We start from the raw sequence: 56,303 nt of genomic DNA on the forward strand, positions 1-56,303 counted from the left end.
CGCAACGGGCGATCGGCTGCGCAACACCGACCAACTCCGCCGATCGCCCGTTGCTCCACCCGCGCCACAAGGCGTAAAACCCGCCGAGGCTCTAATCGCCGCTGGATGACAACTCAGTGGCAGGTCAGGCGCTAATCTTACGCTTCAGCTTCGGTTGCGATGCTGCCTCAAAGCACTTCAAGAACCGATCCTTGGTGAAGCTGTAGGGCTCAAGAGATACCTCATCGAGCCCGGCTTCCTCGTAGAGCTTTGTCTGCTTGCGCCCAACACCGATGTTTACGCAATTCCTCTCAGTTAGAAGACCATATATGTTTCCATGCAACTTCATGGAGACCATGAAATCGCAACGTCGAACAAGAGAAATTGCAACAGCTGGATGCAAAGCCTCACGAATTTCTTTTACGTGACGCGCGTTCCGCATCCTGCGAACGACTTCGTAGTGGAATCTGGCGTCCTGATGGTTTGCATAAACGGAAAGAGGCAGAAAAACGATGTTGTATCCTGAAACAAGCTCGTCGAGCGTGCGTGCAATCTCCCATTTGAAATACTCCAGATAAGAAGTAATTCTGGCATCAGCCAGAGAAAACCTGCTGTTCATATGATCAGATAGGCAGATGACAATTGTCGGTTTCGAATTTGACGGCCTAACAATCTCCATCAAATGGGCAGGCACATTAACGTCGTGATTTCGTAATGCGAAAACGATATCTGGGATATAGTCACAGTTCATTCCAGCATCTCTGCAAAGATCTACATCGATCCTGTTGCGATACCATGCAAAATCAAGATCGTTTCCGCGTGCTTTCAACGCCTCGATACTTGATTGCTCGTATTTCAATCCGACCCCAACCATCGAGAATTTCGTCCCCTGGGGTATCCAATTCAGAAAAAACGGCGCAACAACATCCCCACCGCCGAGAATAACGGGTCTACATCTCACATCCTCGGCCGGGATCCGTGCTTTGTGGAACTCGATGTTCTCGGCATCAAAAAACCATTCATGCGCAAGCTTGAAGGCTTCGTCTCCGGAATTGCCCCGGTCAAAATATCCCAGACAGATGATCTTGCTCACAACGGACCCCGGTTGATTTACGCGATGACGAGTGCTGGTTGACGGAGACAGGCCTGCTGTAAAGCCTCTACCTGATTTTCGATCTCTTCCAGAGTATCTTTAAAAGATTGAGCGTTAAGGCGCCTGATCCGTCGTTCAATTGCGGCCGCAGAAATTGAATATGGTTCAAAAAAACCGTCAGAATAAATCCGATATTCTGGCAAATCTTCAGAGAACACATCGGAAAAGAAGCAAACCTGCGCACCGCAACGCCGTGCAGCGGCTGCCACTTCACGGCAATCTGTCAGGACAAGCTGGGAATTGGATGCAATAGACAATATCTCATGCCCATTGAGCCCGGAATGGGCAATCGGAGCGTGAGATGCGCGCATCCGCAGAATCAGATCTTGCATGTCATAGTCAACATCCCCTCGCGTTTCCGCTGTACTGATTCCAGTTACATGGATATTTGAGTTTTCTGCAATCGTATCAAGAAACGCTCCGATTTCTATTTTTGTGAACTGAAGATAGCTTTGAAAACGGAAATCTTCTGATTTCTCCTGAAATCGTCCGGAGCCTGTCAGGATGACAGAAACGCGCCTCGTTTTCTTCTTGCTTTCCATTTGCCGGAAGCGGGGCGGGAAATTTGCGGGCTGCGACAGCGCGGCAATGGCCATCGTTGAGACTCTGGATTGCTGCCAGCGCGCCTCTGGAACTCCTGTTTCACCGTCGGGATATTGTGGTTCAGGAAAAAGGTACCCGCGCGCCGGCTTCTTCCTCCATGGTGCGGCAGAACCAAAGACAAAAACCCCGCCCGCATCCTCGGAAATATTTTCGGTCAATTTATCTGAAAATTTACAAGAATCGACCCTGCTAATCCTTTCATCCGTACAAATCTCATTTATGCTGCGAACAACATTGTTGAATCCAATCTTCCATATCTCAAACGGACGTGAATATTTAACAGTCGATACAATCGTCGTCATTTACGCCACCTTCCAGATGCACTGCGCGGCACAGCCAGCGCCGTCCACAATTCCTGTCACGCTGAACGCCGGCAGATCCATTTCCCAGCGTTTAAATGGACTATCTTCTCCTATAGAACGTCCTCGTCAGTTATATGTCGGCTGGCTGCACCCCCGCGAGCAATTCCACCAGCCGCTGCGAGCAGCCCACCTGATGCAGCAAGTCCACGTGCCGGGGCAGGCTGACACGCGCGAAATCGTAACGGCTGCGCGCCGTGTGGCGCGCCGCCTCGCGCAGGCGCCGCATGCGCCGCGGATGGGCCAGCGCATCGGCGATCGTATCGGCGATCGCGTCCGTGTCGAAGAACGGCACCAGCAGGCCGTTCTCCCCATGGGTGATCACTTCGGTCACGGGCCCGGTATCCGAGCCGACAACCAGGCAGCCCAGCGCCATCGCCTCCAGCATCGACCACGAGAGCACGAACGGGTAGGTCAGGTAGCAATGCGCGTCGGAGCGCACGAGCAAGGCCAGGTAGCTCTCGTAAGGAAGGCTGCCGGTGAAGTGGACCCGCCCGAGATCGAGCCGGCCGTCCAATTCCTCAAGCAGCGCCTGCCGCCAGCTTGCGTGCCGCGGCGGCCCGGCGCCATAGCCGACCTTGTCGCCTCCCACTAGGAACACCCGCGCCCGCGGGCGCTTTGCCAGCAGCCGCGGCAGCGCGCGCATGAAAACGTGGAAACCTCGATACGGCTCGAGATTCCGCGCCACGAAGGTCACGATCTCCGCATCGTCCGGGATCGGGATCCCCGCGATCTCGCGCGCCCGCGCCGGCGCGCGCAGCATCAGCCGGTCGCAATCCAGCCCGTCATGCACCACATGGATCTTGTCGCGAAACTCGCGCGGAAACACGCTGCGCTGCCATTCCGTCGGCGCCACCGCGAAATCCGCATCGGTCAGCGCCAGCAGCGTCGCGGCGTTGCGCAGCACGATCCGCGTCTCGCCATCGATTCCGAAGGGCGGGAACTCGCGGTCGAACCCCACATCCGTGCCGCTCGGGGCGTAATAGAACTCGGAATAGCAGCACAGCGTGGCATCCGGAAACAGCACGCGCAGCGGCAGCGCTTCGCCCCAGCCCGGATGAACGTAGATCAATTGCGGCGTGAAGCCGTCATACTTCATCGCGTTGGCGGAATACATCACCTGCTCGGCGCGGCGGCTCTCGATCTCGAACCGGCGGGCGAAGGGGTGGACATTGCTCAATTCGCGCCCGGAGAAGCCGTATCGGCGCAGATCGACCCCCGCCATTGCGCTCGCGCTGCCGGCGCCGATCGCGGCTACACGACATCCGGGAAGGCTCGCGAAAGTCGCGGCAAGGTTGCGGAATTGTGCCGGGAAGTTGTTGTGGACGAACAGGACGTCAAGAGCGCTCATCAGCTTTGTCGGAAAACTCGAGGAAATCGTCGATCGAGAACAGAGTGCTGTCGTCCATCATCAGCGGCTCCTCGAAGGAGCCCTGGAAGTCCTGTATCATGGGCCGGTGGCCCTGATCCATGGCCGGCGCAACCATGCGGGATGGCGCGGGGGTGGGCAGATCCTGAACCGCGCCACGCCGCAGCAGCCGCTGCGAGAACAGCGACGCCGCCGCGATCTCGTAGGGAAGGTTGCTGTCGGTCGTCAGCGCCGCGGCCTGCGCGCCGGAAAAGCGCTGGAGCAGGGTTTCCGAGACCACATAGACCATCGCCTCCGGCTGCGATTCGAGCGGGTAGAGCGCCACGAGGCAATCCGCCGCCAGCAGGAGCTTTGCGGCATTCGCGAGCCGCAGCGATCCACGCGCGAGCCGCCGGAGCATCTCGATCACATAGGCATAATCCTTGCCGGGCTGGCCGTCCTCGCCCAGGAGCGGGAATTGCTCCCCCTCCGCGCTGCATAGCGCCTCGGCGATCTCCGGCATCGCCTCCGGCCCAACGCCACGGAAGGGCAGGCAGCGCAGGGCATAGGGCGCGTAGGGCGGCAGCCAGCGCCCCTCCTTGCCGAGAAGCCTGCCGATGTTGAGCTCCGAATGCAGGATCGCCACCACTTCGGGACCATGGCGACCAAGCCGGATGCCGATCGGTGCATAATGCGACAGGTGCAGCAATTCAGTATCCGCGATCGGCACGAAGGCGAGATCGTCCAGGAAATCGAACCGGGCCGGCCGCGACCAGCGGCGCAGGGTGGATTGCGCGACGGGCCGGAACTCGAAGAGATTGCTCAAAGTGCCGGCTCCGTCGCGGCATCCGGCGCCTGCGTCACGGCGGCTTTCGCGAGGCCGAGAAGCGCCGAGATCCGGAACAGGGACAGGCGTTGGGTGGCCAGGAACAAGCCCGCATCGACGCCATGGGTCTCCACCAGGCCGAACAGCTCGGGCCGCCCGAGGCGCGCCGCCGCGACGACCATGAGATCGTCCCGCAGAACGCTCACGCCCGCGCCGAGATCGAACTTGAGCGGCCAGGGCTCCAGGAACCCGCCATCGAGGAGATCGCGCGAGAGCGCATTCGTGAACTGGAGGCCGCGGGCGACCGAAACCGCGAGCCGGGCGCGGGCGATCGCGCCTTTGCTCATCTTGGCGTTCTCAAGCAGGATCGGCGCGCCGATATCGCTCGGCGCATCGGGGAACACGCGATCGATGATCAGCCGCTGGTTGGCCACCGATTCCGGATCGGGAACAGCAATCGGGTAGGCGTGCAGCGCAAGCGGCAACGGCCTGTTGGGTGCCGGGTAGTGCCCCTTGCCATCGCCGAGCAGGCTCATCAGCGCCTGGAGAACGGGCAACCCGTCGACGATCCGCCAGCAGAGCGGGTAGGCGGCCGCGAGGGTTCGCGCCTCGCCGACCATGATCGGCGCCTGCCGCAGCGCGCGGATATGCGCATAGGAGAGGGCAGAATAGATGCGTTCATAGCCCCATTCCGCACCAAGCACAGTCGGGTTCTCGTAAAGCTCCGTCCAACCTTGCATCAAGCCGGCTTCCAGAATCGCCCGATCTCCTCGCCCTTTGGCCGAGTATAGGCGCCCGCACCAGAAAAAAAGAAGGGGCCCGCGCGGCCCCTTCGACTTGCTTCGGGGGAAGGCGGCTTATGCCGCCCCCGCCACTCAGATCTGGTCGCTGAACTTGACGGTCTCGATCTCGGAATAGGTGAGCGTGTCGCCGTTCGAGAAGGTGACCGTCGTGACGCCGGCAACCGTCGAGGAGCTGACGATGTCGGTGGTGGCGAAGCTCTCGACATAGAGTTCGTCGCTGCCCGAACCGCCCTGGATCGTCGAGCTGCCCTGGCCGGTGAGGTAGAACTCGTCGCTGCCCGAGCCGCCGCTGACCGACGAATTGCCCTCGCCGATATAGACCACGTCGTCGCCCGAGCCGGCGATGATGGTGTCGTCGCCGCCACCGCCATAGATGGTGTCGTCGCCATTGCCGCCGAGGATCGAGTCGTTGCCGTTGCCGGCGGAGACGTAATCGCTGCCGGTACCGGCATCGACGAAGTTGTCGCCATTGCCCACCGTGATCTCATCGTCGCCCGAACCGCCATAGACGGTGTCGTCGCCGCCGGCCGCGACGATGGTGTCGCTGCCATTGCCGCCGTCGATGTAGTTGTTGCCGCCCGCGACCTCGATCGTGTCGGAGCCGGCGCCGCCATAGACGGTATCGTCACCGCCGCCGGAGATGACCGTGTCATTGCCCGAGCCGGCCGAGACGTAATTGTCGCCATCGGCGACGAGCAGGAAGTCGCTGCTGGTGCCGGTGCTGTGGATGACGTCGTTGCCGTCGCCGGTCGCGAAGATTTGCTTACCGCTGACATTGCCGGCGGTGTTGATCGTCACGTCGACATCGTCATCCGTCGAGAAGATCACCGCATGGTCGGCCGGGTCGAGCGTGACCGGGCCGGTCGGGCCGCCCTCGACGAAGAAGACTTCCTCGCCGCTGCCGCTGACATTGCCGGCCGGCAGCGTCTCGGTGCGGATCAGGTCACCGGCGATCGAGCTGTTGTTCAGGATGCCGGCATTCTGCAGGGCGTCGAGGATGGCATCCCTCTCGGCCGTTGAGAAAACGCCCGCATTGTCCAGCTTGTCGCTAAACTGCGCTTCCGTGTAATCGTACGTCGCCATCGGTCGGCTCCTTCCTCAGGGGCTTACAAGTGTCTCATCGAGCATTCGAAATGGGCCGCTCTGCGCGGAAAACCCGAACCCGCCCCGTTTTGGACACGGAGGGAGCCGGGAGGACCGCAGGCGCCGGCGGCGGAAAGAGATCCGCATTCCCCGGAGCCCGCGGCGAATAGGTCCGGCCGGCCGCGCTAAGCATCGGAATGTCAGCGGGCCGATCGGCCAGGGAGTCGCGAGAAAAGGACGTGGAGCGGGCATTCTCGAGCACCCGTATCCGGAGACCGACAAGGGGCTCGAGCCCAGTCGGACCGGAGAGTTCCAGATCGGAACCCTCCTGCGCCTGCACCTGGCAACCCAGGAACAGCGCCTCACAGGTCAGCCGATAGCCGGCTGCATTGCGCCCCACCAGCGCAAACGAAACCCCGATCAAGGGCGCGGCCTTGCCCCGCGTCCCCACGAATGTGCCCGATGGCGCCTGCGGGAACACGCGCCGCCCGCGCGAATTGATCTGACAGCCGACGAGGAGATCGACATCATGCGGCCGGTCGGGCCAGACAACCTGAAGCCCCTCGATCACCATGGGGAATTGCGGTCCGCAGACCCATTCCCCCGAAGCAACCGTCACATCGCCGCGCCGCGCCACATGCGCGAGGATGCTCGGCGGCGAGAACGGCGCATGCCCGTAATGATCAGCCGGCTCAGGATAACAATTGTCCGCCGGCGGCGAGAGCGTGATGCGCTCGAAGACAAACTGCGCGTCGCGGCTTCCGCCCATTCGGACCGGCGTGATCGCGGCGCGCATGCTGGAATCGCGGTCCGCGCGCACGACGACGGCATCGCCGGGATTGCGAAGAACGGGACGGGACGATCCGTCGGGCGCGATGATCTCGACGCCGGAGCCAGGCTCGGCAGAGACCATGACCTCGGGCGCCTCGATGCCCGCACGCGAGGAAACGTAGCGGAACACGAAAAGGCCCCGAGAGACACGGAGAACCCGCGCCGCAGAACCATTTCCTTCCGTGAACCGCTGCCCGACCACGACACGCTCTTATGTTGGCGACGCCCTGGGCGCCCAGAACCGGACGGGCCGGATGCCCGTCCGAGAATGCTTAGATACGCCTCAGGCGACCTGGACGGCCGGAGCGGCGAACCGCGCCCGGATCGCGTCGAGCGCCGGGCCGGCCGTCACGGCCTCGAACCGCCGCGCGGCCGGGGCATTGCCCTCCGTCTCGCCGTATAGATCGACGAACTCGGCATAATTGGCGAACATGCGGCGGTTGCCGTGATCGACATAGGTCTCGGTTGCAAGGCCGTTGGTGAAGATCACGTCGGCCGAGTCGAGCTCGACATGGAAGTATTCGACCGTCTCGAAGGCGAAGACCTGCCGGATGCTTGTGCCGTTGATCAGGTGCTTGGCCGGGACAAGAACATTTTCCACGAACACGGCGTGCTCCGGCGAAACCATCAGATCCTGCGCCGGGAGATTGTCGCCGAGCGCGCCTGCCGTGATCAGAACCGGCGCAACGCGGACATTGCCTTCGACGAAGGCACGGGAATAGGCCCGGCGGCCGATCCACTTGACCGGGCGCGCGGTACCATCAACCGAGACGACCATGTCGCCGATCGCGAGATTCTCGACCGCGACCTCGCCCGAAGGCGTCCGGATCTGCGTGCCGCGAAGGACGCAGGCCACCTCGATCTGGCTCGCCACCTGAGCGACCGTGGCGTTGTAGATCGTGATCGAACCGCCATTCGCGCCCGGAACATTGACGACCACGTTCGGCCCGACCTGAACAAGGGTCAGCTGCGAAACGCTGGTGATGCCGGTAAAAGCCGTGAGATCGATCGCGTCGGAAGCGGAGAAATCAAGGATGATGTCGCCGCCGAAATTGCTGCCGAACACGAACTTGTCGCCGCCGGCGCCGCCGACGAGGATATCATCGCCCGTGCCGCCGTTCAGCACGTCTTTGCCGGCGCCGCCATCGAGATAATCGTCCCCGGCGCCGCCACGCAGCGTATCCTTGCCGGAGCCTCCGAACAGAACGTCGTTGCCGGTGCCGCCGTTCAGCACGTCGTTGCCGCCGAAGCCGAACAGGATGTCGGCCCCGCCATTGCCGTTGATTTCGTCGTTCCCGCCGGCACCCAAAAGCACGTTGTTGCCATTGTTTCCGTTAATCGGCATTGTGCGACTCCCTCATGTTGGCTGTCAGCCTGAGCCATCCTCGAACCTTGGGCTTGCTAACAGGATCCCGCAGCGCGGTAAAGCATAATTTCCTCGTGGCCGCTGTATTTTTTGCCTATTCTATTGGCTGATCGTCTCGTTCGTCAGCAAATCGATCCCCACGTCAACAGTCTAGATGTGAACTGATTGCATACCCTGAAAATTCTTGATGTTTTCTGCAACTCTGGGTTGGTTTAGGCGCATCAAATATCTTATCCGGCGAAACTGTGGCGCAAAAATCCACGCGGTGAGCCTGGAATCATTTTTAACAACCTTGTGACAGATTCCCTGTTAAGGCAAAATTATGGATGCGCAGTTGTAGCCTTCCATGGAATCTGATCACAAATAAATCAAACGATTGATTTTCTTCTGGCCCCATGCCAGCCTGTCTCCATGCAGGACCCCTTGCCGACACCCGAGCGCATGCTCCTCCCGACCCGCGAGAACCTGATCCTCGCGGCCATCGATCTGTTCGGGCGCAATGGATTTGATGGCACCTCCACGCGTGCGATCGCGGCGCGCGCCGGCGCGAACATTGCCGGCATTGCCTATCATTTCGGCTCTAAGGCCGGGCTCCGGCTTGCCTGCGCGGATTACATCGCGGAACTCGCGGGCCAGAGGCTCGTGCCGCTGCTGCCCGACGCGGAAATCTCCGCCCTCACCCCCGAACAGGCGGAAGCCCGCCTCGGCGCCGTGCTCGATCTTCTCGTGGGGTTCATCGTCGCCGATCCGCGCGGCGAGCGCTTCGCGCGCTTCATGATCCGCGAGCAGATGGATCTGTCGCCCGCCTTCGAGCGGGTCTTCACCGCCTTCATCGCGCCGATGCACCGCCGCGCCTGCCGGCTCTGGGCGGCGGCGACCGGCCAGGATGCCGATTCGGAGATGACGGCGCTCCGCGTTTTCAGCTTTGTCGGCCAGATCGTCTATTTCCGCGTCGGCCGTCAGGTCGTGCTGCGCCGGCTCGGCTGGGAGACGATCGGCATGGAGGAGGCCGTGCGCATCGCGGCGGTCGCGCGGCGCAACCTTGTCGCGGCGATCGCGGCCGAGCGGCGGGACAGACCTGACGGAGCCCGGTCATGATCGAATCCCTGTGCGCCTATGCCGTTCTTGCCTGGCTCCTGCCCGGCTGTGCGCCCCCCAAGCCGGTGGCGGTCGGGTATGTCGAGGGCGAATATGTCCATCTCGCGCCGATCGAGATCGCGCGGATCGAGAGCGTGGCGGTGCGGCGCGGCGAACGCGTCGCCGAAGGGCAGATCGTGGCCGGGGTCGAACGCGCCGATGCGGAGCTTGCGGTGCGTGACGCGGAGGCGCGGCTGCGGCAGGCGGAAGCGCAGCTCGCCAATCTGCGGCTCGGCAAGCGGAGCGAGGAGATCGCGGCGATCGAGGCGACCATCGCAGCGGCCGAGGCGCAGGCCCGCGATGCGCGGCGCACGCTCGACCGCCGCCGCGATCTTTCCACGCGCGGTTTCGCGACCCAGGCCGAACTCGACCAGGCACAGACCGCCTTCGAGGTGGCGACGGCACGAATCGGCGAGTTGCGGGCGCATCTCGACGTCGCGCGCCTCGGCGCACGGCCCGACGAGATCCGGGCCGCCGAGAATCTGGTGGCGCAGGCAGCCGCCGCACTGGGCACGGCGCGCTGGCGTCTCGGCCAGCGGGCGATCGCCGCCAGCGCCGCCGGGCGGATCGCCGATATCCTGCGCCATCCCGGTGAGGTTGCGGGGCCGACCGCGCCGGTGCTCTCGCTACTGCCGGACGGCGCCGTGAAGCTCAAGATCTACCTGCCGGAGCGACTGGTGAGCCGGGCCGCGATCGGCCGCGCGCTGGTCGTGCGCTGCGACGGCTGCCCGCCCGGCCTCGGCGCAACGATCAGCTATGTGGCGCCGGAACCGGAATTCACCCCGCCGGTGATCTATTCGCTCGAGACGCGTCAGAAGCTCGTCTATCTCGTCGAGGCGCGGCCGGCGGACAGCGCCGCCGCACATCTCCAGCCGGGGCAGATCGTCGATGTCGTCTTCGAGGAGGCGGCGCGGTGAGCGCGATCGATGTCCGGGGGCTGACAAAAAGCTTCGGCAGGAAGCGCGTGGTGGACAATGTCTCGCTGCGCGTCGAGCCGGGCGAGATCGTCGGCTTCCTCGGCCCCAACGGTTCGGGCAAGACGACGACGATCCGGATCATCTGCGGGCTGCTCACGCCCGATGCCGGCGAGGGTACTGTGCTGGGCTTCGATGTCCGCCGCCAGAGCCGGCGGATCAAGCGTGAAGTCGGCTACATGACGCAACGGTTCTCGTTCTACGAGGATCTGACCATCGCCGAGAACCTCGCCTTCGTCGCGCGGCTCTACGGGCTGCGGCCGGTCGAGAACGCGGTCAGGCGGACACTCGCAGATCTCGGCCTGACGAGCCGGCGCGACCAGCTCGCCGGCACGCTTTCGGGCGGCTGGAAGCAGCGCCTCGCGCTCGCCGCCTGCATCATGCACGCGCCGAGGCTGCTGCTGCTCGACGAGCCGACGGCCGGCGTCGACCCCAAGGCGCGGCGCGAATTCTGGGAGGAGATCCACCGGCTCTCCGCCGGCGGGCTGACCGTGCTGGTCTCGACCCATTACATGGACGAGGCCGAGCGCTGCCATCGCATCGCCTATATCTCCTACGGCACGATGCTGGCCACGGGCACGGTGGCGGAGGTGATCCGCGATTCGGGGCTGCATACCTTCCTCGTCGATTCCGACAATCCGGTGGAACTCGCGGATTTCGTCGCCACGCTGCCGGGGGTCGAACAGGTCGCCCCCTTCGGACGGACGCTGCATGTCGTGGGGCGGGACCGCGCGGCGCTCGCCGCGAGCCTCGCTCCCGTGGCCGCGCGGCCGGGAATCGCGGTGAGGCCCGGCGAGACCAGCCTCGAGGACGTGTTCATCCAGTTCATGGCGCGCACCGGCGCCCGGCCCGAGTGATGCCCGCGATGGTTCTGCTCTCCCCGAACCGGCTGCTGGCGATCCTCGCGAAGGAATTCGTGCAGATGCGCCGCGACAGGCTGACCTTCGCGATGATGCTCGTCGTGCCGATCATCCAGCTGCTGCTGTTCGGCTTCGCGATCAACAACGATCCGCGCGGATTGCCCGCCGCCCTGCTCGCCACCGGCAATGACCGCTACGCGCGTGCCGTCGTCACCGCCATGGAGGCGACCAATTATTTCCGGTTCATCGCCCGGCCGGAAAGCGCTGCGGCAGCCGAGAGCCTCATCGCCTCGGGTCGCGTCTCCTTCGTGGTGACGATTCCGGCGGATTTCGGCCGCCGGGTCGAGCGCGGCGACGCACCGGTCCTGCTCGTGGAGGCGGACGCGACCGACCCGGCCGCATCGAGCGGCGCGATCGCGGCGCTGCAAACCGTGGCGAACCGCGCCCTTCTGCGCGAGCAGGGGCGCGAGGCGCTCGCCGCCGATCAGCAGCGCGCGGCGCTGAGCGTTATCATCCACCGGCGCTACAATCCCGAGGCGATCTCGCAATACAACATCGTTCCCGGCCTGCTCGGGGTCATCCTGCAGATGACCATGGTGATGATGACGGCCATGGCGCTGACCCGCGAGATCGAGCGGGGCACGATGGAGAATCTCCTGGCCATGCCCGCAACCCCGGCCGAGATCATGCTCGGCAAGGTGCTGCCCTATCTCGTCGTCGGCGGCGTGCAGGTCACCGTGGTGCTCATCGCCGCCAGGGGGCTGTTCGGCATTCCCTTCATCGGCTCGCTCGGGTTCCTCATCCTGTCGGTGCTGATCTTCGTGGCGGCGCTCGTCCTGCTCGGCTACACGTTCTCGACCCTCGCCCGCACGCAGATGCAGGCGATGCAGCTCACCTTCTTCTTCTTTCTGCCCTCACTCCTGCTGTCCGGCTTCATGTTTCCGTTCTCGGGCATGCCGGTCTGGGCGCAATGGCTCGGCGAGATCTTCCCGCTGACGCATTTCCTGCGTGTGGTGCGGGCGGTGATGCTGAAGGGCGCGGGCATCACCGATCTCGGCTCGGAATTTGCGATCCTGTGCCTGTTCATCCCGCTCTATGCGCTGCTCGCGCTGTCGCGCTTCCGCCAGACGCTCGATTGAACCCACGGGACTAGGCGGGCGAAACCTGCCCGGCGGACGAAAACCCTTTGACTCGGCCCGCCTCCTCAGGCTCTAGCCTCCGGCGGGACATGCCTGTTGCAGGAGATATGCGATGCGGATCGTGATGGTCGGGTCGGGCTATGTTGGTCTTGTTTCCGGTGCCTGCTTCGCCGATTTCGGCCATCGCGTGATCTGCGTCGACAAGGACCGATCCAAGATCGACATGCTGAATTCCGGCGGCGTCCCGATCTTCGAGCCCGGTCTCGGCGAACTCGTCCAGAAGAGCGTTCGCGACGGCCGCCTCGTCTTCACCACCGATCTGCCCGCGGCGGTCAAGGACGCGGAGGCGGTTTTCATTGCGGTCGGCACCCCCTCGCGGCGCGGCGACGGCCATGCCGACCTGAGCTATGTCTTCGACGCCGCGCGCGAGATCGCACGGGCGCTGACCGGCGCCTGCGTCATCGTCACGAAATCGACCGTGCCGGTCGGGACCGGCGACGAGATCGAGCGCATCATGCGCGAGATGCGGCCGGATATCCCGATCTCGGTGGTCTCGAACCCCGAATTCCTGCGCGAGGGCGCCGCGATCGCCGATTTCAAGCGGCCGGACCGCATCGTGGTCGGGGCGGAAGACGCGAAGGCCCGCGAGGTGATGACCAGCGTCTACCGCCCGCTCTATCTCAACCAGGCGCCGCTGATGTTCACCGATCGCCGCACCTCGGAACTGATCAAATACGCGGCCAACGCCTTCCTCGCGACCAAGATCAGCTTCATCAACGAGATCGCGGATCTGTGCGAAGCCGTTGGCGCCAATGTGCAGGAGGTCGCGCGCGGTATCGGGCTCGACAATCGCATCGGCCCGAAATTCCTCCATGCCGGGCCGGGCTATGGCGGGTCCTGCTTCCCGAAGGACACGCTGGCGCTGATCCGCACCGGCAACGACAACCAGGTGCCGCTCTCGATCGTCGAGGCGGTCGTCACCTCGAACGACAAGCGCAAGCGCGCGATGGCGCGGCGTGTCATCGCGGCCTGCGGCGGTACGGTGCGCGGCAAGACGATCGCCGTGCTCGGCCTCACCTTCAAGCCGAACACAGACGACATGCGCGAGGCGCCCTCGATCTCGGTCATCCAGGCCTTGCAGGATGGCGGGGCGCAGATCCGCGCCTATGATCCGGAAGGCATGGAGCAGGCGAAGCTCGTCCTCCAGGGCGTCGAATACGCCGCCGACCCCTATGCCTGCGTCGCGGATGCGGACGCGCTGTGCATCGTCACGGAATGGGACATGTTCCGGGCGCTCGATCTCGATCGCGTCAAATCCTCGATGAGGGCGCCCGTTGTCGCGGACCTGCGCAACATTTATCGCCCCGACGAGATGCGCCGGCTCGGCTTCACCTATGTGAGCGTCGGCCGCAGATAGGTGCGCGGTCCGGCCGGAGCGCGTCGCTCTCAGCCGGCGCCGAGCCGCGCGCCTTCCGCGAGATGGACGAGCCGGCCATCGGCCAGCGTCGCGACGATCCGCAGCCGGTTCTCCTCGCGCGCCGCAAGCACGAGATCGGCGCGCAGCCCGTCCGCGATCCGGCCGCGATCCGCCAGGCCGAGGCTCCGCGCCGGGTTGGTCGAGACCAGCGCCCAGGCGGCGGCGAAGCCGGCGGCGCCCGCGCGCTCCAGCCGCAGGGGGGCCTGCGCAAGCGCGGGGTAATAATAATCGGAGGCGAGAACGGTGCAGAGCCCGCCGGCCACCATCTCCCCGGCCGAGGGACAGCCGGTATGGCTGCCGCCCCGGATGACGTTCGGCGCGCCGAAGATCACGTCTTCGCCGGCGGCGACCGCCTCGCGCGCGGTTTCCTCGGTCTTCGGGAATTCGGCCACCCGGCAGCCGCGCGCGCGATACCAGCGCCGCTCGCCGGGATCCCTGTCGTCATGCGAGAGCAGCGTGACGCCGGCCGCCACCGCCGCGGCGGCGAGGCGCTCGGTGAGGCCCGGCACCTCGTCGCGCCGCGCCCAGAACCGGTTGACCAGCGTCACGAAATCGGTCTCGCCGATCCCAGAGCGCTCGACCATCTTGGTAAGCTTGCTCTTCCGCTCCGTCGCACTGCGGACGATATCCTCCATGTGATCGTTGAAGGCGAGGACGCGGATGCGCCGGGCGGCGATCCAGTCGAGGATCTCGGCCTCGCCCTCGAAATTGAAGGTCTCGTGGCGCAGGTGAAAATGCGTGTCCGCCGCCAGCGCCGGGCGCATCGCCTCCAGCGTCGCGAGCAGGGCACGGGCGGTATCGGCACCGCGCAGACCCGGCTCCCAGGACCAGGTGACGGCGTGGCAGGCGGTGGTGATCCCGTTCGCGACGAGCTGCCTGTCGGTTTCGGCGAGCGCGAGATCGAGCGGGAAGCCGACCCCGGGCCGCGGCATGATCTGGCGCTCGAAGGCATCGCCGTGGATGTCGACGATTCCCGGCAGCACCATCAGGCCCCCGGCGTCGAGCCCCTGCGCGGCGCCGGCCGTGCCCGGCGCGACGCGGATGCCGTCCGGCCCGGCGAGCAGATCGATCGCGGCAAGACCCTGCTCGAACAGGACCAGGCCGTTGCGGATGAGATAGGTCACGGGACGGCTCCGGCGGAACGGCTGGCGCGCCTCGCGGCACGCGACGGGCAGGAATCAGGCGGCGATCAGGCGGCGCGCACCGCGTCGAGGCGCTGCGGTTCGAGGCCGAGCCGGCGACCATTCCCGATATCGAAGAGATGGATCGCCGATGGCGGCAGCGCGATGGCGAGCGTCTCGCCGCCCTCGGTGCCGCGGCCATTCGGCTGGACCACGGCGAATTCCGCCTCGCCGAGGCGGCCGTGGACCAGCCGGCTCGCGCCCATCTCCTCCACGAACTGCACCGCCAGCGCATGGGCGCCCTCGGTGCCGGGGCGGACGAGTTCAACGTCCTCGGGGCGGATCCCGAGTTCGACCTGCTGCCCCGGAACCGCCGCGAACAGGGCCGGATCGAAGGCGATGTCGACGCCGCCGGCGATCCGCGCGAGGCCGGGGCGGAGGATTTCCGCCGGCATGAGGTTCATCGCCGGAGAGCCGAGGAAGGAAGCGACGAAGCGCGTCGCCGGCGTGGCATAGAGCGTGCGCGGCGCGCCGACCTGCTCGACCCGCCCGCCATGCATGACGACGATCCGGTCCGCGAGCGTCATCGCCTCGATCTGGTCATGCGTCACGAAGATCGATGTCGCGCCGAGGCGCTGGTGCAGGCGCCGGATCTCGAGCCGCATCTGCACGCGCAGCTTGGCGTCGAGATTGGAGAGCGGCTCGTCGAACAGAAACACCTTCGGCTCGCGGATCATGGCCCGCCCCATCGCCACACGCTGGCGCTGGCCGCCCGAGAGCTGGCTCGGCTTGCGGTCGAGATAATCCTCGAGCCCGACGATCTTGGCGATCTCGCCGATCCGCGCCAGACGCTCGGCCTTGGGCCGGCCCGCCACTTTGAGCGCGTAGCCGATATTCTCCGCCACCGTCATGTGCGGATAGAGCGCGTAATTCTGGAACACCATCGCGCAACCGCGCTCGCGCGGTTCGAGCCGGTTGACGATGGTACCGCCGATGGCGATCTCGCCACCATCGATCGTCTCAAGCCCGGCAATCATGCGTAGCAGCGTCGATTTTCCACAGCCCGACGGCCCCAGGATCACCAGGAACTCGCCATTGGCGATCGAAAGATCGACCCCGTGCAGCACGCGGGTCGGTCCGTAGGTCTTGGTGATGCCGCGGATCTCGATATCGGCCATGGCGGCCTCCCTTCCGGTTCACTTGTCCGAGGCGATGAGGCCGCGGACGAAATAATGCTGCATGAAGATGACGACCAGCAGCGGCGGCACCATCACCATCAGCGTGGCGGCCATCGCCTCGTTCCAGATCGGCGGCTGGCCGAACAGCGGGCCGGGCACGATCTTCTGGAGCTGCATCGTCGCCGTGGCCATGGATTGCTCGGTGGTGATCAGCAGCGGCCAGAGATACTGGTTCCAGGCATAGACGAACATGATCGTCGCAAGCGCCGCCATGTTGTTGCGCGAGAGCGGCAGCAGATGCTCGATGAAGAAACGCACCGGCCCGGCCCCGTCCATCTTCGCCGCCTCGACGAGGCTGTCGGGGATCGTCAGGAAGAACTGCCGGTAGAGGAAGGTGCCGGTCGCGGTGGCGATCAGCGGCAGGATGAGCCCGGTATAGGAATTGAGCAGGTTGACCGGCGGCAAGGCGAGCTCGATCCCGAACAGCCAGACGAGCCAGCGCAGGGGCTCGGCGACATCGGCCGCCACCGCATAGGTCGGGACGATGCGGACCTCGAGCGGCAGCATCAGCGTGATGAAGATCATCCAGAAGAACACCATCCGGAGCCGGTAGCGGAAGAACACGATCGAGAAAGCCGAAATGGCGGCGAGAATAACCTTCCCGACCGTCACGCCGACTGCAACGATCAGCGAATTCAGCATCTTGGCCCCGAAATCCGACTTGCTCCAGACCTTGGCGTAGTTCTCGACGAGGTGATTGCCGGGAATCAGCGACATCGGCACCTGGTTGACGCTCGGCAGGTCATGCGTCGAGGCGATGAAGACGACATAGATCGGGAAGGCCGTCACGATCAGCCCGACGATCATCAGCGCATGCGTCAGCGCGTCCAGCAGGGGAGAACGTTCGATCATGAGCCGGCCTCAGGCGTAATGGACGCGCCGCTCGACATAGCGGAACTGGATGAAGGTGAGCGCGACGACAAGCAGCATCAGCACGATGGATTGCGCAGCGGCCATCGAATAATCGAGACCCTTGAAGCCGTCGGAATAGATCTTGAACACCATCAGATCGGTGGCGCGCGCCGGGCCGCCGCCGGTGGTAATGTCGACGATGCCGAAACTGTCGACGAAACTCTCGGTGATGTTGATCACCAGGAGGAAGAACAGGGTCGGCTGGAGAAGCGGGATCTGCACGTCGCGCGCGCGGCGCAGCACGCCCGAACCGTCCATCGCCGCGGCCTCGATCAAGGTGCGCGGGATCGCCTGCAGGGCCGCGAGGAAGAAGATGAAGTTGTAGGCCGCCATCTTCCAGGAATTGGCGATGACGATCAGGATCATCGCATCCCAGCCCTTGAGCGCCGGGTTCCAGAGATTGGGCGCGAACTGGTTGACGGCCGAGACAAAACCCGCATCCGGCGCGAAGATGAAGCGGAACGCCAGCCCCACGGCCGGCGCGGCGATCGCATAGGGCCAGAAATAGATGAAGCGGTAGACCCGGTGCCCGGCAAGCTGCCGGTCGACCATCAGCGCCATCAGCAGCGCGGTGGCGATCGAGAGCGATGTCGAGAGGATCGCGAAGATTATCGAAACGCGAACCGAGTTCCAGTAGACGCTGTCCGAGAATATCTGCTCGAAATTCTGCCAGCCGACCCATTGGTTGGCGCCGCCGAACGGCGGCTGGGTCGAGAAAGCCCAATAGAGCGCCTGCACGGTCGGCCAGTAGAAGAAGACCAGCACCAGCAGGAGCTGCGGCGCGATCAGCGCGCCGGCGAGCCAGAGATTGTCGAAGGCGGCGCGCCGCTGCATGGGGGCTTCCTCAAACGCGGGGCGGGGCGCCGCGAGGGCGCCCCGCCGGGTTCATGCCTGGATGATCAGGGGAGCTGCTTGCCCTTGAAGGTCTGCTCGAAGCGGCGGAGGATCTGGTTCGAGCGGGCGACCGCCTCGTCGAGCGCCGCCTGCATATCCTTCTTGCCGGTGAAGGCGGCTTCGAGCTCGGCGCGGATCTCGGCGCGGATCTGCGTGAAATTGCCGAGGCGGATGCCGCGGGACACCGCGGTCGGGGGCGTGAAGGTCAGCGATTCGATCGCCAGTTCGCGGCCGGCGCGCTTCGGATCGGCGTAGAAGCCGCCATCGACCATCGCCTTGAAGCCGGTCTTGGTGACGGGGATGTAGCCGGTCACGTCCGCGAACCACTGCTCTTCCTTCGGCTGGAGCAGGAACTGGATATAGGCCGCCGCCGCCTCGTATTCGCCCTTCGACTTGCCCTGGAGCACCCAGAGCGAGGCGCCGCCGACCAGGCTGTTGTGGCGCTTGAAGTCCTTGTAGACGGGCAACTTGGCCACGCCCCATTTGAGGTCGGCCTTGGCGGTCGAGCCGACGACGCCGTGATTGGCGACCGAGCTCAGCATCGAGGCGCAGGTGCCGTCGGTGAAGGCCTGGAGGATGGTCTTGCCGGTCTGCGCGGTCTGGATCCGGGCGACGCCCTCGTCGAGGAGCTTCTTCCAATCCTTCATGTAGTCGGCAAACTTGGTCTTGTTGAAGACCATCTCGGCATCGAGGCCATCATAGCCGTTGTTCTTGGTGGCGATCGGGATATTGTGGATCGCCGAGAACTGCTCGAGCGGCATCCAGGTATCGTAATCAAAGGCGAAACCGCATTCGACGCCGGCCTTCTTCATCGCGCGGAGGTCGTCGAACCATTCCTCGACGGTTTCCGGCGCCTTAGACTTGCCGATCTTCGCCCAGGCGTCCTTGTTCCAGTAGAGCAGCGCGGAAGACGAATTGTAGGGGAAGGACCACATCTCGCCCTTGGACGTCGCGTAATAATTGGCGATCCCCGGGAAATAGGCCGACCAATCGATCTTCATGTTGAAGTCCTTGGCCAGCTGAGGCGCGTTGTAGGTCGCGCCGGAGAGCATGAAGTTCACCGTGCCCGCATCATAGATCTGCACCAGCGTCGGATGCTGCTTGGAGCGGAACGCCGCGATCGTGTTCTGCTCGGCCTTGTCGTAGCCGCCCTGGCCGACGCACTTGGCCTCGTACTTGGTCTGGCTCTCGTTGAAGCGCTTGCAATGCTCTTCCATGATCTCGCCGAGCCGGCCGGTGAGCCCGTACCAGAACTCGAATTTCTGGCGCTCCTGCGCCTGCGCGGCATGGCCGCCGAGGAACGTCGAAGCCGCGAGAAAAGCCGCGGCGAAAGGCCGGATCTGCATCGGAATCCCCTGCTGGTTACCGCACGCAGCCGCATGGGCGGCGCCGCGCGAGCCTCCCTGAAAGGCTCTTCGTCCTAGCGAGGCTCGATGACGGATCGGCGAAGCCGCCATTGCATTTTGATGACAGCGTCTCGGCGCCGCGAGAGATCGGACTCAGACGCTCACACGACGGCGGATCTCGCCCTCGTCGAAGCTCGCGCGGTCGCCGGCAAGGGTGATCTCGCCGCGATCCATCACATGCCAGCGATCGGCGAGTTCCTTGGCGAAATCGAGATATTGTTCGACGAGCACGATCGCCATGTCGCCCCTCTGGCGGAGATAGCCGATCGTGCGGCCGATATCCTTGATGATGGAAGGCTGGATCCCCTCGGTCGGCTCGTCGAGCACCAGGACCTTCGGGCGCGTCACCAGCGCACGGGCGAGGGCGAGCTGCTGCTGCTGGCCGCCGGAAAGATCGCCGCCACGCCGGCCAAGCATGGATTTGAGGACCGGAAACAGGTCGAACAATTCCTCGGGCACGAAGCGCTCGGTGCGCCGGAGTGGCGCGAAGCCGGTTTCGAGGTTTTCCCGCACCGTGAGAAGCGGGAAGATCTCGCGCCCCTGCGGCACGAAGGCAATGCCGCACCGGGTGCGGTCCTCCGGGCGCATGCCGGCGAGATCGACGCCTTCCAGCATGATCCGGCCGCCGGAGACCGGATGCTGGCCGACGATTGCACGCATCAACGAGGTCTTGCCGACGCCGTTGCGCCCCAGCACGCAGGTCACCTCGCCCGGCAGCGCCGTCAGCGAAACACGCCGGAGCGCCTGCGCCGCACCATAATGAAGATCGACCGCCTCGACGCTCAGCATGTCACCGCCCCAGATAGACTTCGATCACGCGTGGATTGCTGGCGACAGCGTCGATACTCCCTTCGGCGAGCACCGCGCCCTCGTGCAGGCACATCACCCTGCAGCCAAGCGCGCGGACGAAACCCATATCGTGCTCGACCACGATCACCGAATGGTCGCGGTTGATGTCCTTGAGCAATTCGGCGGTGGCCTCGGTTTCCGCATCGGTCATGCCGGCGACAGGCTCGTCGACGAGGAGCAGACTCGGATCCTGCGCGAGCAGCATCGCGATCTCGAGCCATTGCTTCTGGCCGTGGCTCAGCTCGCCCGCGAGCCGGCGGCGATGCTCCTGCAGGCGCACACGCTCCAGCACCGCATCGATCCGCGCCGCCGGGATGCGGTTGCGCGCGCCGAACAGCGCCGAGAGCGGGTCGCGCGGGCCCTTCAGCGCCAGCAGCACGTTGTCTGCCACGCTGTGGCTCTCGAACACGGTCGGCTTCTGGAACTTGCGGCCGATGCCCAGCTCGGCGATCGCGGCTTCGTCGTGACGCGTCAGATCGATCGTTCCCTGCCGAAAGAGGACATCCCCGTCATCCGGACGCGTCTTGCCGGTGATGACATCCATCATCGTCGTCTTGCCGGCACCGTTCGGGCCGATCACGGCGCGCATCTCGCCCGGCTCCAGCGTGAAGGACAGCGAATTGAGCGCACGGAACCCGTCGAAGGATACCGAGACGCCGTCGAGGTAGAGGATCGCGCCGGTCACGGCATGGCTGGAGGGCGGGTTCATGGCGTCTGCCCCGCCTCGGCCCGGGTGGGCCCGCGACCGGCGCCCCCGAAGCGGGCGAAAATATCGCCGGCAAGGCCGACAAGGCCACGCGGCAGGGCGATCGTCACCAGAATAAACAGCCCGCCGAGCGCGAAAAGCCAGTAGGGCGCGAGAAAGCCGGTGGTGAAAACGGTCTTCAGCGCATTGACGACCACTGCGCCCAGAGCCGCCCCGACCAGCGTGCCACGCCCGCCGACCGCGACCCAGACGATCGCCTCGATCGAATTCGTCGGCTGGAACTCGCTCGGGTTGATGATGCCGATCTGCGGCACATAGAGCGCGCCGGCAAGCCCGGCGATCATCGCCGAAAGCGTGAACACCACGAGCTTGAAATACTCCACCCGGTAGCCGATGAAGCGCGTGCGGCTCTCGGCATCGCGGATCGCCACGAGCACCTTGCCATAGGTCGAGGTGACGATCATCCGCGCGAGGAGAAAGGTTCCGATCAGCGCGAGCCCGGTGATCACGAACAGCGCGACGCGCGTGCCCTGCGCCTGCACGGGAAAGCCGAGGATATCCTTGAAATCGGTGAGGCCGTTGTTGCCGCCGAACCCCATGTCGTTGCGGAAGAAGGCCAGAAGCAGCGCATAGGTCAGTGCCTGCGAGATGATCGAGAGATAGACGCCCGTGACGCGCGAGCGGAAGGCCAGCCAACCGAACACGAAGGCGAGCAGCCCCGGCACCAGCAGCACCATCAGCAGCGCATAGGGAAACATGTCGAAGCCGTGCCAGAACCAGGGCAGTTCCTTCCAGTTCAGGAAGACCATGAAATCCGGCAGGACCGGATGACCATAGACGCCGCGGGTGCCGATCTGGCGCATCAGATACATGCCCATCGCATAGCCTCCGAGCGCGAAAAACGCACCGTGGCCGAGGCTGAGGATTCCGCAATAACCCCAGACGAGATCCAGGCCGATCGCCAGCATCGCGTAGCAGAGATACTTGCCGAGCAGCACCACCATCCCGGTCGGAACGTGGAAGGGCGAGCCCGGCGGCACCAGCAGGTTGCAGACCGGCACAAGCAGGACCAGCGCCGCAACCAGCGCCAGGAAGACCAGCCCCCGCCCTTCGAGAAAGCGCACGAAACGCAGCGTGATCATTGTTCCACCGCCCGGCCCTTGAGCGCGAAGAGCCCGCGCGGCCGCTTCTGGATGAAAAGGATCAAAAGGACGAGAATCAGGATCTTGCCCAGCACCGCGCCGGCGAAAGGTTCCATCACCTTGTTGGCGATGCCGAGTGTGAAGGCCGCGACCAAGGTGCCCCACAGATTGCCGACGCCGCCGAACACCACGACCATGAAGCTGTCGATGATGTAGCTCTGGCCGAGATTGGGGCTGACATTGTCGATCTGGCTCAGCGCCACCCCGGCGATACCGGCGATGCCGGAGCCAAGCCCGAAGGTCATCGCGTCGACGAAGCGGGTGCGGATGCCCATCGCCGCGGCCATGCGCCGGTTCTGCGTCACCGCCCGCATCTGGAGCCCCAGCGGCGTCGCCTTGAGAACGATCAGCAGCCCGAGGAACACCACAAGCGTGAACACAACGATCCAGAGCCGGCCATAGGTGATCTGGAGCCCGAGGAACTCGAAGGCGCCGGACATGTAGGATGGCGCGGAAACCTCGCGGTTGGTCGGCCCGAACCAGGTGCGGATCGCCTGCTGGAGCACGAGGCTCACCCCGAAGGTCGCGAGCAGGGTTTCGAGCGGCCGGCCGTAGAGGAAGCGGATGATGCCCCGCTCGATCGCCACGCCGACTAGGCCCGCCACGAGGAAGGCGAGCGGGATCGCGATCGGCAGCGACCAATCGAGATGCTGCGGCGCGTTCTGCCGCAAGGCTTCCTGCACGAGAAAGGTGACATAGGCGCCGATCATCACCATCTCGCCATGTGCCATGTTGATCACGCCCATGACGCCGAAGGTGATGGCGAGGCCGATCGCCGCGAGCAGCAGCACCGAGCCCAGCGAAACGCCGAACCAGACGGTCTGCGCCGCAGCGCGGAATTGCTGGCGCTGCTCGATGGCGCCGATGCCTTGCGTGATCGCGGCCCGGAGCGGCCCTGCGGTCGGGCCCAGCATCTGCCGCAGCAGGCCGAGCGCCTCGGTGTCGCCAGTCTCGGCGAGGCGGCGCACGGCGTCGATGCGTACGCTTTCCGGCACGCCGGTATCCGCAAGCATGATGGCGGCGTGCGCCTCCTCCAGAACGCGGCGGATCTCGCCGCGCGGCTCGCGGGCGATCGCGGTCTCGATCGCCGCGCGCGCCGCCGGATCGCGCGAGCGGAAGACGCTCTCCGCCGCCCGCAGCCGCACCGCCGGATCGGGCGAGAGCAGGGTCATGGTGCCGAGTGCGGCCTGCACGACATTGCGCAGCCGGTTGTTGAGGCGGATCACAACGGCATCGCCGGGCATGGCCGCCGGGAGACCGGTGCGGGCGTCGAAGGCGGTGCCGGCGGCGTCGCGCCAGAACACCCCGCGCGAAGCCGGATGCGCGAAAAGCCGCCGCTCGCCGAGCGCCTGAAGGATCGCTACAGCCTGCGGCGCGCCGGATTGCGCAACGCCGCCGATCGCGGCTTCGGTCTCGGCGAAGCTGTCGGCAAGGAAGCGGTCGAGCGCGGCATCGACCCCCTCGGCGCGGGCGGGCGACAGGAACATTGCGCAGAGCAAAACGGCAAGAGCCGCGAGAAGCCGGCAAAAGCGCATCTCTTCGGGTCCGGTTCGAGAAAAGCGAGGCGGCCTCCCGCGCGGCCAGCATGCGGGAAACCGGGGAAGACCGGCCGTGGGGACGCACCCCGCGGCCAGGCCGGCATCAATCCGACTTAATCAGCCGCACTTCTTCAGCTTGGTGTTGTAATTGCCGCATTTCAGGCCGACCCAATCGGATTCGAGATCCTTCGAGCCTTCGAGATGGTCGGTCCAGGCGTCGCCCGGCACGAGATCCTTGGTCTGCCACACGACATCGAACTGGCCATCGGCGCGCACCTCGCCGATCAGGACCGGCTTGGTGATGTGGTGGTTCGCCAGCATCTTCGAGACCCCGCCGGTCAGATTCGGCGCCTCGATGCCCGGCAGCGCGTCGATCACCTTGTCGACATCGACCGTGCCGGCCTTCTCCACGGCCTTCACCCACATGTTGAAGCCGATGTAATGGGCCTCCATCGGATCATTGGTGACAGCCTTGTCGGATTTCTTGAACGCCTTCCAAGCCTTGATGAAGGCATCGTTCGCGGGGTTCTTGACCGATTGGAAATAGTTCCAGGCCGCGAGATGGCCGACGAGCGGCTTGGTATCGATGCCCGCCAGTTCCTCCTCGCCGACGGAGAAGGCCACGACCGGAATGTCGGTCGCCTTGACACCCTGATTGCCGAGCTCCTTGTAGAACGGCACGTTGGCATCGCCGTTAATGGTCGAGACAACGGCAGTCTTCTTGCCGGCAGAGCCGAACTTCTTGATATCGGAAACGATCGTCTGCCAATCGGAATGGCCGAAGGGCGTGTAATTGATCATGATATCCTCCTTGGCCACGCCCTTGGCAAGCAGATAGGCCTCGAGGATCTTGTTGGTGGTGCGGGGATAGACGTAGTCGGTGCCGGCCAGAACCCAGCGCTTCGCCTCACCGCCATCCTTCGACATCAGATAATCCACGGCGGGGATCGCCTGCTGGTTCGGCGCAGCGCCGGTGTAGAACACGTTGCGCTCGCTCTCCTCGCCCTCATATTGCACCGGGTAGAAAAGGATGTTGTTCAATTCCTTGAACACCGGCAGCACCGATTTGCGGCTGACCGAGGTCCAGCAGCCGAACACGGCCGAGACCTTCTGCTGCGTGATGAGTTCGCGCGCCTTTTCCGCGAAGAGCGGCCAGTTGGAGGCGGGATCGACGACCACCGGTTCGAGCTTGCGGCCCAGAACGCCGCCCTTAGCGTTCTGCTGCTCGATGAGCATCAGCATCACGTCCTTGAGCGTGGTCTCGGAGATGGCCATGGTGCCGGAGAGCGAATGCAGGATGCCGATCTTGATCGGGGCGGCCTGCGCGAAACCCGACCGGATCCCGAGGGACATGGCAGCGGCACCGCCGAGAGCGGTTCCCAGCAACGAACGACGAGTAAGCGACATGTGACTTGCCCCTCCTGTGAGCGTGTTTGACCCGCCAGAGGACAGCAAGCGTTGTGCCAGAGAGAGACAGCAGAAATCCCACCCGAACGCCCGACAAACAGGCATGGGGCGCGAATAATTACCTCATGCGATCAAAAAATAGGCTGTTTTCCACTCTTCTGTGCCCAATTATCCAGCAGGAAGCCGATGAGGCCGGCCAAAGCGAAAAGAGTGCCGGATGAGGAGAGGGGCAGACGAACGGCGTGCGCGAAGCCGGGAATGGAGCGGGTAGCGGGAATCGAACCCGCGCGTTCAGCTTGGGAAGCTGACAGGCTACCATTACATCATACCCGCGCGATGCCGGACATAGCGCGCCTTGGCCCGCCCTTGCAAGTCCCCCGCCGGCCTCACTAGATTGCGCGCGTCGAAACCGGAGGCCGGAATGGAAGTCCTGAAGCGCGTCGTCGAAAGCGAGAAGACCGAGCGGGTCATTCTCGGGCTGATCATCCTGAATGCGATCACGCTCGGGATGGAGACGAGCGCATCGCTGATGGCCGAGCATGGCGCGACGCTGCATCTGATCGACCGCATCCTGCTCGCGGTCTTCGTCGTCGAACTTGTCGCGCGCATGGCGGTGCGGCGGCTCGCCTTCTTCCGCGACCCCTGGAGCCTGTTCGACACTGCGGTGGTCGCCATCGCGCTGCTGCCGGCCACCGGCTCGCTCTCGGTGCTGCGCGCGCTGCGCGTGCTGCGCGTGCTGCGGCTCATCACCGCCCTGCCCTCGCTGAAGCGGGTCGTCGCCGGGCTGATCGGCGCGATCCCCGGCATGGGCTCGATCATGCTGCTGATGTCGCTGATCTATTACGTTTTCGCGGTGATGGGCACCAAGCTGTTCGGCGCGGATGCGCCGGAGCAGTTCGGCTCGCTGGGCCAGACCGCCTACACCCTGTTCCAGGTCATGACCTTCGACGATTGGTCCAACGGCGTGGTCAAGCCGCTGATGGAGAAGCACCCTTACGCCATCGGGTATTTCGTGATCTTCATCCTGCTCTCGGCCTTCATGATGCTGAACCTGTTCATCGGCGTCGTGGTCTCGGCGCTCGACGACGAGAAGGCGGGCGATTCACGACACCTGCTGCACGACCCGGCCGAGACCAGGGCAATCCTTGCGGAATTGCGCGCGATCCGCGTCCGGCTCGACGCTCGGGAGCCCGCCGGCCAGGACAACGCCGCGCGGGAACGCGTCAATCCCTGAAATGCTTCGAGAGCTTCAGGCCCTGCGCCTGGTAGTTCGAGGCGAGATCGGCGCCGTAGAGCCGGCGCGGCGGTGCCGCCATCCGCTCGTAGATCAGCCGGCCGACGACCTGCCCGTCGCCGATGATGAAGGGCACGTCGCGCGAGCGGACCTCCAGCACCGCGCGCGCGCCGGAGCCGCCCGCGGCCGCGTGGCCGAAACCGGGATCGAAGAACCCGGCATAATGGACGCGGAACTCGCCCATCATGGCGTCGAAGGGCACCATCTCGGCCGCGTGGTCCGGCGGCACATGCACGGCCTCCTTCGAGGCCAGGATATAGAATTCGCCGGGATCGAGCACGAGGTCGCGGCTCGCCGCGAGATGGATCGGCTCCCAGAATTCCGCGACCGGATAGGCGCCGACGCGATCGACATCGACAAGCCCGGTATGGCGCTTGCCGCGATAACCGACAAGCCCCGAAGCACCGAAGCCGGCAAGGTCCACCGACAGCGCCACCCCGTCCTGGATCAGCGCGTCGTCGCGGTCGACAAGCCGCGACCGGGCATGCAGCGCGGCCAGCGCCGCATCGTCGATGCGCGAGACGCCGCGGCGGAACCGGACCTGCGACAGGCGGCTGCCGGTGCGGACGAGCACGGGGAAGGTGCGCGGCGAGATCTCGGCGAAAACCGGTCCGGCATAACCCGCAGGAATCGTGTCGAAGGCGGCAGTACCGTCGGCGATCACGCGCGTGAACACGTCGAGCCGGCCAGTCGAACTCTTGGGATTGGCGCTGGCAGAGACATCCGGCGGCAGCGCCAGCGATTCCAGCACTTCCGCCACATAGACGCAGCCGGTCTCGAGCACGGCGCCGCCGGTGAGGTCGATCTCGTGCAGCGACAGCGCCTCGATCCGCCGCGCCACCACCCCGCTCTGGCCCGGCAGGAAACTCGCGCGCATGCGCCAGCAGCGCCGGCCGAGGCGAAGGTCGAGGCTCGCGGGCTGCACCTGGCCCGGAACAAGCGGCAGCGGCGCGGCGATCGCGCCGGTACCGGCCAGCGCCTCGATCATCGCATCGGAAAAGATCCCCGCGCCCGCGCTCACGGCGCCACTCCCTCGCTCATCTCCGTTCGCTAGCCGAGGCGGGCGCCGAGGGCAACGCCGCGGCGGCGTGTTTTCCCCGGTTTCGCAATCGGGCGCGCCGGCGCATTTGACGCCGGCCGGATCCGCCGCCATCCTGTGCCCGGGGCAGGAAACGGGAGACAGAAGCGCATGTATCGCGCCGTCACCGAAGGGATCGAGGTCGTCGTCATGCCGGAATACGCGGCAGAGCGTTCGCGGCCCGATCAGGACGAGTATTTCTGGATCTACACGATCGAGATCCGCAATCTCTCCGAACTCACCGTGCAGCTCCGCGCACGCCATTGGGAGATCACCGACGGGCTCGGGCAGGTGAGCCATGTGCGCGGGCTCGGGGTCGTCGGCGAGCAGCCGGTGATCCGGCCCGGCGAACGCTATCGCTACGCCTCCGGCTGCCCGCTCAGGACCGGAACCGGCATCATGGTCGGCACCTACGAGATGGTGGCAGCGGACGGACGCCGCTTCGAGGTCTCGATCCCGGCCTTCTCGCTCGACGCACCGTTCGAGCCGCGCAGCGTCAATTGAGGCCGGCGCCGCGGCTTCAGAGGCCGATCCGGTATTGACGGCCGCAGAATTCGCATGTGACGCCGATCATCCCGTCGGTCTCGCGCATGGCGGCGAGATCGGCCTCCGGAAAGCTCGCGAGCGTCTCGCGGATGCGGGCCTCGGAGCAGCGGCATTCGTCGCGCAGCGCGACGGGGTCGAAGACCCGCACGCCGCGCTCGTTGAAGAGCCGGATCAGCAGCCGGTCGAGCCCCAGGGCGGGATCGACAAGCTCGATATCCTCGGTGGTCTCCACGAGCGCGCGGGCCTCCACCCAGGCATCGTCCTCGGCGACGACATGGCGGATCATGCCTTCCGGCGCGTCGCCGGGGTCGAAATCCGCCTGACGCATCCGCTCGGGCGCGGCGGGCAGGAACTGCGCCATGACGCCGCCGACGCGCCAGCGCCGGGCGCCGCCGGCAAGCTGCTGCTCGGCGACGGCGACGCGCAGGGCGGTGGGGATCTGCTCGGATTGCCGGAAATATTGCAGCGCCGCCGCCTCGATTCCCTGCCCCTCCAGCGCGACGATGCCCTGATAGCGCGTCCGCAGCGCGCCCTGTTCGATGGTGAAGCCGAGATGGCCGCTGCCGAGCAGGGCCGGCGCCGCAGCCCCCGCCCCCAGGGCCGCGACACCCGCGGCATCGAAGCGCGCATAGGCCCGCAGCGCGGACGGGGTCGCGAAATCGACGACCAGCATCGCCACCGGCCCGTCGGAGCGCGTCTGAAGCTGGAAGCGGCCGTCGAATTTCAGCGACGACCCCATCAGCGCGGTGACGGCGATCGCCTCGGCGAGCAGCCGCTCGACTGCCGGCGGATAGCAATGGCGGGCAAGGATTTTGTCGAGCACGCGCCCGAGGCGAATGGCCCGGCCGCGGGTATCGAGCGGCGCGACGTGAAACGGCAGGACGATGTCGTCCGCGCCGAGCGGGAGCGGTTCGCCCGCCATTTCAGGCGATGGTCTGGCCATAGGCCCAGGCAAGGATCGCCTTCTGCGCATGCAGACGGTTCTCGGCCTCGTCGAACACCACCGATTGCGGCCCGTCGAGCACCTCGTCCGTCACTTCCTCGCCGCGCTTGGCAGGCAGGCAATGCATGAAGATCGCCTGCGGCCCCGCCGCCGCCATCAGCGCAGCATTGACCTGATAGGGCTTCAGCAGGTTGTGGCGGCGGGCACCGTCCTTGTCGCCCATGGAAACCCAGGCATCGGCGATGACGCAATCCGTGCCGGCGACTGCGGCCTGCGGGTCGCGCATCAGCTGGAGATCGGCCTTGTTTGCGCGCGCCCATTCGACGAGTTCCGGGCGCGGCTGGAGTTCCTCCGGCGTCGCGACGCGGATGGTGAAGCCGAGCCTCGCCGAGGCCTCGATCCAGGACCGCAGAACATTGTTGGAATCGCCGACCCAGGACACGGTGCGGCCGGAGATTGCGCCCTTGCGTTCCTCGAAGGTCAGCAGGTCGGCCATCACCTGGCAGGGATGCGAGGTCTTGGTCAGGCCGTTGAGCACCGGCACGGTGGCGTGCCGGGCAAGCTCGATCAATTGCCGGTGATCGAGGATGCGGATCATGATGCCGTCGACATAGCGCGAGAGCACCCGCGCCGTGTCCGCGATCGATTCCCGTTCGCCGAGTTCGATCTCCTTGCCGGTGACCATCACGGATTCGCCGCCGAGTTCACGGATCGCCATGTCGAAGGACAGGCGCGTGCGCAGCGAAGGCTGCTCGAAGATCATCGCGATCGACCTGCCGGCGAGGATCCGGTCGCTCGCGAGCGGCGCGCGGCGGCGCGCCTTGATGCGGCGCGCCCCGTCGAGGATGTGGCGGATCTCGCCCGGCGCGAGATCGCCGAGATCGAGGAAATGCCGGCGCTCGCCGGGGAGGGAGATGGGCTTCGTCATCTGTCGGGCCGATCGTTCTTCCTGGGGGCTCATGCCGTCTTGCGCGCAGCGGGCGCCAGCGCCGTGCAGGCCGCGTCGAGCCGCGCATAGGCTTCGCGGATCTCGGCATCGCCGATATTGAGCGGCGGCAGCAGACGGACGACATTATCGCCGGCCGCAACCGTGAGGATGCCGGCCTCGCGGCCGGCGGCGACGAGATCGGTGTTCGCAACCCGCGTCCGGATGCCGACGAGCAGGCCCTCGCCGCGGATCTCCTCGATGACGTCGGGGTGGCGGTCCTTCAGCTCGGCAAGGCGCTGGCGCAGATCGCGCGCCGTCGCCCGGACCTGTTCGAGAAAGGCCGGCTCGGCGACGATATCGAGCACCGCGTTGCCGACCGCCATCGCCAGCGGGTTGCCGCCATAGGTCGAGCCATGGGTGCCGATCGTCATGCCCTTCGCCGCCGCCTCGGAGGCGAGGCAGGCCCCCATCGGGAAGCCGCCGCCGATCCCCTTGGCCACGGCCATGATATCCGGCACGATCCCCGCCCATTCATACGCGAAGAGCTTGCCCGTGCGGCCGACGCCGCATTGCACCTCGTCGAGGACCAGCAGCAGGCCGTGCGCATCGCAGAGTTCGCGCAGCGCGCGCAGGAAGCCGGGCGGCGCGGCGCGCATCCCGCCCTCGCCCTGCACCGGCTCGATCAGGATCGCGCCGGTCTCCGGGCCGATCGCGGCCTTGACCGCGTCGAGATCGCCGAAGGGAACCTGGTCGAAACCCGGCATGGCGGGCCCGAACCCCTCAAGATATTTCTTCTGCCCACCGGCGGCGATCGTCGCCAGCGTGCGGCCATGGAAGGCGCCCTCGAAGGTGATGATCCGGAACCGCTCCGGCTGGCCATTGGCGGAATGGTATTTCCGCGCGGTCTTGATCGCGCATTCCAGCGCCTCGGCGCCGGAATTCGTGAAGAACACCCGGTCCGCGAAGGTCAGCTCGCAAAGCCGGCGCGCAAGCCGCTCGCCACCGGAAATCGTGTAGAGATTCGAGACATGCCAGAGCTTCTGCGCCTGATCGGTCAGCGCCTTGACGAGATGCGGATGCGCATGCCCGAGCACGTTGACGGCGATGCCACCCGCGAAATCGAGGAACCGGCGCCCGTCCTCGGTGTAGAGCCAGGCGCCCTCGCCGCGCTCGAAGGCGAAATCGGTGCGGGCATAGGTCGGCATCATCGCGCTTTCCGCCGCCGGACGACGCATGCGCACGGGAGAAGAAGCGGTTTCGCCTTCCGTCATCGTGCCCATCATCATCCTCCATGGTCGGAAAACAGCCGGAAACCGGCGATCCGGGGCCGGCCGGGCCGCGCGGAGCGGCGGGCGGAGCGCCCCTCCCGATGCCTTCGCCGGCAAAAAAGAACGCCGCCCGAACCGGGCGGCAATTTCGTTTTTCTTCCCGCATGGCGATCAAAAAGTCAATATTCCGCACCCTTGCCACAGTTCGCGCCGATGAATCCTCCGTGCGGACTTGTCCGATTAAACGCTGTTGAAAAGACCCGGTGTGGCAAACGGGACTCTCAACCTCGGCGAGGGGATCGGATAGGTTTTTGGACAGAGGCAAGGCGTCGCTGCCGCGCGCGGCTGGCGCAGAGGACCTTCCGGGTTTCGTATCTCTCCGACCGGGCATCCGGATTCACCCGCGGCGTTTTCGCGGGATCGGCGAGGGATTCTGAATCCGGCCGGGCGGAAGAGGTCAGGGAGATGGTCATGTCGTGGGACGACAATCGCATCGAGCTTCTGAAAAAGCTCTGGAGCGAGGGGTTGAGCGCCAGCCAGATCGCCGGCGAGCTTGGCGGCGTGACCCGCAACGCGGTGATCGGCAAGGTTCACCGGCTCGGCCTTTCCGGACGCGCCAAGGCCAAGCCGGCGGCCATCGCCCGCCCACGCAAGCTCGTCAAGGCGCCCCAGCGCACCACCACGATCGCGGTGCGCGGCAACCTGGCCGTCGTCGTCGATGCCGAAATCGAGCCGGAGACCCAGCCGCAGATGCGGACGAATGTCGTGATCCCGATCGCGCGGCGCATCTCGATCATGGAATTGCGCGAGGGGCTCTGCCGCTGGCCGATCGGCGACCCGCTCCAGGGCGATTTCGCCTATTGCGGCGCGGATTGCGGCCCCGGCAAGACCTATTGCGAGGGTCATGCCCGCATCGCCTACCAGCCGCAGAATGATCGCCGCCGGCAGGGCTGAATGCCGCGACAGGGGCGCCCGCGCGGCGTGTCACGCCCTATATCGCCCAGCGATCAATTGGCGCGGCCGAAGGTTTCGTCGAACGCATAGCCGGCTCCGCGCACGGTTCGGATCGGATCGTCCTGTCCGCGCCGGTTGAGAACCTTGCGCAGCCGCCCGACATGCACGTCGACAGTGCGCTCGTCCACATAGACATCCTGCCCCCAGACGGCATCGAGCAGGTGTTCGCGCGCGAAGACGCGGCCGGGGCTTTGCATCAGGAATTCCAGCAGCCGGAACTCGGTGGGCCCGAGATGCAACTCGCGCTCGCCGCGCCGGACGCGCTTCGTCACGCGGTCGAGTTCGATATCGCCCTGCGCCAGCCGGTCCGCGACATGGGCCGGCTTCGTCCGCCGCAACAGTGCGTGAACCCGCGCCACCAGCTCGGGCACAGAGAACGGCTTGACGACGTAATCGTCGGCGCCGACGGTCAGGCCGCGGATGCGCTCCGCTTCCTCGCCCCGTGCCGTGAGCATGATGACCGGCAGGCGCGCGGTTTCCTCGCGCGCGCGCAGCCGCCGGCACAATTCGATGCCGGAAAGCGCCGGCAACATCCAATCGAGCACCACGAGATCCGGCACGGCCTCGCGCAGGCGCAGATCGGCTTCGTCGCCACGCGCGACATGTTCGACATCATAGCCTTCCGCGCTGAGATTATAGCGGAGGAGGATCGCCAGCGCGTCCTCGTCCTCCACAATCAGGATCTTCGGCGCCACGGCGCGCTCACTCCATGGACGGCGTGAACGCCAGGGCGCTCGCGTCCCCCTTCGGCCGCGGCCCCGAGAGCTGCTGCCCGGTCTCGATGAAATAGACCGTCTCGGCAATATTGGTCGCGTGGTCGCCTGCGCGCTCGATATTCTTGGCAATGAAGAGCAGATGCGTCGAGAACGTGATCGAGCGCGGATCCTCCATCATGTAGGTGAGGAGTTCGCGGAACAGCGAATTGTTGAGCTGGTCGATATCGCCGTCATGCAGCCAGACATGACGCGCGAGGTCAGGCTTGTTCTGCGCAAAGGCGTCGAGCACCGTCTTGATCTGCTGGAGCACCAGATGCGCCATGTGCTGGATGCCCGCGAGCGAGCGGTTGCCGGTGAAGCGGTCCTCGGCGCTGCTGGTGCGCTTGCCGATATTCTTCACGAGATCGCCGATCCGCTCGATATCGGTGGCGATGCGGATCGAGCCCATGATGCGGCGGAGATCGATCGCCATCGGCTGGCGGCGCGCAATCAGCGAGACCGCCATTTCCTCGATGTCCTGCTGGAGGAGGTCGATCTGGACGTCGCGATCGACAACCAGACGCGCCTTCGGCACGTCGTTGCGGACCAGCGCGTCGATGGCGTCGACGAGCATCGCCTCGGCGATGCCGCCCATCTGATTGATCTTTGACGAGAGCAGCGCCAGCTCCTCGTCATAGGCGCGAACGGTGTGCTGGGTCATTGTTCCTGCTCCTGGCCGGCGGCGATGGTCAGCCGAAGCGGCCGGTGATGTAATCCTGGGTCCGCTTGTCCTGAGGGTTGGTGAAGATCTGCGCGGTCTCCCCCTCCTCCACCAGCACGCCGAGATGGAAGAAGGCCGTGCGCTGCGAAACGCGCGCCGCCTGCTGCATCGAATGGGTGACGATGATGATGCAGAAATTCTGGCGCAGCTCGTCGATCAGTTCCTCGACCTTGGCGGTGGCGATCGGATCAAGCGCCGAGCACGGCTCGTCCATCAGGATCACGTCGGGGCTGACGGCGATGGCGCGGGCGATGCAGAGGCGCTGTTGCTGGCCACCCGAGAGCCCGGTTCCGGTATCGTTCAGCCGATCCTTGACCTCGTTGAACAGGCCGGCCTTGATGAGGCTCGTCTGCACGATTTCGTCGAGCTCGGTCTTCGAGGCCGCGAGGCCGTGGATGCGCGGGCCGTAGGCGACATTCTCGTAGATCGATTTCGGGAACGGATTCGGCTTTTGGAACACCATGCCGACGCGGGCGTGCAGCTGCACCACATCGAGCCGGGGATCGTAGATATCCTGGCCCTCGAGTTCGATCCGGCCATTGACGCGGCAGATCGGAATCGTGTCGTTCATACGGTTGATCGAACGCAGGAAGGTCGACTTGCCGCAGCCCGACGGCCCGATGAACGCCGTCACGGAATTGTCCGGGATGTCGATCGAGACATTCTTGATCGCGTGTTTCTCGCCGTAATAGACGTTGACGTCTCGGGCGACGACCTTCGTCGACGGCGCGGCGACGGCGGGTGCCAACGGTTGCGCGAGGCTCGCATTTTGCGTGGCCATATCCATACTCAGCCCCTTCTCGACCGATTGCATCACTCACCAGCGCCTTTCGAAGCGCTTGCGCAGCCAGATGGCGGCGCCGTTCATCAGAAACAGGAACATCAGCAGCACGATGATAGCGGCCGCCGTCTTGGCCTGGAAGGCCTGCTCCGGCAGGTCCGACCAGAGATAGATCTGCACCGGCAGCACCGTCGCGGCCTGGGTAAAGCTCTGCGGCACGTCGACGATGAAGGCGATCATCCCGATCATCAGCAGCGGCGCGGTCTCGCCGAGCGCATGCGCCATGCCGATGATGGTGCCGGTCATGATTCCGGGCATCGCAAGCGGCAGGACATGATGGAACACCGCCTGCTGGTGCGAGGCGCCGACGCCGAGCGCGGCCTCCTTGATCGAGGGCGGCACGGCCTTGAGCGCGGCGCGGGCGGCGATGATGATCGTCGGCAGCACGAGCAGCGCGAGAACCAGGCCGCCGACCAGCGGCGCCGAACGAGGCAGGCCGAAGAAGTTGAGGAAGACCGCAAGGCCGAGCAGGCCGAACACGATCGACGGCACCGCCGCGAGATTGTTGATGTTGATCTCGATGATGTCGGTGAACCAGTTCTTGCGTGCGAATTCCTCGAGATAGATCGCGGCGAGAACCCCGATCGGCAGGCACAGCGCCAACGTTACGAGCAGCGTCAGCGCGGTGCCCATCAGCGCGCCGCGCACGCCGGCCAGTTCCGGCTCGCGGCTGTCGCCGGCGGTGAAGAAACGGGTGTTGAAGGCGCTCTCGACCTTGCCGTCCGCCTTGAGGCGCTCAAGGAACGCGACCTCCTGATCGCTCACCTTGCGGTTTGAGGCCGGCACCGCATAGGTGACGATCTTCCACGATCCGGGCGCGGCATCGGCCGTCGAGGCGAGCGGCAAGAGCACCTCGCCCTCGATCCGGATATCCTCGAGCTTCGTCACCTTGACCAGGCCGCCATTGATGGCAACGAGCAGGCTCGGCAGCTTGTCGTTGAGATCCTCGGCCACTTTGGGCGCCGAGACGCGGGCGGCGAGTTCCTTGCGCTCCTCATCAAGTTCGCGCAGTCGCTGCAGAACCGAGTCGGATCCGCCGGCGCGCGAGAGGCGGGCATGCTCCGTCTCGACGGCGCGCAGGCGCGCGGTCAGAACCTGCTTCAGCCGCACGATGTCATCCGCGAAATCATTCGCCGAGGACAGGATCGTCACGGTGCCTGTGGTGCCGTTCGGCGTGGCGATGCCGCGCGCGGCGCGCTCCGAAATGTCGGCGCTCGGCTGCTTGAAGTAGAGATCCGCATCGTCAGACAGGAGCAGTCGGGTCTTGACGGGCTTTCCGACCAACGACGGATCGGCCGCAAGGCGCGCGCGCAATTCGTCGGCCGCGCCGGTGCTGAGCAGCCGGACCAGCGTCCGCTCGCCCGAGCGGCTCTCGATGCCGGGTATCGCCGCCTTGAGCGCGTCGCGGGTGATCGGGAAGTAGTCGGCGGCACGGATCGATTGCGCGTCGACCTTGCCGTCGACCGTCACCGCCTCGCGCGGAACCGTCACCTCCAGCACGACATGATGCTGCCAGAAAGCCGGCACGCCGTTGCGGAAGATGTCCGCGAGCAGAAAGACAAGGAAGAGCGTGGTGAGCCCGAGCGCGATCAGACCGTAGCTCCGGAAGCGCGCCTCGGACCGGTAGCGGGCCCGGATGCGGCTCTGGTCCATGAGCGCGGAGAGTCGCCGCGGGGGCGTGGCGATCGAGGTCGCGGGGGGCGCTGCGAGATCAGTCATATTGCTCTCTGTACTTCTGGACCACGCGAAGCGCGATGTAGTTGAGCATCAGGGTGACGAAGAACAGCACGAAGCCGAGCGCGAAGGCCGCGAGCGTCTTGGCACTGTCGAATTCCTGGTCGCCGACCAGGATCGTCTTGATCTGGACGGTGATGGTCGTCACCGCATCGAGCGGGTTGAAGGTCAGATTCGCGGCAAGCCCCGCCGCCATGACGACGATCATCGTCTCGCCGATGGCGCGGCTGATCGCCAGCATGAAGGCCGAGACGATGCCGGGCAGAGCCGCCGGCAGCACGACCTTCTTGATCGTTTCCGATTTCGTGGCGCCGAGCGCGTAGGCGCCGTCGCGCAGGGATTGCGGCACGGCGTTGATCACGTCGTCCGACAGCGAGGAGACGAAGGGGATGATCATCATGCCCATCACCAGGCCGGCGGCGAGGGCGCTCTCCGACGCAACGTTCAGCCCGAGCGCTTCGCCCCAGCCGCGGATCAGCGGCGCGACCGTCAAGGCCGCGAAGAAGCCGAGCACGACGGTAGGCACACCGGCCAGGATCTCGAGAATCGGCTTCGCCCAGGCGCGGAAGCGGGGGGTCGCGTATTCCGAGAGGTAGATTGCCGAGAACAGGCCCAGCGGGCCGGCGACCGCGATGGCGATCAGCGTGATGAGCAGGGTGCCCGTGAGCAGCGGCACGAAGCCGAAGGCCGTGGCGATGTCGCCCTGGTCGGCGCGCAGCGCCGCCTGCGGGTTCCATTCGAGGCCGAACAGGAACTGCGTGATGGTCGGCTTGCCCTTGAGCGCGGGATCGAAGAAGAACCGCCCCGTCTCGTAGAGAACCGAGAAGACGATGCCGATCGTGGTCAGGATCGCGATCGTTGCGGAGGCCGCGAGAACGACCTGGGTGAAGCGCTCGAAATTGTTGCGCGCACGGAAATCCGGGCGGATGCGCCCGGTGGCATGGGCGATGCCGCCGATGGCCGTGGCGATGCCGAGCACCAGCATGGTCCAGCCGCCGATGGCGCGCATGGAGGTATAGGCGTCGGCCGCACGCTGAAGCGCGTCATTGCCGGCAGCGGATCCGTGTCCGGATATGACGTTCTCGATCTCGCGCAGGGCGGCGCCGCGCTTGAGCGCATCCGCCGCGACATCCGCCGGGAAATGGGCCAGCCCGGCATCGACCGCGAGCTTGCCGGTCAGGATCGAGCCGACAACGAAGATCAGCAGCAGCGGGATCAGCACGCACATCGCGGCATAGAGGCCATGATAGGCCGGCAGCGAGTGAAAACTTACCCCCCCGCCGCTCGCCGCAACGGCAGAAACGGCACGGGAACGGGCGTAGAAGAAAGCCGCAAGCACGAGGAATGCCGTCAGCGCGACGTAATAGGCCCCCATCGGTCATTCCTTGTCGCTATGATGCCCCAGCGGAGCCGTTGAGCACGCGGATGTCGCCGCAGCCGCGGGCCGCATGGATATCCGCCCGCCCAGAGGAAAGCCGGCCCGGACAAGCCGGACCGGCATGCGGGATCACTTCAGATCCGAAGCCTGCATCGGCGTCTGCGCCTTGACATTGGCGGCAACCTTCTCGGCCTCCACCTTCGGCAGCGCGACGAGACCCTTGCGGGCAAGATAGCCGTCCTTCGACATCGCCTTGTCCGAGACATACTCGGCCATGAACTTGTCGATGCCGGGGATCACGCCGATATGCGCCTTCTTGGCATAGACATACATGCGGCGCGACCCCTTGTACTTGCCGGCCGCGATGTTGTCGTATTCCGGCTCCACGCCGTCGAGCGCCACGCCCTTGAGCTTGGAGAGGTTCTCTTCAAGGAAGGAGAAGCCGAAAACGCCGAAGGCGTTCTTGTTGGCCTCGAGCTTCTGCACGATCACGTTGTCGTTCTCGCCGGCCTCGACATAGGCGCCATCCTTGCGGATCGACTTCCAGGCCTTCTCGAACGCCTTCGGATCCGCCTTCTTCAGCTCCTTCATGGCCGGGATCTGCTCGGCGCCGACCTCGAGGAAGAGCTCATGCAGCGAATCGCGCGTGCCGGAGGTCGGCGGCGGGCCGAGAACCTCGATCTTGATGTTCGGCAGCGACTTGTCGATGTCCGACCAGTTCTTGTAGGGATTGGGGATAAGCTTGCCGTCAGGGCCCGGCACCTGCTCGGCGAGCGCGAGGAAGACCTGGGCGAGGGTGAGCTTGATCGCCGGGCCGGCCTTCGACTGGGCGATCGTCAGGCCGTCGATGCCGATATTGATCTCGATGATGTCCTTGACGCCGTTCTTCTGGCAATCCTCGAACTCGCCGATCTTCATGCGGCGCGAGGCATTGGTCAGGTCCGGATGCGTCGGGCCGACGCCGGCGCAGAAGAGCTTCATGCCGCCGCCGGTGCCGGTGGACTCGACAACCGGGGTTTTGCCGCCGCCCGACTTGCCGAACTGCTCCGCCACGGCCGTGGTGAACGGATAGACCGTCGAGGATCCGACGATGCGGATCTGATCGCGGCCCGCCTGCGCCATGGCAACGCCAGTCAAAGCCAGAACGGCAACCGACGCGCCGAACAACGCCTTAATTTTCATAGGCTCTCTCCTGTTGGAACGGGCGCGGCGACAGGCCGCGCGACGGGGATCCGTGCGTTCACCCGCGGTAATAGCCGCCTGAGATGACGGTTAGATGACAGTTTTAAGAATTGAAATCACTCAGGTTTCCGGAAGGTCGCGCTTGCCCGGCAAAATGATTGTGAAGGTCGAGCCCTCGCCCAGCCGGGAGTCGATCGCCAGCCGGCCGCGATGGCGGGTGACGATGTGCTTGACGATCGCGAGCCCCAGGCCGGTGCCGCCCTGATCGCGGCTTTCATTGACATCGGCACGGTAGAAACGCTCTGTCAGGCGGGGCAGGTGTTCGGCGGCGATGCCGGGCCCGAAATCCCGTACGGCCAGCAGCACGCCCTCCTCCGGCGCGTCGGTGCGGGACATCCGGATCTCGACCCGGCCGCCACTCTGGCCGTATTTGATGCCGTTCTCGACCAAATTCTCGACCACGCGCACCAATTCGTCGCGATCGCCGATCACGACCATCGGCGCCTCGGGCACGTCGAGCACGAGGGTCACGCCGCGATCGCGCGCGAGCCCGCCCAGCGCGTCGCAGACCGAGCGCACGAGCAGGGCGAGATCGACCGGATCCGACGGCGGGATATGCGCACTGAGCTCGATCTTCGACAGCGAGAGCAGATCCTCGATCAGCCGCGCCATGCGCCGGGCCTGCGCCTCCATGATGGCAAGGAACGCGGTGCGGGCCTGCGGATCGTTCCGGGCGGCGCCCTGCAACGTCTCGATGAAGCCGAGGATCGAGGCAAGCGGGGTGCGCAGTTCGTGGCTTGCATTGGCGACGAAATCGACCCGCATCGCCTCCAGGCGCCGCGCGTCGGTGGTGTCCTGCATGAAGATCATCGCGAACGGCGCCCCGACCGGCGGACGCCGGCCGTCCGGCTCCAAAGCGAGGCGGCGGATCAGCACGTCGAAGCTGCGCTCGACCGGCACGCGGTCGATGATCGTCGCATGCGCCTCCGGCTCGGAGCGGACAACGGCCTCGATCGCGGCGATCATGTCCGGCGCCCGGATGCCGAAGGCCACGGGATGATCGTTGCGCAGCCCCGGGAAGGCGGCGAAGGCGGCTGCGTTGCCGTGCATGACGATGCCGCGCCGGTCGATCAGAACCGTGGGCGCGGAAATCGCGTCGAGCACGGCGTTGAGCCGCCCATCGCCGAGCACCGGCTCGCTGCGCGCCGTCTCGCCCCTGTTCGCCGCGAGATGGCCGTGCCGGGGAAAGGCCGCAAGCACGATCAGCAGCAGCAGCAAGGCGAGAAGCACCGTCAGCATCGGATAGCGCGAGCCGGGTGCGAGCAGGAGAATTCCGAGAATCAGCAGGATCGCCGCGATGCGGGCGAGGACGAGCCCCGGCGAGACCGCAGCCGGCTCCTCACGCATCGGGGCCGCGTCCCGGCGGCGCGGCGAGCTGCCGCTGGAGAATGCCGGCTCGGATCATGATCTCGCGCGTCCCGAGCAGGATCAGCGCCAGCACGAAGGGCAGCAGATAATAGCAGAGGCGATAGACAAGCAGCGCGCCGAGCAGCGCCTCGCTCGGCACGCCGGGCAGCGCCAGCAGCATCGTCGCCTCGAAGACCCCGATCCCGCCCGGCGCATGGCTCGCGATGCCGAGCAGGCAGGCGAAGACATAGGCCGCGAGCATGGTGGCGAAGGGCACCTCGGCCGCCGGAGGCAGGAGCACATAGAGCACCGCCGCTCCGGCGCAGACATCAGCCGCACCGAGCGCCATCTGCTTCAGCGTCACGTCGAGCCCGGGAAAGCGCAGCGCCCAGCCCTGGACGATCGCGGAGCGGCCGCCGCCGCGCGCGACCAGCAACAGGTAGAACCCGACCGCGCCGAGGACCGCCGCGCCGAGCAGCATGTTGAGCGCCAGCGGAAGCCGGGTGAAGGCCGAGGCGGCGCCGGGCAGCAGGATCATCACCGCGCCGAGCACCACGCCCATGCCGAGCCAGAACGTGATGCCGGCGATCAGGGTCAGCGAGGCGATGGCCTTGGCGCCGAGACCGACCGAGGAATAGATCCAGTAGCGCACCGTCGCCGCCGTCAGCAGCGGGAAGCCCATCGTGAAGCTGACGGCATAGCTCGTGAAGGAGGCCAGGGCGGCGATCCGGTAGGGGATGGCCAGCGTCGTGACTTCCTTGAGCGCGATGCGGTCATATCCGGTCAGCATCAGGTAGGAAAGGGCGGTGAAGGCAAGCGCCAGCCCCACCTGGCCGGCGCTCGCCCGCGCGAAGGCAGCCCGGACCTCAGCCGCCTCCAATTCGCCGATCACCACATAGAGCACGACCAGCGAGAGCGCGAACAATGCCAGACTGGCAATGGTGCCCGCGATCCGCAGCAGACGCGCGCGCCGCGCCCGCTGGCCCGCCGCGATCGGCGCTGTCTCGCTTGCGTCGTTCATGCACCCTCCGGACGGGCCGGCTCCATGCCGACCCGGCGGCTCCCGGCGCCGGTATCCGCTATGGTCGCGCCGAGGTCAACGGGGCATGCGGGGATGATCGGCCGGCAATCCCGTCGCTCCGGCGCCGCGCGCCGCGGCGGAAGCGCCGGGGCGCGCGAAGCGGCCGCTTCAATCCGGCTCGCCGGCGGGCGGCGCACAGAAAATCTTGTAGATCACCGAGATCACCGCGCGCACATCGTCGTTTGCGAGGCTGTAGAAGATCGCCTTGCCCTCACGCCGGGCCTGGACGAGACCGTCGAGCCGCAGGCGGGCGAGCTGCTGCGAAACCGTCGGCTGGCGCAGCGAGAGGATGGCCTCGAGATCGCTCACCGAACGCTCCTTCTCGGCGAGCAGGCAGAGCAGCAGCAGGCGGCTCTCGTGGCTCAGCGCCTTGAGGAAATCGCTGGCCTTGCGGGCCTTGCGCATCATCTGATCGAGTTCGGGGGAGAAATCCCCGTCCTCCTGCGCGTCCGGTTCCGGGTTGGTCCTGAGCGGGGCCATACGATCCATTTCCGTTAATGCCGGATCCGAGAACCCGGCCGTCTCATTCCGCCGCGCCGAGCCGCGCGATCAACGGCTTCAGCAGCCCCCAGAAGGCATCTTCACCGGCATAACCGGTGATCCGCCCGATCTCGCGGCCGCCGTCGAACAGCACGAAGGTAGGGGAATAGAAAACCGGCTCCCGCATGTCGAGCCCTGGCGGCAGCGGCCGCTCAAGGCTGACGCGGCGGAGCGGCGCGCGCCTGCCCTCGTCCGTGAGCGGGTAGATGGGACCGATCTCGCGCTCCCAGCGCAGGCACCAGGGACAGCCCGCGCGCTCGAACATCACCAGTTCCGCGGCCGCGGCCGGCCGCGCCGCGAACAGGAGCCATGCCAGCACCGCGCCGGCCGCCGCCATGAGGCCGTGCCGGGCCGGGGAAGGCGGCAGGGCGATGCGCGGAACGGTGGAATGCGGGACGACAAGGCCAGGGCGCACAGGGTCGCTCTCCGGGAACGGACGGACCACCAATATAGCGCTTTTGGAATATGTCTGCCAGCCCCGCCCTGCCGAAGCGGGACGCCCGAGCGCCGCCGGGCTCAATGCCGAGAATCGTCCGGGCCGCGGCGCAGCCGGCGCATGACGACCCACATCAGCGCCACGATCACCGGCACCGAGAGCCCCATCGCGAGATCGAGCGGCAGCGGCAGCACTTTCGCCTCCTTCGCGCCCTTGAGCAGATAACCGGCGAGGCCGACGACATAATAGCTGATCGCGGCAACCGAGAGCCCTTCGACCGTCTCCTGAAGCCGGAGCTGAAGCCGCGTCCGCTCGGCCATCGCCGCGAGCAGGGCGTTGTTCTGCTTCGCCAGCTCGACATCGATGCGGGTGCGCAGCAGCCCCGAGGCGCGTGTCAGGCGCGCGGCGAGGCCCGCCAGATTGTCCTCCATCCGCTCGCAGGTGCGGAAGGCCGGCGCATTGCGCCGCTCGAGGAAGCTTGCGATCGCCGGCGCCGAATCCCCGGCCGGCTCCGCCATCGTCGCCAGCCTTTCGGCGAGGATCGCGGCATAGGCGCGGGTCGCACCGAAGCGGAACGTGGTCCGGGCGATTTCGGATTCCACCCTGGCGGTCATCATGGTGAGCCGCGCGAGCAGCGCATCGCCATCGCTGAGGCTCTGGCGGTGGACGAGTTCCGCGGTCAGTTTCGCCAGCCCCTGCTCGACATCGCGGATCACCGGGCCGATCCGCTGCGCCTCGGGCAAGCCGAGCAGGGCCATGGTGCGGTAGAACTCGATCTCGGTGATGTCGCGCGCCAGCGCCCCGAGACGGCGCTCCGTCATGCCGTGATTGACGACCACCACGCGCACGAACCCGCCCTCGTCCGGCGCGAAATCCGAGGCGACTTCGGCCATGCCCGTCTCGATGCGCGAATGGGAGAGAATCGATTGCCGCAACCGCTGCATGGCTTTCTCGCGCTCGGCTGCCTCCACGAGAGCGATGTCGATCGAGGCAAGATGCGGCCCCGGCTGCTCCGGCAGCGGCAGGGAACGCATCAGATCCGCGGCCGGCGCCTCGAACCGGGCGTGCTCGCCGGCCAGCAGGAACACGAAGGTCATGAACTCGGTATGCTCCTCCCAGCGGAAGAGCCCCTGCGGCAGATCGTGGCGATGGTGCCGCGCGCCCTCGGGCGCCGGCGAGCGGCCATGCGAACGCGCGAAGGCATCGAGCCGCTCGCGCAGCTTCTCCGCCGGCTCCGCGCCGCGCAGGAAGGCGAGCCCGATGAGCCGGGCCGGCGCGGCGAAGGGGAAGAACGGCCGCGAATGCGCCTCCGTCAGCACGGCGTGCCGGGCGGGATGCGGCTCGAAGGGCGGGGTGGACGCGACAGAAGCCATGAACAATCCGGGTGGAACCGCCGGCGGGGCCGGCGATCCTCCTTATGCCCCGAAATCCGGGCGATTGGCTACTTGTTCACGGGCGAAGCGGGGTCGAACAGGAAGGCGGTGAGATCCTTCATCTGCTGCTCCGTCAGGAAGCCGTGATAGCCGAAGCGCGGCATGGTCGAGCAGGGCATGGTCGCCATGGAATTGTAGATCTTGGCATAGGCCGCCCTGGCCTCCTCGGGAGCGTAATTGCGCAGCTTGCCATAGCCCACGAGCGGGGGGCCAAGCGTGCCGTAGCTCAGCTCGGCGAGATCCATCTGGTGGCAGGCATAGCAATTCGCGCCATTGGTCATCGGCCGGTCGGTGAAGGTGCCGCCGCGACCGTCATTGGCGTATTTCTGCCCGGCCTTCCAATCCCCCAGCACGTTGCCATCGGCCGGGAAGCGGATCGTCGCGGCCTCGCGGGCGCGGACGCGCTCGAATTCGGCCTGCGGCAATTCGTTGCGGAAGCGCGAACAGGCCGCCTGCGTCTCGTCATAGGAGATGCGGTTCTCCCAGCCCTCGGGGCGTTTCGGCCACATCGCCTTCGTGACGCGTTCGAGCGCCGCCGGATCAGGGGGCGCGCCGACCTGCGCGACGGCCGGGGACAGGGCCGGGACCTGGGCGGCTAGCACGACCAGCGCGGCGAAAAAGAATGTCCTCATCATGCCCTCCTCAGCGCTTGATCGAAGGAACCTGGATCTCGCCGCCCTCGGCGGTCTTGACCAGATAGAGCGTCAGCGCGGTGATCCCCTCGGAGAGATAGACCGGTTCGGGCGTGCGCATCTGGCGGTAGCAATCCCACAGCCGGTGCTGCATCGTCCGCGTCTGGCTCTGGCTGACGCGGTAGGTCGGCCAGGACCCCATGGTCATCTGGGCATCCCGGCCGGGCTTGTTGAGCTGCGGCAGCGGCTGGAGGCGGATGCGCTTACCCTCCTCGCCATGGCAGGTGGCGCAGGAGAAATCCATGAAATCCGAGCGCCGGTAGAACAGCGCCTCGCCGATGGCATAGGCTTCGCGTTCCTTCGGATGGCTCAGCGGCACCTCGAACTTCATGCCGCTCGACTTGTTGGCGATGAAGGCGACGAGGTCCTCCATGTCCGAGACGCGCCCCGGAGCGCCGAAGCGGCGGCGCAGGATATCGGCCGTGTCGAGCCCCTGGATCGTCTCCATGCAATGCTTGAGACGCTGCTCGAGGTCCATCACCTGATCGACATCGGCGAAATAACGCGGCAGACGCGCGAAGGCCCCTTCAAGCTTGCCGGGCCCCATGCCGAGATCGCAGGTCTCGAGGCTCGCATTCCGCGCGCCGCGCTTCTGCGTCCACAGCGCTTCGCCGCGATCGACATTGAGGAACCCCGGGTTGGACATCGGATCCGACATCATCTGCCGGTATTTCTCGAGTTCTTTCTCGGTATCCACAGCCTGTTGCGCCGGCGCGCTGCCGGCGGCCAGCAACAGGATCGCGGCGCACGCCGCCACGCATCCGCGTCTTGTCCGCATCGTTCTTCCCCCCTCCAGCCGGCACCGGAGATTTCACCGCCTTCCAGCGAATGCGACACCGAACGGACTTGGCGTCCGCAGTTGATCCGCTAGTCTGGCAGTAATCGGTGCTGCCTCTTTTCTTATCCGTCTTTACATTCACGAAAGCGGATGTATTGATATGTCCAGCTTGAGGGAGGAAACCGGTCGTCGTCAAGAGGCGGCCGGAAAATGCGGAACCAACCGCCCCGGACATTATCGGGAACCGGAGATATCCGGCCCCCGGGGATTGCCGGAAACCAAGGAGAACGAGATGGCTCTTCACAAGGCCGTTACCCGTCGCGATGCATTCGCCCTTCCGGCGATCGGCGCCGCGGCCCTGATGATCGCGCCGCGGCTGGCGCATGCCGATGCAGCCGCGGTCGAGGCCGAGATCAGAAAGCTCTACGCCGACAGGAAGCCGACGGATGGCCGCATCAAGCTTGATGTGCCGCAGATCGCCGAGAACGGTCTCGTCGTGCCGATCAACATCGAGGTCGAGAGCCCGATGACCGCGCAGGACCATGTGAAGGCCGTGCATGTCTTCGCGGATGGCAATCCGCTGCCGGGCGTACTGAGCTTCCGCTTCACGCCCGAGAGCGGCAAGGCCGCAGCCTCGGTGCGCATGCGACTCTCCCAGACGCAGAACATCATCTGCATCGCCGAGATGGCGGGCGGCGCGCTCCACAGCGCCAGCGCCAATGTCAAGGTGACAATCGGCGGCTGCGGCGGCTGAGCAGGGAGGAACGAGGATGAGCACCAAACCCACGCCGCGTATCCGGGTTCCGGGCAACGCCAAGGCCGGCGAGATCATCGAGATCAAGACGCTGATCAGCCACGAAATGGAATCCGGCCAGCGCAAGGATCAGGCCGGCAAGACCATCCCGCGCAAGATCATCCATGGCTTCACCGCGGCCTTCAACGGCAAGGTCTTCTTCGAGGCGACCTGGCACCCGGCGATCTCGGCCAATCCGTATCAATCCTTCTTCTTCAAGGCGCAGGAGAGCGGCGAGTTCACCTTCGCCTGGAAGGATGACGACGGCTCGGTCTACGAGGCCAAGGCGAAGCTGGCCGTCGGCTAGGCGACGGCGCGGCCCGGGCCGCGCCGCCATTCCAGAACAACCGCAACGCAGGCGCGCAGGGTCTTCCCCGCGCGGAGGGAACCGCATGATCTCACGACGCGATTTCCTGCAGGCAGGCGCGGCCGCCGCGGCCTTTGCCGGCGGCTCGGCCTCACTCGGCCGGCTTGCGGCACAGCAGCGGCTGGGCGAAGCCGAGTTGCTGCGCTTCGAGCCGCTCGGCAATGTCACGCTGATCCATCTCACGGATCTGCATGCGCAGTTCATGCCGCTCCATTTCCGTGAGCCCTCGATCAATCTCGGCATCGGCGAGATGAAGGGGCGTGTGCCGCATCTCACCGGCAAGGATTTCCTTGCCCATTACGGCCTGGCGCCCGGCTCGGCGATGGCCCATGCCCTGACGAGCGAGGATTTCGTCGCGCTTGCGCGGAATTACGGCCGCATGGGGGGACTCGACCGAATCGCGCGGGTCGTCGAGGCGATTCGCGCCGAGCGCGGGGCGGAGCGCTGCCTGCTGCTCGACGGCGGCGACACCTGGACGAATTCCTGGACCTCGCTCCAGACGCGGGCGCAGGATATCGTCGAAGCGATGGCCCTGCTGAAGCCCGACGCGATGACCGGGCATTGGGAATTCACGCTCGGCGCGGCACGCGTCGCGGAACTCACCAAGAGCCTCGGTTTCCCCTTCCTTGCGCAGAACGTACGCGAAAGCGAATTCGACGACCGCGTCTTCGAGCCGCGCCGGAGCTTCGAGCGGGGCGGCGTCCGGGTGGCGGTGATCGGCCAGGCCTATCCCTATACCGGCATCGCCAATCCGCGCTGGATGTTCCCGGACTGGCGTTTCAGCCTCAAGGACGAGGACGTGCAGAAGGAGGTCGATGCCGCGCGGGCGGAAGGCGCGGGGCTCGTCGTGCTGCTGTCGCATAACGGGTTCGATATCGATCGAAAGATGGCATCCCGCGTGCGGGGAATCGACGTCATCCTCACCGCGCATACGCATGATGCCCTGCCCGAGCCGGTGACGGTCGGCCGCACCCTGCTCATTGCCACCGGCAGCCACGGCAAGTTCGTCTCGCGCCTCGATCTCGATATCCGCGCCGGAGAAATCCGGGATTACCGCTATCGCCTGATCCCGGTCTTCTCCGACGCGATCCGGCCGGATCCGGCGATGGCGGCGCTCATCGCGGCGAAGCGGGCGCCGTTCGCGGCGGAACTGGCGCGGGTGCTCGGCCGCACCGAGGGGCTTCTCTATCGCCGCGGCAATTTCCAGGGAACGCTCGACGACCTGTTCACCGATGCGATGCTCGCGGTGCGTGATGCCGAGATCGCGCTGTCCCCCGGCGTGCGCTGGGGCGCGAGCCTGCTGCCGGGGCAGGATATCACCTTCGAGGACGTGACCAATGCCTGCGCCCTCACCTATCCGAACTGCTATCGCACGACGATGACGGGCGCGCAGATCAAGCTCGTCCTCGAGGATATCGGCGACAACATCTTCAATCCCGATCCCTATGCCCAGGGCGGCGGCGACATGGTGCGCGTCGGCGGGCTCGGCTTCACGATCGACCCTTATGAGCGCCAGGGGCGCCGGATCTCGGAACTCACCCTGCTGCGCGACGGCCGGCCGCTCGATGCCGATCGTGCCTATGTCGTCGCCGGCTGGGCCTCGATCAACGAGGATACGCAAGGTCCGCCGATCTGGGATGTCGTCAGCGAACATCTCGCCCACCGGAAGGTGGTGACGCCCCGGCCCCTCGGCGCCGTCCGCCTCGCCGGAACCCCCTGACCCCCTGCCGGAGGAACGCGATGCCCGATAATCCGCCCCCGCCCGCCAGCAGCCGCCGCCGCTTTCTCGCCGCCGCCGCAGGCGCCGGCACCGCGCTTGTCGCGGGCGGCGCGCGAGCCCGAACGACCCCAGACCCGCACATCACCGAGATCCAGGACTGGAACCGGTATCTCGGGGACGGCGTGGCGGCGCATCCCTACGGCAAACCCTCGAAATTCGAGCGCCATGTCATCCGCCGCGATGTCGAATGGCTGACGGCGAGCCGCGAGAGCTCGGTCAATTTCACGCCGATCCACGCGCTCGACGGTATCATCACCCCGAACGGACTGTGCTTCGAGCGCCATCACGGCGGCGCGCCGGAAATCGACCCTTCCAAGCATCGGCTGATGATCAACGGTCTGGTCGAGAAGCCGCTGGTCTTCACGATGGAGGATCTGAAGCGCTTCCCGGGGCGGATGAACCGGGTCTATTTCCTCGAATGCGCGGCCAATGGCGGCATGGAATGGCGTGGCGCGCAATTGAACGGCTGCCAGTTCACCCACGGCATGATCCACAACGTGCTTTATACCGGCATTCCGCTGAAAGCGCTGCTCGACGAGGCCGGCCTGCGGACCAGCGCGCGCTGGATCATGCCCGAGGGCGCCGATTCCTCCGCCATGACGCGCTCGATCCCGATCGAGAAGGCGCTCAAGGATTGCATGGTCGTCTGGGGCATGAATGGCGAGGCGTTGCGCCAGGAACAGGGCTATCCGCTGCGAATCGTCGTGCCGGGCTGGGAAGGCAATATGTGGGTAAAATGGCTGCGCCGCATCGAGGTCGGCGACCAGCCCTGGCATCATCGGGAAGAGACTTCGAAATACACCGATCTCCTCGCCGATGGCCGCGCCCGCCGCTTCACCTTCATCATGGACGCGAAGAGCGTGGTGACGAGCCCCTCGCCGCAGGCGCCGCTCGTCGCGCGCGGGCCAAACGTAATCTCGGGGCTCGCTTGGTCGGGCCGGGGCACGATCACCCGTGTCGATGTCTCGCTCGATGGTGGCCGCAACTGGACGACGGCCCGGCTCGACGGCCCGGTCCTGCCGCTCTCGCTCACGCGCTTCTATCTCGATTTCGACTGGGATGGCCGCGAACTGCTGATCCAGTCGCGCGCGATGGACGAGACCGGCTATGTCCAGCCCGGCAAGGCCGAGCTGCGCAAGGTGCGCGGGCTTAATTCCATCTACCACAACAACGGCATCCAGACATGGCTGGTGCGCCCGGATGGGGAGACGGAGAATGTCGAGGTTTCGTAAAGCGCTGCTCGCCGCCTTCGCGGCGGCTCTGGTCGCCAGTCCGGCGCCGGCGAAGAAGGCCGGGCTCGGCCGGCCCGCCCTGCCCGAGGAGATTGCAGCCTGGGACATCGACGTGCGACCGGACGGTGCCGGCCTGCCGCCCGGACGCGGCTCGGTGAAGCAGGGCGAGGCGCTCTATCTCGCGCGCTGCGCCTCCTGCCATGGCGAGTTCGGCGAGGGCGCGGGGCGCTGGCCGGCCCTTGCCGGCGGGCATGGCTCACTGCGGGGCGAGGCGCCGGAGAAAACGATCGGCTCGTTCTGGCCCTATCCGACGACGGCGTTCGATTACATCCGCCGCGCGATGCCCTATGGCGATGCCCGCTCGCTGAGCGACGACGAGGTCTACGCCATCACGGCCTTCCTGCTGCATCAGAACGATGTCGTGGCGGCCGATTTCGTGCTCTCGAAGGAAAATTTCACCACGGTGAGGCTCCCCAACGAAGCTGCCTTCTACGGCGACGACCGCGAACAGGCAGAACGTCACTTCTGGACGCAGGAGCCTTGCATGAAAAACTGCAAGCCCGATGCTAAGATCACGGGCCGCGCACGGGTGATCGATGTGACGCCCGAGGATGGCAACAAGGGTCTGAAGGTTGAGTGAGCGCCGTTTTCTCTCCCGACATGCCCGCGCAATCGGGCTCAGCGGCATCGCGGCGCTTCTCGCGCTGGCGTCGATGGCACCGGCCTGGGGCGAGAAGCACAGGCCGCGCGGCGATGCCGCCTTCGGCGAATATCTGTCATCGCTCTGCGTGACCTGCCATCAGGCGAGCGGACAGGCCACCGCCGGCATTCCGCCGATCGTCGCCTGGCCGGAGGACCAGTTCATCGCCGTGATGCATTCCTATCGCGACAAGCAGCGCGAGAATATCGTGATGCAGAACATCGCAGCACCGCTTAGCGACGAAGAAATCGCCGCGCTCGCCGCCTATTTCGGCGGGCTCGCCATCCGACCCAAGATCCAGTGAGAAGACGATGACGGGCATGAACCCGCACGGGAGGAAAACATGATCAACCGCAGACAGATCCTCGCCGGCGCCGCAGCGCTCACCGGCACGCTCGCCGCGCCGATGGTGCGGGCCCAGGGCAAGCCGCGCGTCGTGGTGGTGGGCGGCGGGGCCGGCGGCGCGACGGCGGCGAAATACATCGCCAAGGACAGCCAGGGCGCGATCAAGGTCACCCTGGTCGAGCCGAAGGACACCTTCACCACCTGCTTCCATTCCAATCTCTATCTCGGCGGGTTCAAGAGCTTCGACGAGATCACCCATCGCTATGACAAGCTGGCCTCGGCCTATGGAATCCGCCATGTCCGGCAATGGGCGACAGCCGTGGACCGCAGCAAGCGCGAGATCGTGCTCGCCGATGGCAGCCGCCTCGGCTACGACCGGCTCGTCCTCGCGCCCGGCATCGACCTGAAATACGACAGCGTTCCCGGCTGGGGAAAGGATGCCGAGGAGGTGATGCCGCATGCCTGGCTCGCCGGCCCGCAGACGCAGCTGCTGCGCCGGCAACTCGACGCGGTGAAGGATGGCGGCGTGATCGTGATGATCGCACCGCCGAACCCGTTCCGCTGCCCGCCCGGCCCCTATGAGCGCGTCTCGATGATGGCGCATCAGCTCAAGGCATCCGGCCGGACGCGCGCGAAGATCTTCGTGCTCGACCCCAAGGAGAGCTTCTCGAAACAGGGGCTGTTCCAGCAGGGCTGGGAACGCCATTATCCCGGCATGGTCGAATGGATCGGCCCGAAGGTCCATGACGGGATCAAATCGGTCGATCCGAAGACGATGACGGTCACGACCGGCTTCGAAACCTACCGGGATTGCGCGCTCGTCAATGTCATCCCCGCCCAGAGCGCCGGCAGGATCGCCCGCGATGCCGGGCTTGCGAATGCCTCGGGCTATTGCCCGATCGATCCCGAGAGCATGAAATCCACGCTTGACCCCGCGATCTTCATCATCGGCGATGCGTCGATCGCCGGCGACATGCCGAAATCCGGCTTCTCCGCCAACAGCCAGGCCAAGGTGGCGGCGATGGCGATCCGGGGCGAATTGACCAATTCCCGCACCTTCCCGGCGCGCTATGCCAATACCTGCTGGAGCCTGATCGCACCGGATGACACAGTGAAGGTCGGCGGCCGTTACGAGCCGAAGCCCGACAAGATCACCGCCGCCGAGACCTTCATCTCCAAGACCGACGAAACTGCGGAATACCGCCGGCAGGTCCAGCAGGAGAATATCGGCTGGTATGCGGGCATCGTGGCCGACATGTTCACCTGAGGGCGGCGCCCCGGCCGGGATCAGCCGGGCAGATCGGGGCGCGCGAGCCAGAACACCTCGCCCTCGCTCTCCTCGGTGTCGAGCCAGAGGAAGGGCGTGTCGGGAAAGGCCGCCTCCAGCGCCGGGCGGCCGAGCCCCACTTCGCAGAGCAGGCCGCCGCCGGGCCGAAGCCGCGCCTTCGCGCCCGCCAGGATGCGGCGCACGATATCGAGTCCGTCCTCGCCGCCCGCCAGCGCCATTTCCGGCTCGTGGCGGAATTCGGCCGGCAGCATGGCCATGGTCTCGCGATCGACATAGGGCGGGTTGGTGAGGATCAGATCGTAGGTCTCGTGCCCGAGCGGCGCATAGAGATCGCCCTCCAGCAGCCGGATGCGCGCCTCGAGCCCGTAATCGGCGATGTTCTCGCGCGCCAGCGCCGCCGCCTGCGGAGAGAGTTCGACGGCGTCGATCGCGGCCTCGGGGAAGGCATGCGCGGCGAGGATGGCAAGCGAGCCGCCGCCGGTGCAGAGATCGAGCACGCGCTCGACCGCGTCCGGCGCCGCCACGAGCGCCGCCGCGCCACCCGTGCCGTCGAAGAGCGGCGAGGCGAGCAGATCGGCGATGAAGGAGCGCGGCACGATCGCCCGCGGATCGGCACGGAAGGCGAAACCGCGCAGCCAGGTGCGGCCGGTGATATAGGCGGCCGGCATCCGCGTCTCGATCCGCCGGGCGATCCGCTCCCCGAGCAGCGCCTTCTCGCGCGCGGTGAGCCGGGCATCGGCGAAGGCGTTGAAATCGTCCACCGGCAGGGACAGGCTTTCGAGGATCAGGAAGGCGGCCTCGTCGAGCGCCCGCGTGGCGCCGTGGCCGTGATGCAGCCCTGCCGCGGCGAAAGCCGAGACGGCGTAGCGCAGCACGTCACGCAGCGTCACGAGTTCGGCGATCTCGGCGCGGGGAGCGGCGGGCGGCAGCGGTTCGGACATCTGGGGCATCGCGGATCGGGGTTGGGCGGGCATCCGGCCCGTGTCGGGCGCCGGGTATAACGGCAAATCGGCCGGCCGACCAAGGGCGGCATTGTATTCGGCGCCGCTTGCCGCACAATGCGGTGCACGAGGACACAGGCGGCGCCCGCCGGCAACCGGCGGGGCCTTTGGCCCGGCGCTTGCTGCTTCCTCTTGGCCGACGCGACAACAACCCGCGCGGCATCGGGGAGGGATGGAATGGCAGGCCCGGCGGCGTTCGACGAAATGGGCGGGATCGATGCTCCACCGCGGCCGGCCTATGCCGAGATCGCGGCCTGGTTCCGTGAGGCGAGCCCCGACATGATTGCCAACCGCAAGGCGGAGGCCGAGGCGTTCTTCCGGCGCATCGGCATCACCTTCGCGGTCTATGGCGACGAGGAGGGCGCCGAGCGCATCATCCCCTTCGACATCCTGCCGCGCATCCTCTCGGCGACGGAATGGCAGCGCCTCGCCGAGGGGCTCGAACAGCGCGTGCAGGCGCTCAACGCCTTCATCGGCGACGTTTACGGCGCGCGCGAGATCGTCCGGGCAGGAATCGTACCCGAGGATCTCATCCTCGCCAACCCCGCCTTCCGGCCGGAAATGACGCGAATCCGCCCGGCCAAGGGGCTCTACTGCCATGTGGCGGGGATCGATCTCGTGCGGACGGGGCCGGAATGCTTCCACGTGCTCGAGGACAATTGTCGCACCCCCTCCGGCGTCTCCTACATGATGGAGAACCGCGAGGCGATGCTGCGCCTCTTCCCCGAATTGTTCTCAAAACTGCGGGTCAAGCCGGTCGATCAATATCCCGAGGACCTGCATGCCACGCTGCGCTCGCTGGCGCCGGCGACATCCCCGGGCGAGCCGACCGTGGTGGTGCTGACGCCGGGGCCCTACAATTCCGCCTATTACGAGCATTCCTTCCTCGCCGACCGCATGGGCGTGGAACTCGTCGAGGGCCGAGACCTCTTCGTGCGCGGCAACATCGTCTACATGCGCACGACGGAAGGGCCGCAGCGCGTCGACGTGATCTACCGCCGCATCGACGACGAATATCTCGATCCCCTCGCCTTCCGGCCGGATTCGACCCTCGGCGTGCCGGGGCTGATGTCTGCCTACAAGGCAGGCAATGTGACGCTGACGAATGCAGTGGGCACCGGCGTCGCCGACGACAAGGCGATCTATTCCTACATGCCGGAAATCGTCCGCTTCTTCACGGGGCGGGATCCGATCCTCGCCAATGTCGAAACCTGGCGCTGCCGGGAGCCTGCGGCGCTCGATCACGTGCTCGCCAATCTCGCCAAGCTGGTCGTCAAGGAGGTCAACGGGTCCGGCGGCTACGGCATGCTCGTCGGCCCGCACGCGACCAGGGCGCAATGCGAGGCCTTCGCGGCGAAGATCCGCGCCAATCCCGAGAATTACATCGCCCAGCCGACGCTCGCGCTCTCGACCGTGCCCGCCTATGTCGAGGAGGGGCTCGCGCCGCGCCATGTCGATCTCCGGCCCTTCGTGCTGACGGGGGCGGACCGCGTGCGCATCGTGCCCGGCGGGCTTACGCGCGTCGCGCTCAAGAAGGGCTCGCTGGTCGTCAATTCCAGCCAGGGCGGCGGCACCAAGGACACATGGGTGCTGGAAACCGATCCGCCGGAAGCGGGGCCGGGCGCGGATGCCCCGGCGCCCGCGCAAAACCAGACGAACGGGTGAGGGAACGGCCATGCTCGCCCGGACCGCCGACAATCTCTACTGGCTTTCCCGCTATGTCGAGCGCGCGGAAAGCCTCGCGCGCATCCTCGACGTGGCGCTGCGCCTCGCCACCCTGCCCTCGGCCTATGCCGGCACCTCCAACGAATGGGAGAGCGCCATCGCCACGGCCACCTGCCGCGACCTGTTCTATGAGACGCATGCCGAGGCGACCCAGGCCGCCGTCACCCGCTTCCTGATCGCGGGGCCGACGAACCCCTCCTCGATCCGCACCTGCATCGAGACGGCGCGCAACAATGCCCGCGCCGTGCGGACGGCGATCACCACCGAGATGTGGGAGATCCTCAACGAGGCGTGGAACGACATCAAGCGGCTCAAATTCGAAAGCCTCAACTCGAAGGATCTCGCGAGATTTCTCGCCTATGTGCGCGAGGTCTCGCTGCGCTTCGACGGCGCCGCCTACCGAACCATGCTGCGCACCGACCATTTCTGGTTCCAGCGGCTCGGCATGTTCGTCGAGCGCGCGGATACGACCGCGCGGCTTCTCGACGTCAAATACCACGTGCTGCTGCCGGAGGCGGAGCCGGTGGGCGGCGGGCTCGATTATTTCCAATGGTCGGCGCTGCTGCGCGCGGTCTCGGCGCTCAATTCCTACCACCTGATCTACCGGCAGGGCATCAAGCCCTGGCTGGTGGCGGATTTCCTGATCCTCAAGCCGGAGCAGCCGCGCTCGCTGATCTTCTCCTACGAGAACCTGAACCGCGTGCTCGACCTGCTGGCCGACCGCTACGGCCGCCAGGGGCCGAGCCAGCGCCTCGCGTGGCAGATCTATGCCGGGCTCCAGAACCAGGACGGCGACACCCTGTTCCAGACCGGTCTGCACGAGTTCCTGGGCCAGTTCATCGCGGATAACAACCGGCTGGGGCTCGCGATCAGCGAGCAATACCTGCAATAATCGGCCTGACAACCGGAACCGGCGCGATGCGGCTGAAGCTCAGGCACGAAACCACCTATGAATACGCAACGCCGGCGCGCGGCGCGATCCAGATCCTGCGGCTGACCCCGCGCAATCACGATGCGCAGTTCGTCCGCCGCTGGCGCGTCGAGATCGACGCCGATGGCCGGCTCGACCGCGACGAGGATGCCTATGGCAACATCACCCATACCTTCTCGATCGACGGGCCGCTGCATGCCCTGCGGGTGCTCGTCGATGGCGAGATCGATGTCGAGGCCAGCGCCGGCATGGTCCGCGGGGCGTTCGAGCGCTTTCCCGTCTCCTATTGGGCCGGCGCCACGCGGCTGACCGAGGCCGACCCGGCCATCGCCGGCTTCGCCGCCGATCTCGCAAGCCAGGAGGGTGGCGACCGCTTCGCCTTCCTCCACCGGCTCGTGGCGGCAATCTATGCGGATTTCACCTTCGATCTCGACGAAACCCATGCCGCGACGACCGCGATCGAGGCCTTCTCGTCGCGCAAGGGTGTCTGCCAGGATTTCGCGCATGTCTTCATCGCGGCGGCACGGTCGCGCGGCATCCCGGCGCGCTATGTCTCGGGCTATTTCTTCCGCTCCGATACCGTGGAGCAGGAAGCCGGCCATGCCTGGGCCGAGGCATATGTGCCGGAGATCGGCTGGATCGCCTTCGACCCCACGCATGGTATCTGCGCCGACGAGCGCTTCATCCGGCTCGCGATCGGGCGCGATTACCTCGAGGCCGCGCCGATCCGCGGCTCGCGTCTCGGCGGTCTCGGCGAGGCCATGGCGGTTTCGGTCACGCTCAGCGCCGCCACGCGGGCGCATGCCGCCCAGCAATGAGGGGCGCTGCGGCCGGCTTCCTTCGCCCGCGCGGCTGCCGTAAAGAGGCGCCGATGCGACCAA

The 56,303-nt window shown here is 66.0% G+C and carries 54 protein-coding genes and 1 tRNA gene; 18 read left to right on the top strand and 37 right to left on the bottom strand.

Going from position 1 to position 56,303, the window contains the following annotated elements:
- Positions 1-124: 124 nt before the first annotated feature.
- The 8 genes from FWJ24_RS08170 to FWJ24_RS08205 all read right to left on the bottom strand — a co-directional run bounded on the left by FWJ24_RS08170 (position 125) and on the right by FWJ24_RS08205 (position 8,330).
- On the bottom strand, positions 125-1,072 hold the full coding sequence (locus tag FWJ24_RS08170) for a polysaccharide pyruvyl transferase family protein (protein WP_166443635.1): 948 nt from the start codon (positions 1,070-1,072) through the stop codon (positions 125-127).
- Positions 1,073-1,089: 17 nt separating this feature from the next.
- Positions 1,090-2,037, bottom strand: coding sequence for a hypothetical protein (locus FWJ24_RS08175; RefSeq protein ID WP_150287330.1), 948 nt, complete (start codon positions 2,035-2,037; stop codon positions 1,090-1,092).
- A 130-nt stretch (positions 2,038-2,167) separates the two neighbouring features.
- Positions 2,168-3,445, bottom strand: coding sequence for a glycosyltransferase (locus tag FWJ24_RS08180; RefSeq protein WP_150287331.1), 1,278 nt, complete (start codon positions 3,443-3,445; stop codon positions 2,168-2,170).
- Positions 3,432-4,268: a SapC family protein gene (locus FWJ24_RS08185; RefSeq protein WP_166443636.1), complete on the bottom strand. Its 837-nt coding sequence runs from the start codon at positions 4,266-4,268 to the stop codon at positions 3,432-3,434. The genes FWJ24_RS08180 and FWJ24_RS08185 overlap by 14 nt, the downstream gene beginning before the upstream one ends.
- Positions 4,265-5,008, bottom strand: coding sequence for a SapC family protein (locus FWJ24_RS08190; RefSeq protein ID WP_150287333.1), 744 nt, complete (start codon positions 5,006-5,008; stop codon positions 4,265-4,267). Before FWJ24_RS08190 ends, FWJ24_RS08185 begins: the two co-directional genes overlap by 4 nt.
- A 135-nt stretch (positions 5,009-5,143) precedes the next feature.
- The gene (locus tag FWJ24_RS08195) at positions 5,144-6,154 is read right to left on the bottom strand and encodes a calcium-binding protein (protein ID WP_150287334.1); all 1,011 of its coding nucleotides are present in this window, start codon (positions 6,152-6,154) and stop codon (positions 5,144-5,146) included.
- 34 nt (positions 6,155-6,188) lie between these two features.
- Positions 6,189-7,115 carry a hypothetical protein gene (locus FWJ24_RS08200; RefSeq protein WP_150287335.1) on the bottom strand — a complete coding sequence of 309 codons (927 nt, stop codon included), beginning with the start codon at positions 7,113-7,115 and terminating at the stop codon, positions 6,189-6,191.
- 153 nt (positions 7,116-7,268) lie between these two features.
- Complete coding sequence (locus FWJ24_RS08205) at positions 7,269-8,330, bottom strand: Hint domain-containing protein (protein WP_150287336.1); 1,062 nt, start codon at positions 8,328-8,330, stop codon at positions 7,269-7,271.
- 462 nt (positions 8,331-8,792) lie between these two features.
- Here FWJ24_RS08205 and FWJ24_RS08210 point away from each other — a divergent pair, with 462 nt between their 5' ends.
- From FWJ24_RS08210 to FWJ24_RS08230, 5 genes are all read left to right on the top strand, one after another.
- A complete protein-coding gene (locus tag FWJ24_RS08210) occupies positions 8,793-9,449 on the top strand; it encodes a CerR family C-terminal domain-containing protein (RefSeq protein ID WP_246155613.1) in 657 nt (218 codons plus the stop codon).
- Positions 9,449-10,405, top strand: a complete 957-nt coding sequence (locus FWJ24_RS08215) for an HlyD family secretion protein (RefSeq protein ID WP_425468919.1) — start codon at positions 9,449-9,451, stop codon at positions 10,403-10,405. Before FWJ24_RS08210 ends, FWJ24_RS08215 begins: the two co-directional genes overlap by 1 nt.
- Positions 10,402-11,319, top strand: a complete 918-nt coding sequence (locus FWJ24_RS08220; protein WP_150287339.1) for an ABC transporter ATP-binding protein — start codon at positions 10,402-10,404, stop codon at positions 11,317-11,319. Before FWJ24_RS08215 ends, FWJ24_RS08220 begins: the two co-directional genes overlap by 4 nt.
- 8 nt (positions 11,320-11,327) lie before the next feature.
- The gene (locus FWJ24_RS08225) at positions 11,328-12,461 is read left to right on the top strand and encodes an ABC transporter permease (RefSeq protein ID WP_150287340.1); all 1,134 of its coding nucleotides are present in this window, start codon (positions 11,328-11,330) and stop codon (positions 12,459-12,461) included.
- A 112-nt stretch (positions 12,462-12,573) separates the two neighbouring features.
- On the top strand, positions 12,574-13,878 hold the full coding sequence (locus tag FWJ24_RS08230) for a UDP-glucose dehydrogenase family protein (protein ID WP_150287341.1): 1,305 nt from the start codon (positions 12,574-12,576) through the stop codon (positions 13,876-13,878).
- Between the two features lie 29 nt (positions 13,879-13,907).
- Here FWJ24_RS08230 and FWJ24_RS08235 read toward each other — a convergent pair whose 3' ends face one another.
- The 11 genes from FWJ24_RS08235 to FWJ24_RS08285 all read right to left on the bottom strand — a co-directional run bounded on the left by FWJ24_RS08235 (position 13,908) and on the right by FWJ24_RS08285 (position 25,544).
- Positions 13,908-15,062, bottom strand: coding sequence for an alpha-D-ribose 1-methylphosphonate 5-triphosphate diphosphatase (locus tag FWJ24_RS08235; RefSeq protein WP_150287342.1), 1,155 nt, complete (start codon positions 15,060-15,062; stop codon positions 13,908-13,910).
- A gap of 65 nt (positions 15,063-15,127) precedes the next feature.
- Positions 15,128-16,237 (bottom strand): ABC transporter ATP-binding protein, encoded by a 1,110-nt coding sequence (locus FWJ24_RS08240; RefSeq protein WP_150287343.1) that lies wholly within the window; start codon positions 16,235-16,237, stop codon positions 15,128-15,130.
- A gap of 18 nt (positions 16,238-16,255) precedes the next feature.
- The gene (gene ugpE, locus FWJ24_RS08245; protein WP_150287344.1) at positions 16,256-17,149 is read right to left on the bottom strand and encodes a sn-glycerol-3-phosphate ABC transporter permease UgpE; all 894 of its coding nucleotides are present in this window, start codon (positions 17,147-17,149) and stop codon (positions 16,256-16,258) included.
- Between the two features lie 9 nt (positions 17,150-17,158).
- Positions 17,159-18,043, bottom strand: coding sequence for a carbohydrate ABC transporter permease (locus FWJ24_RS08250; protein WP_150287345.1), 885 nt, complete (start codon positions 18,041-18,043; stop codon positions 17,159-17,161).
- A gap of 65 nt (positions 18,044-18,108) precedes the next feature.
- Positions 18,109-19,449 (bottom strand): extracellular solute-binding protein, encoded by a 1,341-nt coding sequence (locus FWJ24_RS08255; RefSeq protein ID WP_150287346.1) that lies wholly within the window; start codon positions 19,447-19,449, stop codon positions 18,109-18,111.
- Between the two features lie 153 nt (positions 19,450-19,602).
- The gene (urtE, locus tag FWJ24_RS08260; protein ID WP_150287347.1) at positions 19,603-20,298 is read right to left on the bottom strand and encodes an urea ABC transporter ATP-binding subunit UrtE; all 696 of its coding nucleotides are present in this window, start codon (positions 20,296-20,298) and stop codon (positions 19,603-19,605) included.
- 1 nt (position 20,299) lies between these two features.
- The gene (gene urtD / locus FWJ24_RS08265; protein WP_150287348.1) at positions 20,300-21,067 is read right to left on the bottom strand and encodes an urea ABC transporter ATP-binding protein UrtD; all 768 of its coding nucleotides are present in this window, start codon (positions 21,065-21,067) and stop codon (positions 20,300-20,302) included.
- On the bottom strand, positions 21,064-22,206 hold the full coding sequence (gene urtC / locus FWJ24_RS08270; protein WP_150287349.1) for an urea ABC transporter permease subunit UrtC: 1,143 nt from the start codon (positions 22,204-22,206) through the stop codon (positions 21,064-21,066). Before urtC ends, urtD begins: the two co-directional genes overlap by 4 nt.
- Positions 22,203-23,753, bottom strand: coding sequence for an urea ABC transporter permease subunit UrtB (gene urtB / locus FWJ24_RS08275; protein WP_246155614.1), 1,551 nt, complete (start codon positions 23,751-23,753; stop codon positions 22,203-22,205). Before urtB ends, urtC begins: the two co-directional genes overlap by 4 nt.
- A 168-nt stretch (positions 23,754-23,921) precedes the next feature.
- Complete coding sequence (urtA, locus tag FWJ24_RS08280; protein ID WP_246155615.1) at positions 23,922-25,157, bottom strand: urea ABC transporter substrate-binding protein; 1,236 nt, start codon at positions 25,155-25,157, stop codon at positions 23,922-23,924.
- Positions 25,158-25,470: 313 nt separating this feature from the next.
- Positions 25,471-25,544, bottom strand: a tRNA-Gly gene (locus FWJ24_RS08285).
- 88 nt (positions 25,545-25,632) lie between these two features.
- Between FWJ24_RS08285 and FWJ24_RS08290 the strand changes: the two genes are divergently transcribed.
- Positions 25,633-26,445 (top strand): ion transporter, encoded by an 813-nt coding sequence (locus tag FWJ24_RS08290; RefSeq protein WP_150287352.1) that lies wholly within the window; start codon positions 25,633-25,635, stop codon positions 26,443-26,445.
- Here the strand turns inward: FWJ24_RS08290 and FWJ24_RS08295 are convergent.
- On the bottom strand, positions 26,435-27,526 hold the full coding sequence (locus FWJ24_RS08295; protein ID WP_425468913.1) for a 2'-deoxycytidine 5'-triphosphate deaminase: 1,092 nt from the start codon (positions 27,524-27,526) through the stop codon (positions 26,435-26,437). The two genes, FWJ24_RS08290 and FWJ24_RS08295, sit on opposite strands and share 11 nt — an antisense overlap.
- Before the next feature lie 168 nt (positions 27,527-27,694).
- On the opposite strand from FWJ24_RS08295, the gene apaG reads away from it, so the two are divergent.
- A complete protein-coding gene (gene apaG / locus FWJ24_RS08300; protein WP_150287354.1) occupies positions 27,695-28,087 on the top strand; it encodes a Co2+/Mg2+ efflux protein ApaG in 393 nt (130 codons plus the stop codon).
- 16 nt (positions 28,088-28,103) lie between these two features.
- Here apaG and FWJ24_RS08305 read toward each other — a convergent pair whose 3' ends face one another.
- The 3 genes from FWJ24_RS08305 to FWJ24_RS08315 are packed head-to-tail and all read right to left on the bottom strand — an operon-like array spanning position 28,104 to position 31,208.
- The gene (locus tag FWJ24_RS08305) at positions 28,104-29,051 is read right to left on the bottom strand and encodes an Hsp33 family molecular chaperone (RefSeq protein ID WP_150287355.1); all 948 of its coding nucleotides are present in this window, start codon (positions 29,049-29,051) and stop codon (positions 28,104-28,106) included.
- A 1-nt stretch (position 29,052) separates the two neighbouring features.
- Entirely contained in the window at positions 29,053-30,000 is a 948-nt protein-coding gene (gene argF / locus FWJ24_RS08310; protein WP_150287356.1) for an ornithine carbamoyltransferase, read from the bottom strand.
- A gap of 29 nt (positions 30,001-30,029) precedes the next feature.
- On the bottom strand, positions 30,030-31,208 hold the full coding sequence (locus tag FWJ24_RS08315) for an aspartate aminotransferase family protein (protein ID WP_342788603.1): 1,179 nt from the start codon (positions 31,206-31,208) through the stop codon (positions 30,030-30,032).
- A 531-nt stretch (positions 31,209-31,739) separates the two neighbouring features.
- Here FWJ24_RS08315 and FWJ24_RS08320 point away from each other — a divergent pair.
- Positions 31,740-32,222 carry a GcrA family cell cycle regulator gene (locus FWJ24_RS08320; RefSeq protein WP_150287357.1) on the top strand — a complete coding sequence of 161 codons (483 nt, stop codon included), beginning with the start codon at positions 31,740-31,742 and terminating at the stop codon, positions 32,220-32,222.
- 53 nt (positions 32,223-32,275) lie between these two features.
- Here FWJ24_RS08320 and phoB read toward each other — a convergent pair whose 3' ends face one another.
- The 13 genes from phoB to soxA all read right to left on the bottom strand — a co-directional run bounded on the left by phoB (position 32,276) and on the right by soxA (position 45,260).
- A complete protein-coding gene (phoB, locus tag FWJ24_RS08325; protein WP_150287358.1) occupies positions 32,276-32,977 on the bottom strand; it encodes a phosphate regulon transcriptional regulator PhoB in 702 nt (233 codons plus the stop codon).
- Between the two features lie 7 nt (positions 32,978-32,984).
- Positions 32,985-33,698: a phosphate signaling complex protein PhoU gene (phoU, locus tag FWJ24_RS08330; protein ID WP_150287359.1), complete on the bottom strand. Its 714-nt coding sequence runs from the start codon at positions 33,696-33,698 to the stop codon at positions 32,985-32,987.
- 28 nt (positions 33,699-33,726) lie between these two features.
- On the bottom strand, positions 33,727-34,539 hold the full coding sequence (gene pstB, locus FWJ24_RS08335) for a phosphate ABC transporter ATP-binding protein PstB (RefSeq protein ID WP_246155616.1): 813 nt from the start codon (positions 34,537-34,539) through the stop codon (positions 33,727-33,729).
- A gap of 36 nt (positions 34,540-34,575) precedes the next feature.
- The gene (gene pstA / locus FWJ24_RS14960; protein ID WP_150287361.1) at positions 34,576-36,318 is read right to left on the bottom strand and encodes a phosphate ABC transporter permease PstA; all 1,743 of its coding nucleotides are present in this window, start codon (positions 36,316-36,318) and stop codon (positions 34,576-34,578) included.
- Positions 36,311-37,708, bottom strand: a complete 1,398-nt coding sequence (gene pstC / locus FWJ24_RS08345; protein WP_150287362.1) for a phosphate ABC transporter permease subunit PstC — start codon at positions 37,706-37,708, stop codon at positions 36,311-36,313. The genes pstA and pstC overlap by 8 nt, the downstream gene beginning before the upstream one ends.
- A 132-nt stretch (positions 37,709-37,840) precedes the next feature.
- Positions 37,841-38,833: a PstS family phosphate ABC transporter substrate-binding protein gene (locus FWJ24_RS08350; protein WP_246155617.1), complete on the bottom strand. Its 993-nt coding sequence runs from the start codon at positions 38,831-38,833 to the stop codon at positions 37,841-37,843.
- Between the two features lie 180 nt (positions 38,834-39,013).
- Positions 39,014-40,300, bottom strand: a complete 1,287-nt coding sequence (locus FWJ24_RS08355; RefSeq protein ID WP_150287364.1) for an ATP-binding protein — start codon at positions 40,298-40,300, stop codon at positions 39,014-39,016.
- Positions 40,293-41,321: a lysylphosphatidylglycerol synthase domain-containing protein gene (locus tag FWJ24_RS08360; RefSeq protein WP_246155618.1), complete on the bottom strand. Its 1,029-nt coding sequence runs from the start codon at positions 41,319-41,321 to the stop codon at positions 40,293-40,295. The genes FWJ24_RS08355 and FWJ24_RS08360 overlap by 8 nt, the downstream gene beginning before the upstream one ends.
- 168 nt (positions 41,322-41,489) lie before the next feature.
- Positions 41,490-41,861, bottom strand: coding sequence for an ArsR/SmtB family transcription factor (locus FWJ24_RS08365; protein ID WP_150287365.1), 372 nt, complete (start codon positions 41,859-41,861; stop codon positions 41,490-41,492).
- Positions 41,862-41,904: 43 nt separating this feature from the next.
- Entirely contained in the window at positions 41,905-42,258 is a 354-nt protein-coding gene (locus FWJ24_RS08370; RefSeq protein WP_150287535.1) for a thioredoxin domain-containing protein, read from the bottom strand.
- Positions 42,259-42,437: 179 nt separating this feature from the next.
- Positions 42,438-43,730, bottom strand: coding sequence for a DUF3422 family protein (locus FWJ24_RS08375; protein ID WP_150287366.1), 1,293 nt, complete (start codon positions 43,728-43,730; stop codon positions 42,438-42,440).
- A 68-nt stretch (positions 43,731-43,798) separates the two neighbouring features.
- Positions 43,799-44,422, bottom strand: coding sequence for a sulfur oxidation c-type cytochrome SoxX (gene soxX / locus FWJ24_RS08380; protein WP_150287367.1), 624 nt, complete (start codon positions 44,420-44,422; stop codon positions 43,799-43,801).
- A gap of 10 nt (positions 44,423-44,432) precedes the next feature.
- The gene (gene soxA, locus FWJ24_RS08385; RefSeq protein ID WP_150287368.1) at positions 44,433-45,260 is read right to left on the bottom strand and encodes a sulfur oxidation c-type cytochrome SoxA; all 828 of its coding nucleotides are present in this window, start codon (positions 45,258-45,260) and stop codon (positions 44,433-44,435) included.
- 292 nt (positions 45,261-45,552) lie between these two features.
- Between soxA and soxY the strand changes: the two genes are divergently transcribed.
- The 7 genes from soxY to FWJ24_RS08420 all read left to right on the top strand — a co-directional run bounded on the left by soxY (position 45,553) and on the right by FWJ24_RS08420 (position 51,744).
- Positions 45,553-46,014: a thiosulfate oxidation carrier protein SoxY gene (gene soxY / locus FWJ24_RS08390; protein WP_150287369.1), complete on the top strand. Its 462-nt coding sequence runs from the start codon at positions 45,553-45,555 to the stop codon at positions 46,012-46,014.
- Positions 46,015-46,030: 16 nt separating this feature from the next.
- The gene (gene soxZ / locus FWJ24_RS08395; protein WP_150287370.1) at positions 46,031-46,360 is read left to right on the top strand and encodes a thiosulfate oxidation carrier complex protein SoxZ; all 330 of its coding nucleotides are present in this window, start codon (positions 46,031-46,033) and stop codon (positions 46,358-46,360) included.
- An 85-nt stretch (positions 46,361-46,445) separates the two neighbouring features.
- Positions 46,446-48,140, top strand: a complete 1,695-nt coding sequence (gene soxB / locus FWJ24_RS08400; RefSeq protein ID WP_150287371.1) for a thiosulfohydrolase SoxB — start codon at positions 46,446-46,448, stop codon at positions 48,138-48,140.
- A 20-nt stretch (positions 48,141-48,160) separates the two neighbouring features.
- Positions 48,161-49,432: a sulfite dehydrogenase gene (gene soxC, locus FWJ24_RS08405; RefSeq protein WP_150287372.1), complete on the top strand. Its 1,272-nt coding sequence runs from the start codon at positions 48,161-48,163 to the stop codon at positions 49,430-49,432.
- Positions 49,416-50,072, top strand: coding sequence for a c-type cytochrome (locus tag FWJ24_RS08410; RefSeq protein ID WP_150287373.1), 657 nt, complete (start codon positions 49,416-49,418; stop codon positions 50,070-50,072). The genes soxC and FWJ24_RS08410 overlap by 17 nt, the downstream gene beginning before the upstream one ends.
- Positions 50,065-50,436 (top strand): c-type cytochrome, encoded by a 372-nt coding sequence (locus tag FWJ24_RS14725; RefSeq protein ID WP_206110816.1) that lies wholly within the window; start codon positions 50,065-50,067, stop codon positions 50,434-50,436. The genes FWJ24_RS08410 and FWJ24_RS14725 overlap by 8 nt, the downstream gene beginning before the upstream one ends.
- A gap of 39 nt (positions 50,437-50,475) precedes the next feature.
- Positions 50,476-51,744, top strand: coding sequence for an NAD(P)/FAD-dependent oxidoreductase (locus FWJ24_RS08420; RefSeq protein WP_150287374.1), 1,269 nt, complete (start codon positions 50,476-50,478; stop codon positions 51,742-51,744).
- Positions 51,745-51,764: 20 nt separating this feature from the next.
- Here the strand turns inward: FWJ24_RS08420 and prmB are convergent, their stop codons facing one another.
- Positions 51,765-52,706, bottom strand: a complete 942-nt coding sequence (gene prmB / locus FWJ24_RS08425; RefSeq protein ID WP_150287375.1) for a 50S ribosomal protein L3 N(5)-glutamine methyltransferase — start codon at positions 52,704-52,706, stop codon at positions 51,765-51,767.
- Between the two features lie 237 nt (positions 52,707-52,943).
- Between prmB and FWJ24_RS08430 the strand changes: the two genes are divergently transcribed.
- Genes FWJ24_RS08430 through FWJ24_RS08440 form a run of 3 tightly spaced genes read left to right on the top strand, consistent with a single transcriptional unit; the run spans position 52,944 to position 56,240 of the window.
- Entirely contained in the window at positions 52,944-54,431 is a 1,488-nt protein-coding gene (locus FWJ24_RS08430; RefSeq protein WP_150287376.1) for a circularly permuted type 2 ATP-grasp protein, read from the top strand.
- Between the two features lie 10 nt (positions 54,432-54,441).
- A complete protein-coding gene (locus FWJ24_RS08435; protein ID WP_150287377.1) occupies positions 54,442-55,383 on the top strand; it encodes an alpha-E domain-containing protein in 942 nt (313 codons plus the stop codon).
- Between the two features lie 26 nt (positions 55,384-55,409).
- A complete protein-coding gene (locus FWJ24_RS08440; protein WP_150287378.1) occupies positions 55,410-56,240 on the top strand; it encodes a transglutaminase family protein in 831 nt (276 codons plus the stop codon).
- The last annotated feature ends 63 nt before the right edge of the window (positions 56,241-56,303 follow it).

This window comes from Rhabdaerophilum calidifontis (assembly GCF_008641065.1).
Taxonomy (GTDB): domain Bacteria; phylum Pseudomonadota; class Alphaproteobacteria; order Rhizobiales; family Beijerinckiaceae; genus Rhabdaerophilum; species Rhabdaerophilum calidifontis.

What these genes read in the sequence shown, in the direction of transcription:
- FWJ24_RS08175 (WP_150287330.1), bottom strand. Translation starts at nt 2,037, where the DNA reads ATGACGACGATTGTATCGACTGTTAAATATTCACGTCCGTTTGAGATA.
- FWJ24_RS08180 (WP_150287331.1), bottom strand. Translation starts at nt 3,445, where the DNA reads ATGAGCGCTCTTGACGTCCTGTTCGTCCACAACAACTTCCCGGCACAA.
- FWJ24_RS08190 (WP_150287333.1), bottom strand. Translation starts at nt 5,008, where the DNA reads ATGCAAGGTTGGACGGAGCTTTACGAGAACCCGACTGTGCTTGGTGCG.
- FWJ24_RS08195 (WP_150287334.1), bottom strand. Translation starts at nt 6,154, where the DNA reads ATGGCGACGTACGATTACACGGAAGCGCAGTTTAGCGACAAGCTGGAC.
- FWJ24_RS08205 (WP_150287336.1), bottom strand. Translation starts at nt 8,330, where the DNA reads ATGCCGATTAACGGAAACAATGGCAACAACGTGCTTTTGGGTGCCGGC.
- FWJ24_RS08210 (WP_246155613.1), top strand. Translation starts at nt 8,793, where the DNA reads ATGCTCCTCCCGACCCGCGAGAACCTGATCCTCGCGGCCATCGATCTG.
- FWJ24_RS08225 (WP_150287340.1), top strand. Translation starts at nt 11,328, where the DNA reads ATGGTTCTGCTCTCCCCGAACCGGCTGCTGGCGATCCTCGCGAAGGAA.
- FWJ24_RS08230 (WP_150287341.1), top strand. Translation starts at nt 12,574, where the DNA reads ATGCGGATCGTGATGGTCGGGTCGGGCTATGTTGGTCTTGTTTCCGGT.
- FWJ24_RS08240 (WP_150287343.1), bottom strand. Translation starts at nt 16,237, where the DNA reads ATGGCCGATATCGAGATCCGCGGCATCACCAAGACCTACGGACCGACC.
- ugpE (WP_150287344.1), bottom strand. Translation starts at nt 17,149, where the DNA reads ATGATCGAACGTTCTCCCCTGCTGGACGCGCTGACGCATGCGCTGATG.
- FWJ24_RS08250 (WP_150287345.1), bottom strand. Translation starts at nt 18,043, where the DNA reads ATGCAGCGGCGCGCCGCCTTCGACAATCTCTGGCTCGCCGGCGCGCTG.
- FWJ24_RS08255 (WP_150287346.1), bottom strand. Translation starts at nt 19,449, where the DNA reads ATGCAGATCCGGCCTTTCGCCGCGGCTTTTCTCGCGGCTTCGACGTTC.
- urtE (WP_150287347.1), bottom strand. Translation starts at nt 20,298, where the DNA reads ATGCTGAGCGTCGAGGCGGTCGATCTTCATTATGGTGCGGCGCAGGCG.
- urtD (WP_150287348.1), bottom strand. Translation starts at nt 21,067, where the DNA reads ATGAACCCGCCCTCCAGCCATGCCGTGACCGGCGCGATCCTCTACCTC.
- urtC (WP_150287349.1), bottom strand. Translation starts at nt 22,206, where the DNA reads ATGATCACGCTGCGTTTCGTGCGCTTTCTCGAAGGGCGGGGGCTGGTC.
- urtB (WP_246155614.1), bottom strand. Translation starts at nt 23,753, where the DNA reads ATGTTCCTGTCGCCCGCCCGCGCCGAGGGGGTCGATGCCGCGCTCGAC.
- urtA (WP_246155615.1), bottom strand. Translation starts at nt 25,157, where the DNA reads ATGTCCCTCGGGATCCGGTCGGGTTTCGCGCAGGCCGCCCCGATCAAG.
- FWJ24_RS08290 (WP_150287352.1), top strand. Translation starts at nt 25,633, where the DNA reads ATGGAAGTCCTGAAGCGCGTCGTCGAAAGCGAGAAGACCGAGCGGGTC.
- apaG (WP_150287354.1), top strand. Translation starts at nt 27,695, where the DNA reads ATGTATCGCGCCGTCACCGAAGGGATCGAGGTCGTCGTCATGCCGGAA.
- FWJ24_RS08305 (WP_150287355.1), bottom strand. Translation starts at nt 29,051, where the DNA reads ATGGCGGGCGAACCGCTCCCGCTCGGCGCGGACGACATCGTCCTGCCG.
- argF (WP_150287356.1), bottom strand. Translation starts at nt 30,000, where the DNA reads ATGACGAAGCCCATCTCCCTCCCCGGCGAGCGCCGGCATTTCCTCGAT.
- FWJ24_RS08315 (WP_342788603.1), bottom strand. Translation starts at nt 31,208, where the DNA reads ATGATGCCGACCTATGCCCGCACCGATTTCGCCTTCGAGCGCGGCGAG.
- FWJ24_RS08320 (WP_150287357.1), top strand. Translation starts at nt 31,740, where the DNA reads ATGTCGTGGGACGACAATCGCATCGAGCTTCTGAAAAAGCTCTGGAGC.
- phoU (WP_150287359.1), bottom strand. Translation starts at nt 33,698, where the DNA reads ATGACCCAGCACACCGTTCGCGCCTATGACGAGGAGCTGGCGCTGCTC.
- pstB (WP_246155616.1), bottom strand. Translation starts at nt 34,539, where the DNA reads ATGGCCACGCAAAATGCGAGCCTCGCGCAACCGTTGGCACCCGCCGTC.
- pstA (WP_150287361.1), bottom strand. Translation starts at nt 36,318, where the DNA reads ATGACTGATCTCGCAGCGCCCCCCGCGACCTCGATCGCCACGCCCCCG.
- pstC (WP_150287362.1), bottom strand. Translation starts at nt 37,708, where the DNA reads ATGGGGGCCTATTACGTCGCGCTGACGGCATTCCTCGTGCTTGCGGCT.
- FWJ24_RS08350 (WP_246155617.1), bottom strand. Translation starts at nt 38,833, where the DNA reads ATGGCGCAGGCGGGCCGCGATCAGATCCGCATCGTCGGATCCTCGACG.
- FWJ24_RS08355 (WP_150287364.1), bottom strand. Translation starts at nt 40,300, where the DNA reads ATGCGTGAGGAGCCGGCTGCGGTCTCGCCGGGGCTCGTCCTCGCCCGC.
- FWJ24_RS08360 (WP_246155618.1), bottom strand. Translation starts at nt 41,321, where the DNA reads ATGAACGACGCAAGCGAGACAGCGCCGATCGCGGCGGGCCAGCGGGCG.
- FWJ24_RS08365 (WP_150287365.1), bottom strand. Translation starts at nt 41,861, where the DNA reads ATGGCCCCGCTCAGGACCAACCCGGAACCGGACGCGCAGGAGGACGGG.
- FWJ24_RS08370 (WP_150287535.1), bottom strand. Translation starts at nt 42,258, where the DNA reads ATGGCGGCGGCCGGCGCGGTGCTGGCATGGCTCCTGTTCGCGGCGCGG.
- FWJ24_RS08375 (WP_150287366.1), bottom strand. Translation starts at nt 43,730, where the DNA reads ATGGCTTCTGTCGCGTCCACCCCGCCCTTCGAGCCGCATCCCGCCCGG.
- soxX (WP_150287367.1), bottom strand. Translation starts at nt 44,422, where the DNA reads ATGAGGACATTCTTTTTCGCCGCGCTGGTCGTGCTAGCCGCCCAGGTC.
- soxA (WP_150287368.1), bottom strand. Translation starts at nt 45,260, where the DNA reads ATGCGGACAAGACGCGGATGCGTGGCGGCGTGCGCCGCGATCCTGTTG.
- soxY (WP_150287369.1), top strand. Translation starts at nt 45,553, where the DNA reads ATGGCTCTTCACAAGGCCGTTACCCGTCGCGATGCATTCGCCCTTCCG.
- soxZ (WP_150287370.1), top strand. Translation starts at nt 46,031, where the DNA reads ATGAGCACCAAACCCACGCCGCGTATCCGGGTTCCGGGCAACGCCAAG.
- soxB (WP_150287371.1), top strand. Translation starts at nt 46,446, where the DNA reads ATGATCTCACGACGCGATTTCCTGCAGGCAGGCGCGGCCGCCGCGGCC.
- soxC (WP_150287372.1), top strand. Translation starts at nt 48,161, where the DNA reads ATGCCCGATAATCCGCCCCCGCCCGCCAGCAGCCGCCGCCGCTTTCTC.
- FWJ24_RS08410 (WP_150287373.1), top strand. Translation starts at nt 49,416, where the DNA reads ATGTCGAGGTTTCGTAAAGCGCTGCTCGCCGCCTTCGCGGCGGCTCTG.
- FWJ24_RS08420 (WP_150287374.1), top strand. Translation starts at nt 50,476, where the DNA reads ATGATCAACCGCAGACAGATCCTCGCCGGCGCCGCAGCGCTCACCGGC.
- prmB (WP_150287375.1), bottom strand. Translation starts at nt 52,706, where the DNA reads ATGTCCGAACCGCTGCCGCCCGCCGCTCCCCGCGCCGAGATCGCCGAA.
- FWJ24_RS08430 (WP_150287376.1), top strand. Translation starts at nt 52,944, where the DNA reads ATGGCAGGCCCGGCGGCGTTCGACGAAATGGGCGGGATCGATGCTCCA.
- FWJ24_RS08435 (WP_150287377.1), top strand. Translation starts at nt 54,442, where the DNA reads ATGCTCGCCCGGACCGCCGACAATCTCTACTGGCTTTCCCGCTATGTC.
- FWJ24_RS08440 (WP_150287378.1), top strand. Translation starts at nt 55,410, where the DNA reads ATGCGGCTGAAGCTCAGGCACGAAACCACCTATGAATACGCAACGCCG.